The sequence below is a fragment of the Flectobacillus sp. BAB-3569 genome, from assembly GCF_002270355.1.
Taxonomy (GTDB): Bacteria; Bacteroidota; Bacteroidia; order Cytophagales; family Spirosomataceae; genus Flectobacillus; species Flectobacillus roseus.
This window is the reverse complement of record NZ_NJFZ01000003.1, coordinates 173,015-230,685: the sequence shown is the minus strand read 5'-3', so window position 1 is coordinate 230,685 and position 57,671 is coordinate 173,015. Positions and strand designations below refer to the sequence as shown.

Genomic DNA, 57,671 nt, shown 5'->3' with positions numbered 1-57,671 from the left:
CCAATGGTATTGGGCTTTCTTGTTTCAATGCCCTACTGTCTTTTTACGACTGATGGAGAAGCCTGAGCCGTAGGATACACCAAAATATCTGCCAAGACTACATGCGCTGGACGTGTAACTGTGAAAGCAATAATATCCGCAATATCTTCTGCCACCAAAGGCTGGAATCCTTGATATACAGCATCAGATTTTTGAGCGTCACCTTTGAATCTTACCATTGAAAACTCTGTTTCTACCGCCCCAGGAGCAATATTGGTTACTTTGATATTATGCGGATTCAAATCCAAACGCATTCCCTCCGAAATAGCCTCTACTGCTGCTTTAGAAGCACAATATACATTACCATTTGGATACGTTTGTTTTCCTGCAATCGAACTAATATTGACAATATGTCCTTTCTGACGGGCAATCATCCAAGGCATTACTACCTTCGAAACATAGAGTAACCCTTTGACATTGCCATCAATCATCGCATCCCAGTCAGCAACGTCACCGTCTTGAATCGTCCCTAGTCCGTGGGCATTGCCTGCATTATTGAGCAAAATATCCACTTGTTTTAATTCTTCTGGAAGGCTATTCAATGCTGTTTCTACAGCCTCACGGTCACGTACATCAAATGTTAAGGTATGTACTTTTACTTTAGATGATAACTCTTCTTTCAACTCATTGAGGCGCTCGATGCGGCGTCCACAAATTACTAAGTCTATTCCTAAATTGGCAAATGCCACTGCGGTTGCTCTACCAATTCCGGAGGTAGCTCCTGTAATAATCGCTAATTTTGACATAATCGTTACAAGGGTGTTGATGAAAACCGCCCCTTATCTTTTGTGTGTTTTATTAATCGTTTCTTAAACAACTCGTAGCAGTATATGAATTGTTTCTAAAGTTATGTAAAAAAGAGAAATGATTGAGTCCCAAAAGACTCTTAGTTGCAATATTAGCAACTCTTACAGGTTTGTCCTTTGATTTTATTTAATCGGCGAAAAATCCGTTGGCATCAGATATTCTGATTTTAAATATACCGTGAGTAATCCTCCTGCTTTAGCTTCTGTTTCAGCTTTTACCTTTTTCCACGCTGGATCAGCATCAAATTCCTTAAATGATGCCAACCCTGAAGCTTTGTCTTTATGCACAACAAAATAGTATAGCATATCCTCCGCACCTTGACTACTCTCAGTTGGTGTCCAATAAATCAAATTATGAATACCGTGTTTTTCGAGTAGTTCAATAGTGTGGTTTTTAAAGCGGTCGAGCAAATTGCCCAGATTATTAGGAGTAGCTTTATAAACTCTCAGTTCAAAGACACGATTGCCTACATTTTTCCAATCATAAGGTGAAAAGTTGGTCATTTTTAAGTCAACACTTTCCATTTTAGCAATGATTTCTCCCTCTTTTGTGGTTTCTGCCACCACTTTTTTCCATGCTTTATCCTCCATAAAAGCCTTTGAATAGGCTTCTTTGGCTGCTTTGTTAGGAAATGATAGCAAATAGGTCAGCTTACTTTCTGTATTGTCGACAGGTACCCAAAAACCTTCTACTTGGATATGGTGCTTTTTGAAGAGTTTTAGCGTATGGTTCTTAAAACGATCTAGTAGTGCGTCCAACTTACCTTCAGTGGCATAATAGGTACGCAATTCGTACAAACGATCTTGTGGCGTTTGTGCCTGAAGTGTGGCTATTTTTAGGAACAATAAACATACAAGAATCAGTCGAGGAGCTTTCATGGGAGATAAATTTGTTGAAAAATGTAATAGATTTTGAATATATAAAAAAAGGAAAGAACTCTTTTCGCATCCTTTCCTTTTTCCATAAAATGATGGTTTATGACTAGAGAATCATCTATTTTAAATAAATATTTTTACATTTGTTCAGTAAATAAATAGTCGTACCTATAAGTAAATAAGATAATGAAGATATATCACCTCAAAGCTACTATTAGATTAGTTCAGCTCAAGACTTGTCTATTAAACCCCACTCTTTTTATTTTACCTAATACACTTTAAGATAAAATCAAATCTTAGAGAATAGGCTATTCCCTATAAAAACAAAAACCCCGACACATGGCAAGCCAGCGGTTTCGGGGAATACGTTGTAAAAATAAGTGATTTTATTCAAAAAACAATAGCAACGAATTGTCAAAGCAGTATATACTTCACGAAAAGTTACTTTCAAAACCACGTCTAGGGCGTTTTCTAACAGCTACACAAGGCAATAAATCACAGGCTGTTAGACTATATAAATATAATTTAAGACTATCTCAGTCCCTTTTTGGAACAATTTCAATGCTTGAAATTGCGTTACGAAATGCTATTAACAAGCATTACCAACAACACTTAAACCAACCAGACTGGCTAAAATATAATAGTCAACCATCAGGCTTATTTTATGACCCTTCATTAAGAAATCATGCAGGACGTTTTGAACAAGCTGAAAAAGTTAACTCCACCATAATCGCATTAAGAAAAAATTACTCTCACGATAAGGTTGTAGCAGGTCTGAGTTTTGGATTTTGGAGATTTATGTTTTCTGGAATTCAATTTAAAGTTTTTGGAAACACATTATTACAAATATTCCCTAATCGTCCGAAAGGGATAAATCAAAAAAATATTTACCAAAAACTTACAGATATCAATAATTTACGAAACAGAATTGCTCATCATGAACCCATTTGCTTTGATGTTAACAACAAACCCTCTATCCTTTATTCACAAAGACACTTTCAGGATATTTTGGAGTTATTAGAATGGCTTGGTTACCCCCCTATTCAAATTCTCAGCAACCTAGAATCTCCTGAAAAAGAATGGAAAAAATACAGAAGATACGATGATATTACCATTAAAAAAATGGTAATATCGTTACTGAATCCCTACAATCTCTACTCTACGATTTCTTTTCTTAGTATCTTCGTTATCGTTTGGAGCTACTGGCTGAGTGCCTCCGTAGCCTTTAAATGTTAAGCGTTTGTCGTCTATACCTTTACTTACAAAATAATTCAAAATCACTCTTGCACGGTTTTCAGATAAGGCTTTATTTAATCTTGGGTCGCCAACATTATCGGTATGTCCTGCAATTTCGATTTTAGTTTGTGGATTTTGCTTCAACATAGTCACTACCTTATCCAATTCTGGATAAGATTCTTTCTGGAGAATAAAACTTCCTTGCTCAAAATACACATTGTTCAGCACAAAGGATTTTCCTTTTTCAATCTTCTGCACTGCATCTGGAGTATTTTTGGCAGCAGGTGCTTCTGCTTTAGCTACCACAGTAGGAATCTGCGTGTTTTCTTTGGTACGAGTCAGTAATATTTCTTTCTTTTTGTCCACCGATGAAGGCTCTATTTTAGCAGAATAAGGCATATATCCTTCTGCTTGGATATCTAACTGATACGAGGCAACGGGACTTAACTCAGCACTATAAATATCGTTTTTCAGATTTAAAGCCAACTCTTGCGAAGATTTTAAATCGGTCAAATGCGCTGTAACATTACTCACAATGTTTTTATACTTGGCATCGATTACAGAGAACGACAGGATGCTTTCTTTTTCAAGCCAAATAGCTGTTTTGCCCTTATCTTTCTTCATACTCTCGTCGAGTGTGAAGCGTCCGTCGTATAGCTTGTAGCCTTCTGCTTTTACCTCGATAGTATAATTTACTTTGTCCATTAATGACGCCAGCACATATTCGTTACGAATGTCGGTAACCCCTTCTGCGATAGCACCACCTCCTGGCGCGCTAATTTTTATGCTCGCAGACACTCTTGATTTTTTGACCGCATCAATAGCATACAACTGAATGAAATACTTTTTGAAGGGTTGTAATTCCAAATCTTTACGCTGATCGTCGCTTGTAGCCTGTATTTGTGTTTCGTATTCCTCAAAACCTGCTGCTTTTACTTTCATTTTGTAAGTATGTCCTGGCGTCAGATTTGCACTTACCTCTCCGTTTGGTAATGTTACCATGGCAGATACCATTTTGTTGGTCTGAATATCTGTCATTATCACCAAGGCATCTTTCAATAAATCACGCGTTTCGGCATGAACAGGGCGAGCAGTAAGTACCGAAAAATCTCTTGAGAAATACACATTAAAACTTCTGCTAGCCGAGAGATCTGCAATTATAATTTTCTCTTTTTTAACAGAATACCCTTTTACTACTGTCTCAACATAATATGAACCAAAAGCAGGAATGACAAACTTAAACTCCATTTTCCCTGATACAGTCAATCCTTGGCTTACGACGCTTCCATCTGCTTTGGTTACCTTAAATATAGCTTCCAAAGGCTTTTGTGAAATAGAATCTTTTGCAGCCAATGTTACAGTCATATCCGACGCCACTCGTGTCATTCGGCATACTAATTCTGTTCCTGAAAAATTACTTATTTCTTGTGAAAAACGTTCAAATCCGCTCGACACCAATTCTATTCGATATTTGTTTTCTGGTAAAATCGAAATACTTGGCGAGCCATCATTCGAAATAATCACCTCAGGCTTGGCATTTTTATCTGACAAATCATACAGCGCATATTTCTGAACATCAATTTTGGCACCTGTTGCATTATCTACTACTTTGATGGCAACCTGTACATATTCTTTTTCGAGACGAATGATATAATTATACTTTTTGTTTTCAAGCAAGTCAGCCATGTTGAAGGTACTTTGCTTCTGCTTGAATGTGGGTGCTGAAGTTTCGACAGTAAATACTTCTTTTTCAGAAATTCGTATTTCTACCTCGGATTTACCTTGAAAAGTTTCGACACGATTAGACTTTTCTAGTTTAACCGTTAGATTTGCCTCCACAGGTTTATTGGTTTTAGCATCCAAAATGGTAAAACTAACAGGAACTGATTTGTTTCTATACAAAGTAAAAGTAAGCGTTGCACCGACAGGAATATCTTCAATTTTTTGAGATAAAGGACGATAACCATCTGCACTTGCCACCACCTCAAAAGAACCTTTCCGTTTCATCATAGCTTTAAATTCGCCAGCATTACCCTGTGTAGTTGGATTGACTTCACCAGTAAGCATATCTGCAATCTTCACTTTCGAAGTTTTGATAATTTGCTTAGTATCTCCATCCACAATTTTCACCGTCATCGGATAACGGTCATTTTGCATGGCAATCAGCTCTATTTTCTTTTCACCTAATTTAAACTCAGGGAATTCAAGTGTTTTTTCAAAAGGCAAATAACCATCTGCCTCCGCCGAGATTTCTAATACGTCATCTTTTAAAAGTTTAATCTCAAAAAACTCAGTATCCTTATTGGTTTTACCTTCTAAAACTTCTCCTTTTTTCTTTGTTTTTACTTTAAATGAAGCATACAAAAGTCCTTGAGTTATATCGTCTACAGCCTTCAGGCGTATCAGCGTAACCTTTCGAGGAATCAACTTTACTGTCAAATCATTGGTTGATTGCGAAGTGATATTGAGGTCGTTGTCTTCAAAATAATCGGATTGAATAGACACTTTTACCTGACGATTTTCTGGAATATGAAGCTTTACAGAATTCATACCTGTTTGTGGCGCAAACTGTGCTGTAGTACCCGTTCCACTTTCAGTCAAAACAACCCTCCAATTTGGCGCAGGCTGATTGGTGCTAGCATCCAATGCCTTAATTGTAAGATTGGTGGTAGTAGCCTCTAAAGCGATTTGCGTGAGTGGCTTTGCATCTTTTTGATTATCATATTTGAGGGGTTGCCTAACAGGATTATATCCTTTGGCATTTACCACTAGTTCATATTCTTGTCCTAAAGCTACTGCGCTGGCAATTTGTCCAGTTGCACCTTGTTGTTGAGTAGCAATAGCTTTTCCACTTCCCTTTTCTAAAATCTCAACTTGTGCTGGCACTAGAAAACGAGTTTGTGAGTCAACTACTTGGAAAACCAATTTAAGTTGAGGTACATTGGCTGGAATTTTGGCTGGAGTTGGCTCAACCTTTGCCTGATTGGCGAGCATCACCAACTTGATTGGCTCGACGCTTGCCTCACAGCTCGATTGATTGGTAAGATCCAGTCCTAATCTTTTTTCATAATAGCCAGCCTCTCTAATTTCAAAAGAGTAGTTTCCTTTTGCAGGGACGATAGCAGTATAATTTCCTTCAGTGTTCGACAAAAATGACGCAATGAGCGTATTCCCCTTATTTTTATCAAAAATATTGATTCTAGTTGCCACAGGTTTATTGGTGAGTGAATTGGTAATAGTACCAATAATGGTCTGATTTGCAAATAGTGAAACCGAAGTGGTATAGATATCATTATTTTCAACAAAGAATAACTCTTGTCCACACGCAGGTATTGCCGCAAACAAATCAGCTTGCGGTGTGTTTACCTCATTTAAAGGTTTTGCGGGCGACCATGTATTATTCGCTTGAAGAGTAGAATAATATAAGTCAAAATTACCTTTTCCTTCTTTTCTTACCGATGCAAAAACCAAAGTTTTACCATCAGGCATGATTCGAGGAGCTTTTTCACATAGCAAATTGATAGGGCTTGGCAACTCAACAGGTGCTTTCCAACTTCCATCAATGGCTTTTTCGGATACCATGATTCTATAGCAAGACTGGGCATCTTGTGTGTTTTTTTCATTGTATTTGGCACGAGCAAAATACAATTTTTGTCCATCAGGTGACAGAGATGGATATCCTTCGTAATCGGTGGTATTGATAGTATTAGGCAAACGAGTTGGCGACGACCATCCAGTAGACTCTTTTACAGAAACAAAAATATCTTCGTGACCAGAAGATTCTTTGCTTTCTGCCGAGAAATACAGAATATTTCCATCGTAGCTCAAGCAAGGAGCACCGAAAGGTTGATTTTCGTAAAAAGTAGCGCTGATTTTGGGTATTGGTGTAGGCACAGACCAAACATTTCCTTTTCTTTTGGTTTCGAACAACTTCCAATCTCCCTGTCGATTTGACTCGAAAATCATGGTACGACCATCTGCACTAACCGTCGGAGCTGTTTCTATAAATTTGGCTGTGTTAACAGGTGGGTTTAAGGCTTTTTTTCCTTGCGCTACAATATACTGCGAACTCAAAGAGCCAATTATTCCCAAAAGTATAAACTTAATATTTCGTGTTACGTTTTTCATGGGCAATTAATTACTTTGCAAAATTAGTTAATTTTGCCAATTGCGTACCTTGCTTTACACTCTTAGATGAAGTACCGAGTAGCTTTCTTTTCTTTATAACGCACAATATGACGGTTCATGTTTTGCAAGAATTTGAAAAGTTTTTACTCTTGACTGTCAAAAAAGCAGGTACATTAGGATTTTGAAACCAAAAGATACAGGGTTCAATGATTTTTTTGCAGAATTAGGCACTCAAGTCTCATTTTTTGACTGATTTATTTTTATTTGGTGCGTCTTCAGAAAAATCATCTCATAAAAATTGCATTTAATCTATAAATAACACAGTTTCGTATCCTGATTTACCCTGAGGCATTTATCTGTAAAAATTGGATTTAGCAGGGATAAGAAACATACAACAGTATTATTAAAATGAAATATTTAATTGTTGGCTTAGGAAATATCGGCCCAGAATACTTATTCACTCGTCACAATATCGGCTTTATGGTCATTGATAAATTAGCTAATACACACGAGGTAAAATACGATATGAGCCGCCTTGCCTATCATACCGAATTTAGACATAAAGGTAAACAAATTCACTTATTGAAGCCTACCACTTATATGAACCTAAGTGGCAAAGCGGTAAATTATTGGCTAAAAGACTTAAAAATAGAGCCTGAGAATCTACTAGTTATTACAGATGACATTGCTCTACCCTATGGAAAAATGCGTTTAAAAACCAAAGGTTCTCACGGTGGGCACAATGGTTTGAGAAACATTGAAGAGCTATTGGGCACGCAACAATATAGTCGTTTGCGTATCGGAGTTGGAAGTGATTTTTCGAAGGGTCGACAAGCCGACTATGTACTAGGTAATTTTACTGAATCAGAAACAGCCTTTTTACCCGAGCATCTTGATAGAGCAAGTGAAATAGTACTTTCATTTTGTACTCAAGGCGTAAATCAAACGATGAACAAATACAATCAGTAATTGTACTTTTTAAAGAATTTTTCCATTTTTTCAAAAAGATACAATCAGAATAATACAGTAGTATTTTGCACAATTAACAAAATATTATTTTGGTATGCTTACCGACAATTACATCTTATATCCAACTATTCACTGATTTTGAAATAGTTATGGTATAGTTAGCTTCGTAAATTGAAAAAAAACATTTGGAGAATTAAAAAACTTTGCAGAAATTTGCATCATCAAACAACAGCAAAATAATTTGTACAAATCAACGATTAAGCAAATTATTAAAAATGCGAAAGATGACATAAAAAAGTTACAGGCGTCAAAAAATCAGTATGTAAATTATTACTAGAAAAAAAGAACCAAACACTCTCATTTTTCGTTAATTTATTAAGTAAAAATACTGAAAACAAAACTTGTTGTTGTTCCTTACAAAATTACTTTTGGAAAGGTTTTTGCAAGAATTAGTAATTAGAAACTTGTAAGTCGATTTAAGACTCAAAAATATTTTTTTCATAGTTAAATAGGTTTAGAGGTAAGACGAGAAAGGGCGTTTTCAATGGAGACGCCACTTTTTAATTCTCCTCAAAAGCTATTCAAAGATTTTGGCCAAAGGCCACCGTTTTTTTCATAGTTAAATAGGTTTAGAGGTAAGACGGGAAAGGGCGTCTTCAATGAAGGCGCCACTTTTTAAAAACATTTACACTCAAAGTCGATTAGGTAGTAGCGAATGGACAGATGGTTGCGATAAAGAGTTTTTGATTTTGTAAAAGGTGCAGTTATTTTTCATAGTTAAATAGGTTTAGAGGTAAGATTTGAAAGGACATGGCTATTGGCTTCGTCCTTTTTTTGTTTTTATTCCCTTTAGTTTTACTCCACTTATTCGCCACAATTATGACTTCATACCCAAAAATATGTATATACATCAATTTTTCAAAACTCATCAAAAACTCCCCTTTTGTATCAAAGCGACACAATAAAAAAAATTTGTACAATTCTTAGTAAATCCCAATCGTTAGGTATATATTTGTATCAATTTTCATAGTTAAATAGGTTTAGAGGTTAAACAGATAAGGGCGGGAGCTTCTCCTGTCCTTATTTTTATTATGGATTCTGCATATTTCACAATTTGCAACTATCTATGCAAATTGTGCTAAATCCTGTATTTAACGACTCAACAATTCATACTTCAATTTACTGAATATCAAACACTTTCTGAAAAAGCAAAAAAAATCTGCCACTTTAGTAGCAGATTTTGAAAGACATTTCTTGCAATTATCGTAAGTCTGAAATCGCAGCAAAATCCATATCTGTAAAGTCAAGGTTTTCGCCAGCCATACCCCAAATAAATGAGTAGTTGGTAGTACCAGCACCTGAGTGAATAGACCAAGGTGGAGACACAATCGCCTGATGGTTTGCTACTAGCATGTGACGCGTTTCTTGTGGTTGTCCCATAAAATGGAAAACGCGGTGCTCTTGTGGAACATCAAAGTACAAATATGCTTCCATACGACGGTCATGCACGTGTGATGGCATGGTATTCCAAACGCTACCTTTGTTCAACACGGTAAGCCCCATTACGACCTGACAGCTCTGTAAACCATCTTTGTGGATATACTTGTAAATCGTGCGCTCGTTTGAAGTTTCTAAGCTTCCTAAAGCTACAGGAGAAGCCTCCTCTTTCGATAATTTACTAGTAGGATATTCGTGATGTGCCGGAGCCGATAAAATAAAGAAATTTGCAGGGGCTGCAGCATCAACACTTTTAAAAGTTACCTTCTGAGAACCTTTACCAATGTACAAGCAGTCCAATTTTGACAATTCAAATACCTGACCATCTACCTCGATTGAACCGTCGCCACCTACGTTGATGATACCAGCCTCTCTTCTTTCAAAGAAATAAGTCGATTTTAAGTTATCATACGTCGGTAACTCCAATGCTTGTTCTACAGGCATTGCTCCACCAATAATCACACGGTCGTAGTGCGTATAAACGAGCTGAATAGTATCAGCAACGAAGTTTTTCTCTACTAAAAAATTGTTTCTTAACGCTTGCGTATCGAAGCCCTTTGCCTCATTTGGGCTGATGGCATGAAGAATTTGCATATTATTTATTTGGTTTTAATAGACTAAGAGAATACTTCTTCAAAAAGAATCCTGCCTTCTAAATCTACTTAGAAAGACTAAAAGATTATTTTACCAGAACAATTTCCTGTAATCATTTTATTTAAAAAGTACAACTTTTATAAAATCAGTTTATTGAAGAATATTCATTCAATATAAGGTATATTAGGACTGATTGTAAAACGAATCTAAATGGTTTTCAAATTTTCTCTTAGTATCTGAAAGAGTTTTTTTGTGCAATCGTTACCGTAAACGTTATCAATTTAGATCCTAAGATATTTCAAGTACTTTCTCCCTCCTATTCTATCTGATTTTTGGGACAATGATATCACAAACTATATTCTTCCTTAAATGGCAATCATGCTTTCAAGGAATCCCCAATAAATACTATTTATCAGATTATGATAACCGACAATAATCACGCTTTTTTAAGGCAAAACATGAGCCATTCCAAATTGAGTGATTATGCTAAAATTTGTGGGATAACTGTAGAGAATCAATGCTTTGCATATTAGGCTAAATCATATCTAGCATAGTAGTATCAAAACATAAGTCATCCCGAATTTGGGCATTTGGGTTATTTCCCAACTGTTTATCAAAAAAGGCGTTCGAAAAACTAATTTCGAACGCCTTTTTTGATACTAATATGCTATGCCTGACTCAGCTTAAGACGCAAGCATTGCGTCTCTACTGGTAAAATTCATTTTAAAAATAATCACTCATTCGCTCAATCACAATTCACTCAATTAGGAATGAATCCTAATAACGCTAACTATGAATCTTCTAGTTAATAGAAGCTCCGCTCCAAACGTCTTTTGAAGGATGCAAGAATGCCAAAGAACCATCTTTATCTTCCGCCATCAAAATCATTCCTTCAGATACCATTCCCATCATTGGGCGAGGTGCTAGGTTAGCCAAGAAAGTTACTTGCTTTCCAATCACATCTTCTGGAGAGAAATGCTCTGCAATACCACTCAAAATGGTGCGTTGCTTAAGCCCATCGTTCACTGTCAACTTCAATAGTTTCTTCGATTTTGCTACTTTCTCTGCGGCTTCGATTGTACCGATACGCAAATCCATTTTCGCAAAGTCATCGTACTGAATTGTATCCTTAATCGCTGAAACTTCTTTTCCTGCTAATTCATTCATTTTTTTAGCGTCTTGTAATTTTTGAATCTGTGCTTGAACAGTGGTGTCCTCAATTTTATCGAATAACAAACCAATCGACTCAATTGGACTTCCTGCCGTTAATAAATCTGCATTTCCTGCATCTGACCAGTTCAATCCAGATAAACCTAAGCCTGTGCTTAATTTAGCAGCAGTGAAAGGCATAAACGGTTCAGAAACGATTGATAAAGTTGCAGCAATTTGCAAACCTATATTCAAAATTGTGCCAGTGCGTTCAACGTCTGTTTTGATTACCTTCCAAGGCTCTGTATCTGCCAAGTATTTGTTACCCAAACGTGCTACATCCATCACCAAAGCCAAAGCCTCACGGAACTTGTAGTTGGCAATAGCATCACCAATTTTATTTGGCAATTCAGCCAAAGTATCTAATGTCTGACGATCAAAATCAGTTAACTCGCCACGTGCAGGGATTTTTGATTCAAAATTCTTTTGCGTCAACACAAAAGCACGGTTAACAAAGTTTCCAAGGATACCTACCAATTCAGAGTTGTTACGTGTTTGGAAATCTCCCCAAGTAAAGTCTGAATCTTTTGTTTCAGGAGCAGAAGCTGCCAAGGCATAACGCAATACGTCTTGCTTGCCTTCAAACTCACGAAGGTATTCGTGCAGCCATACCGCCCAGTTACGTGACGTAGAAATTTTATCACCTTCTAAGTTCATAAACTCATTGGCAGGTACGTTATCAGCCAAAATAAAGCGACCATCTGCCATACACATCGCAGGGAAAATCAAGCAGTGGAAAACGATATTGTCCTTACCAATAAAGTTTACCAAGCGAGTTTCAGGGTCTTGCCAATATTTTTGCCATTCGTCGGTCAACTCTTTGGTCATTGAGATATAACCAATCGGCGCATCAAACCACACGTATAATACCTTGCCATCTGTATCAGGAAGAGGTACTTTTACACCCCAATCCAAGTCACGGGTCATGGCACGTGGACGTAGACCGTCGTTTAACCAAGATTTTACTTGACCCAATACATTGGTTTTCCATTCTGGATGACTAGCAATATATTCCTCCAAAGCTGGTTGCATTTTGTCTAATGGCAAATACCAGTTTTTGGTTGGTTTCATCACAGGTTTTTCACCACTCAAAGCCGAGCGAGGATTAATCAACTCAGTTGGAGATAGTGTTGAACCACATTTTTCGCACTGATCGCCATAGGCATTTTCATTGCTACATTTTGGACAAGTACCTATGATATAGCGGTCAGCCAAAAAGGTTTGAGCTTTTTCATCAAAATACTGTTCTGTAACTTCTTCAACAAATTGACCTTTGTCGTACAAATTTTTGAACATTTCTTGAGAAGTCTCATGATGCACTTTATTTGAAGTACGAGAATAGATATCAAAAGAAATCCCAAATTCCTCGAAAGAATCTTTGATGATTTTGTAATACTTATCAACCACTTCTTGTGGTGTAATACCCTCTTTCTTCGCTTTGATCGTAATAGGCACACCATGCTCGTCGGTTCCAGAAACGAATTTTACATCGTGACCAATTGAACGTAGGTATCTAACATAAATATCTGCTGGCAAATAACAGCCCGCAATATGCCCAATATGGATAGGGCCATTGGCATAAATCAAGGCAGCTGTTACAGTAGTTCTTTTAAATTGCTTTGTCATTATATAAACGGAAGAGTAGCTATCTCTTCTTAAGTTTTTGATTCAAAATTTCGGGCAAAATTACGAATAATTTACATGCTATAGGCTGTAGGCGTTAGGCAAAATAAGATTCAACTATTTAGCTGTCGGCTTTCGGCAATGGGCTTTCGGCAAAATATATCTGTAGTTATTTAAAAACATGTTAAAACTCTTTGCCTTGTGCCTGTTGCCTAAAACAGAAAAATTAAATATTATTCTGCACGATTACTTAAGTATTAGTGCTGAATTACGAGTTGTGAATCATGAATGTAAAATTCTAATTATCAGCACCTTACATCTTCTGTTAATTAAATATTATTTTGCACGATTACTTAAGTTGGTGGGCAAAATAAAATTTAATTTTTGAGCCTTTGGCTTTCAGCTTTGGGCTTTCGGCAAAATATATCTGTAGTTATTTAAAAACATGTTAAAACTCTTTGCCTTGTGCCTGTTGCCTAAAACAGAAAAATTAAATATTATTCTGCACGATTACTTAAGTATTAGTGCTGAATTACGAGTTGTGAATTATGAATGTAAAATTCTAATTATCAGTACCTTACATCTTCTGTTGATTAAATATTATTTTGCACAATTACTTAAGTTGGTGGGCAAAATAAAATTTAATTTTTGAGCCTTTGGCTTTCAGCTTTGGGCTTTCGGCAAAATATATCTGTAGTTATTTAAAAACATGTTAAAACTCTTTGCCTTGTGCCTGTTGCCTAGTGCCTAAACACATAACTTAAATCTTATTTTGCATGATTACTTATTACTGAATGTCGATAGCTGAAAGCCGAATGCCTAATATTTTACTTACGCTTTTCTTTCAATGTCTCTTAAGTTCTCCATTTTCTTATTTCTCAAGAAACCGTTAATGTCTTCTAAGTGCTCTTTTACACGTTTGTTGCCAAATTCGAAAACTTTGGTGGCCAAACCATCCAAGAAATCACGGTCGTGAGAAATTAAGATAATTGTACCTTCAAATGCCTTGAGAGCTTCTTTCAAAATATCTTTGGTCTTAAGGTCAAGGTGGTTGGTTGGTTCATCCAGAATCAACAAGTTTACTGGCTCCAATAACAACTTAATCATAGCCAAACGAGTTCTTTCTCCTCCTGAAAGTACTTTTACTTTCTTCTCAATAGCATCGCCGCTAAACATAAACGCACCGAGGATATCCTTGATTTTAGTACGAATCTCCCCTACTGCAATATTATCAATCGTTTGAAATACTGATAATTCTCCATCCAATAAAGCTGCTTGGTTCTGAGCAAAATATCCAATCATGGAGTTATGTCCAATTTTCAAATCACCTTCGTGCTGAATTTCGTTCATAATTGCTTTAACAAAAGTAGATTTACCTTCCCCGTTTTTCCCTACAAAAGCTACTTTTTCGCCTCTTTCGATGGTCATCGATACGTCTTTGAAAACTAAATAATCATCATAGCTTTTGGCAACGCCTTCTGCAATTACAGGATAGTTACCCGAACGTGGCGCTGGTGGAAACTTTAGATTCAAAGCAGATGTATCTACTTCATCAACCTGAACAATATCCAATTTTTCTAACATCTTCACACGTGACTGCACTTGCAAAGTTTTTGAATATGTACCTTTAAAACGCTCGATAAACTCTGTCGTTTCGGCAATCATTTTTTGCTGTTCATTAAACGCTTTTTGTTGTTGCTCCAAACGCTCTTTACGAAGTTGTTGGTATTGTGTATAATTTACCTTGTAGTCATAAATTTTACCCATTGTTAACTCAATGGTACGGTTGGTGATATTATCAACAAACGCTCTATCGTGAGAAATAACGATTACCGCTTTGGCGCTATTCAACAAAAAGTCCTCAAGCCATTGTATCGACTCGATGTCCATGTGGTTGGTTGGCTCATCTAGCAAAATCAAGTCAGGATTTTGGAGTAAAATTTTTGCCAATTCGATACGCATACGCCAGCCACCACTAAATTCACTCGTTTGGCGCTGAAAATCTGAACGAAGGAATCCCAAACCCAACAAGATTTTTTCAACCTCCGCATCATAGTTGATTTCTTCGATAGAGTAATATTTTTCACTTACTTCCGAAACACGCTCAATAATCGCCATGTATTCATCAGATTCGTAATCAGTGCGCGTTTCGAGTTGGTGATTGAGCTCGTCGATTTCGGCTTTCATACTCAACACATTAGAAAATGCCTTTGAAGTTTCTTCAAATACCGTTGAGTTGTCTTCTGTCAATAAATGCTGAGGCAAATAAGCGATAACAGCATCGGCTGGCTTCGAGATTTTACCACGCGTTGGCTTGTCAACACCTGCAATAATTTTCAACAAAGTGGATTTACCAGCTCCGTTTTTGCCCATCAAGGCTATTTTATCTTTTTCGTTGACGTTGAATGTTACATCACCAAATAGCGCACGACCGCCAAACTCTACTGTTACGTTATCTACAGAAATCATATATAAAAAATAGCCCGTTTTCGTTTTTAGCTATTGCCTTTTGAAGTTATTATGTGTATCGAGAAAATTCTAGCATACAAAGATAAGGCTGATTTATGAATTCTTTCGGAGAAAAGACTTCCGAATTGAAAGTATTCTTTTGCGCCTCGATTTAAGTACCTACTACGTAAGGGTTCTGAAAAAGCGTGGGTTTGTTTGATAAAAACCCTTGACAATCAAATTGGAAATACTTATCTTTGCACCTCAATTATTATTAAGGCAATAAACAAACAAACAATATGCTGATTATCAACGTAAAAGAAAACGAGTCAATCGACAAAGCTCTTAAAAGATTCAAGAAAAAATTCGAAAAAACTGGTGTAGTTAAAGAACTTCGTAGACGTATGGCATTCGAAAAGCCATCTGTTGAGCGTCGTACTGAAGTAATTCGTGCTTCATACAAGCAAAAAATGTACGGTAACTTAGAGTCTTAATTAACGTTTGATTTCATTTCATAATGTTATCATTTAATCGCGAATTAAGCCGATAACCGTTCAGCATTCATAAAAAATTGACTATCTTTAGAATCATGAATTCAGAGATAGTCAATTTTTTTTAGCCTACATACAACACGAAAAACGTTGTAGCGATCACACCACCACGGCTTATCGCAATGATATGTCGCAGTTTAGTCATTACCTTGCCAATACTTACGATTTTCATCATCCTCAACTTGCCGACCACCAAATGATTCGTTCGTGGGTGGTATCTCTTTCGGAAGCCAAACTCGACAGTCGCTCGATTAATCGAAAAGTGGCTACGCTTCGCAGTTTTTATAAATTTTTACTTTTCAAGAAAATCATCGACCAAGACCCTATGCGCAAGGTCGTGGCAATGAAAACAGCCAAGAATATTCCTACGTTTGTAAGAGAAAGCGAGATGGAAATGTTGTTGGACAAGGTGGAGTTTCCAGAAGATTTTGAGGGTGTCCGTGACAAACTCATCATGGAATTGCTCTATGGCTCGGGTATTCGTTTGTCAGAACTTATTGAGTTGGAAGTAAAAGACATTGATTTTTACCAACATACCATTAAGGTTTTAGGTAAAAGAAATAAGGAAAGAATTGTGCCTATTCATGCCAATCTCTCTGCGCAAATAAAGGAATATATTGAGATAAGAGATAGAGAAGGTTTTCAACATCATTTGTTGATTGTAAGCAATAAAGGCGAACAAGGTTATCCTGTGATGATTCAGCGAATTGTCAAAAAATATCTTTCACTTGTAACAAGCTTAACGAAAAAATCACCTCACGTATTGCGTCACTCTTATGCCACCCATTTGTTGAATAATGGCGCCGATTTGACTGCTATTAAAGATTTAATGGGACATACTTCCTTAGCTGCCACGCAGGTATATACCCACAATTCGATGGAAAAATTGAAAAAAATATATGAGCAGGCGCATCCGAAGGCATAATTGAGTGGGTGAGTGATTTTTATAAATTTCCTAGTTCAAGACTTTGTCTTGGACTTATTTTTTTAAAACAGTTTACAAACTGTAATCAAACACTAGTTCGAGACTTTGTCTCGAACTAGTGTTTGATTTTTAAGGTAAGACATTGCGTTTCTACTGATAAAACATAGAAAAACAATCATTCATACACTCAATCAAAAATCACTAAATACTATTCTTCGTCTTCAAATTTGAAGTTATCCAAATCAAACAACGAATCTGTTAAGTCCTTGAATTGAAGACCTTGGTCAAGCGTTTTCTTTGAAATCATTGAGAATTCTGAAAGTCCGTGCAATACAAACTCCATCATAAATAATTTTTCACGACCTTCAAATGTTGGATATATTTTTTCTACCAGTTCATCCAAGCCATCAATAGTTCTCAATCTTGATGAATAGTCAGCATCAGAACTATCGTTGAAAATATCAATAATGTTGCCATCCATAAACCAGTCGATAATTGGTTTGTATGGGTTTTTACCAGCTTTGTCTTTCGCCAACTTTTTGATTTTTTCTGGGTCTGGGAAGAAGTTCAAAAACTGCGTACGGATGGCTTTGCCAACCAAGTTTTGAGCCACAATGACAGGACCTTCTACCTCGCCTTCATACACTAACTCAACCTTGCCACAAACCGCAGGAATCACGCCAACTAAATCGGCAACACGTACATAGGTTTTTTCTTCCCCATTCAATAAAGCACGACGCTCGGCAGCAGAAATAAGGTTTTCATATGCCGAAATAGTCATCCTTGCCGATACACCAGATTTGGCATCTACGTACTCTGATTGACGAGCTTCAAAAGCAATTTGTTCAATCAAATCCTCCACTAAGGCATTGGTGGTCACCAATTGTTCTTGCTCAGGTTTGATGTTTGCTTCTTGCAAGGTAATACGTTTTCCGATTTCTAAAGTCTTTGGATAATGCGTAACAATCTGAGAATCAATACGGTCTTTGAGTGGCGTTACAATAGAACCACGGTTGGTATAATCCTCAGGGTTGGCTGTAAACACAAACTGGATATCCAAAGGCAAACGCAATTTGAATCCACGAATCTGAATATCCCCTTCTTGTAGAATATTAAACAAAGAAACTTGAATACGAGCCTGTAAATCAGGCAATTCGTTAATTACAAAGATACCACGATGCGAGCGAGGAATCAAACCAAAGTGGATAACACGCTCGTCAGAATAAGGTAGTTTGAGGGTTGCAGCTTTAATCGGGTCGGCATCACCGATGAGGTCAGCAACAGATACGTCTGGAGTGGCTAATTTTTCTGTGTAACGGTCGTCACGATGCAACCATGAGATAGGAGTATCATCTCCTTTTTCAGCTATAACATCTTTGGCAAAACGTGATAGCGGTTGCAAAGGATCGTCATTAAGTTCAGAACCTTCTACCACTGGCACATATTCGTCTAAAAGATTTACCATTAAACGAGCAATACGAGTTTTGGCTTGTCCACGCAAACCTAATAAGTTGATATGATGTTGCGAAAGAATCGCACGTTCGATATCTGGAATCACAGTATCCTCATACCCCCAAATCCCATCAAATACTTTTTCTTTATTTTTAATTTTTTGAATCAAGTTATCACGCAACTCTTGCTTGATAGATTTTGCCTGATAACCTGCATTTTTTAATTCGCCAAGAGTTTTGATAGCGAGTAATTGGGTTGCTGAAAGATTTTTGTAAGACATAAATTATTTTTGATTTTGGGATATAGGCGAATTTTCAATCGATTTCAAAAGGATTTCCGCCATAATTCGACCACTTATTTATCTAATTCTGCCGTTCACATACATTTAAGTGCGGCGATACTTAACATTCGGTAATTTTGAAAGGTAATAACCTCTTTATCTAAAATTCAAAATGAAGCTCCTTTCTGCTTAATCTCGACCTAGCAAGCCTCTGCTTTCGAGCAGGGGCTTTTTATCTGACATCCTTTCTTCGATTTCTTTGATAGTCTTCAAAAATGAATTCACCCAGCCCCTTTAAAGAAGAATAATAGGCACGACCATTATTGGTTTTGGTAAACTCCTGAACAAACTCTTTGAGATATTGGTCACGAGCAATCATAAAAGTTGTAACAGGAATTTTCAATCTACGGCATTGAGCAGCGAGGGTGAGGGTTTTGTTCAGAATCTTTTTATCCAAACCAAAACTATTTTTATAATACCGAATACCTTCTTTTAAACAAGTAGGTTTTCCATCTGTAATCATAAAAATCTGTTTGTTTTTGTTTTTTCTCCTGCGCAACAAATCCATAGCCAACTCCAAACCAGCGACGGTATTGGTATGATAAGGACCCACTTCAAGGTAAGGTAAATCCTTTACCTGAATCTGCCAAGCGTCATTTCCAAATACGATTACATCGAGGGTATCTTTGGGGTATTTGGTCATAATGAGCTCTGAAAGCGCCATGGCTACCTTTTTGGCAGGCGTAATTCTATCCTCACCGTACAAAATCATAGAGTGGGAAATATCAATCATCAACACCGTAGAGGTTTGAGCTTTGTATTCCTTATCCATGATTTCGAGGTCATTCTCTGTCAACATAAAGTTCTCGAAACCATTATTGATTTGTGCATTTCGGATAGACTCGGTCATGGCGATTTGCTCCAAAGAATCTCCAAATTGAAATTCCCGACGATCGGTATTCATTTCGTCGCCAGTACCTTGGTAAGGTGTGCGGTGATTACCCGAATTGCCTGTTTTTTTAAGTTTTCCGAAAATTTCATCTAATGATTGTTTTCGAATACTCTGTTCGCCTTTAGCCGAAAGAACTTGAGCTTGTTGCCCATTTTCATCCTTTTCTTCACGGATGTATCCTTTTTCTTTGAGGTCTTCGATAAAATCGGCAATACCGTAAGAGTCATCAGTAAGGTTGTATTGTTTGTCGAGTTGGGTAAGCCAAGCCAGTGCCTCCGAGACATCGCCCGAGGTCATGGTGACCAATTGATTAAAGATATCTAACAATTGGTCGAATTTGGCTTTTTTCCCATCTTCTTGTTCTTGTGGAACAAATTCAGAAAAGCGGTATCCGAGCATGCGTGTTTTAGAGCTAGTTGAAGGTTTTAAAAAAGGTAAAATTGAACACCGACACATCGGACTGTTCCAAATTCTATATTTATAAAACAAATTTTTACGCGTTGAGGTTTCCAGAAATTAACTTCCTAAACAGGCATAAAGCAAAATATTTTAGTTAGGCATAAGATTTAATCATTTATTTATACCGTTATTTTACTATTTAGCAGGAAAAATATTCTATTTGCCCCCTAAAATCCCCAAAGATTATTCTTGGAAAAGCTTTCCGAAAGGTCAAATCATATCAAGGCTTTATCTATATTTGTACTCCATTATAAACATTTAAACTGCTGTTGTAAAGCAGAAGCGTGCTTTTTAAGAGGCTTTTACACCAACTTATCGAGCAGCATCTTTACCAAAATATGAAAGTATTAAAATTCGGAGGAACGTCATGCGGAACCGTTGAAAGTATTCAATCAGTTCTAAGCATCATCAAGGGAAACCTTGTAAAAGGAGAAAAAATCGCCGTTGTATTTTCGGCAATGGGTGGAGTAACCAATCAGCTTATCGAAACGGGTAAAAGAGCCGCAGTAAGTGATTTAAGTTATTTTGACCTTGTAAAAACGATCGAAGAGCGTCATTTTAATGTAGTTAGAGCGCTGATCGATGTAAAAGCTCAATCAAAAGTATTTGCTAATATCCGAACGATTATCAACGAACTTGAGGATTTATTGAAAGGGGTGTCGTTGATTCGTGAGATTTCTTCTCGAACAGCTGATTTAATCGTAAGTTTTGGTGAACGTCTTTCGACTACTCTCATTTACGAAATCCTTCATGCACAAGGCGTTGATTGTCAGTTTTTAGACGCACGCAAAGTCATTCGTACTAATGATACTTTCGGCATGGCAGAGGTGGATTTTGACACGACTAATAGTCTGATTCAAGAACATTTTGCCAAAACCAAATCATTACAATTAATTACAGGTTTTATTGGTTCGACTGACAAAGGCGAAACTACGACTTTAGGACGTGGTGGCTCTGACTATACAGGTTCTATATTTGGTGCTGCACTCAATTCTGAGGAAATCGAAATTTGGACCGACGTAGACGGTATGATGACCGCCGACCCTCGTAAGGTAAAAAATGCCTTTACGATTCCAACAATTACGTACTCGGAGGCAATGGAACTGACGCACTTTGGGGCTAAGGTGATTTATCCACCATCTTTGCAACCAGCATTTGCCAGAAATATACCAATTCGTGTACTCAATACCTTCAACCCTAGCTTTATTGGCACAGTTGTAAGTCGCCAAGCAGAGCCAAGCGAGTATATCATTACAGGTATTAGTTCGATTGATAACTTAGCCTTGGTCAACCTTCAGGGTTCGGGTATGATTGGTGTGGCTGGGGTTTCAGGAAAGTTATTCACGATTCTTGCCAAACATAAAATCTCGGTGGTATTGATTTCTCAGGCTTCGTCTGAGCACTCGATTTGTTTTGCCATTGACCCACAATATTCTCAAGAAGTACGTCAAATTTTGGAAACAGAATTTGCAAGCGAAATCGCTTTAGGAGACATTGAAGGAGTAGATATTCAGGAAAATCTATCTGTTATTGCCGTAGTTGGTGAAGGTATGCGTCATCATACGGGGGTGAGCGGTAAATTGTTCTCGGTATTAGGTAAAAATGGTATCAATATCGTGGCTACCGCACAAGGTTCTTCTGAGTTGAATATTTCGGTAGTTATCGAGAAAAAAGATATTTCAAAAGCCCTCAATGTTATTCATGACACTTTCTTTTTCTCTCAAGTCAAAACGCTCAACTTATTCTTGGTGGGTACAGGTTTGATAGGAAAAGCGCTTTTAAACCAATTGAAAGGACAAGCTAATTATTTGTCAAAATACCGTGGTTTGAAAGTAAATCTAGTCGGTGTAATGAATTCCAGAAAAATGCTCGTGACAAGCGATGGTATTTCGATGGATTCGTGGCAAGAGACCTTGGATGCTATGGGTAAACCCGCTGAACTTTGGGCTTTTGTAGAAGAGGCCAAACGTTTGAATTTACCTAACTCTGTATTTGCTGATTGTACAGCCGACAAGAATATCCATAATTATTACCTTGGTTTGTTTGAATCGAATATCTCAGTCGTAACGCCAAACAAGGTAGCCAACTCTGGTCGATATGAAGACTATGCGTTGTTGCATAGAACAGTCTTGAAAAAAGGCGTCAAATTCTTGTACGAAACCAACGTAGGTGCAGGCTTACCTGTGATCAACACTTTGCAAGGTTTGATTGCTTCGGGCGATAGATTTGAGAAAATTGAAGGAGTACTTTCGGGTACCCTATCTTATATTTTTAACAACTTCAAAAAAGGTGTCAAATTTGCCGACATCGTTCGTGAAGCCAAAGTAAAAGGTTACACTGAGCCAGACCCACGCGAAGATTTGAGTGGTATGGACGTGGCACGTAAGATTTTGATTTTAGGTCGTGAAATCGGGCTAAGATTGGAACCTGAGGACGTAACCATTTTGAAATTATTACCAGAAAACTGTGAAAAAGCCCCAACTGTAGAGGATTTTTTCAACGAACTGGAAGTATCCAATAGTTATTTTGAAACAATGGTTGACGAAGCCGAAGCTAAAGGCGAAGTACTTCGTTTTATCGCAACACTCGAAGACAATAAAATTACGATTGGGGTAAAAAGTATCGACAAAACGCATCCATTTTATATGATGGATGGCGCCGATAACGTAATTTCATTTACCACCAAACGCTACCACGACCGTCCATTGGTCATCAAAGGACCAGGCGCAGGCGCAGAAGTAACCGCTTCGGGGGTATTTGCCGATATTGTTGCTATAGGAAGCTATTTGGCGTAATAGGTTTTACTATGATAAATCGCATCGAAATACAAGGTTTTAAATCCATTCAAAAAATGGACTTAAAACTATCTTCTATCAATATCTTAATTGGAGCAAATGGAGCAGGTAAAAGTAATTTTATCAACTTCTTTAAGTTGCTCTATCAACTCTATCATCAAGATTTACAAAACTACGTAGCCGAAGAAGCTGGTGCCGAAAATATTCTTCATTTAGGACTAAAATACACAGAAAAGCTGTTTGGACGAATTGAGTTTGATAGTACGAATGCCTATCTGTTTACACTCGCTACCAATCAACAAGGAAGCTTATACTTTCAGCATGAGAGTACTCAATTCCATCATGGTTTCCCTTCTTGGGACGAGGTTGCTTTAGGAAAAGGTTATTTAGAAAGTAAGCTAAAATATACAGAAGGTGCTCGTTATCGGTATGTCAACACCTATATGTCATCTTTCAGGGTTTTTCACTTTCATGACACTAGTAAAACAGCGAAAATCAAGCAAAAAGGAAGTATTAATGACAATAGAGTCCTGAGAGAAGATGGAGGGAATTTGGCTGCATATTTATTTTATTTACAAGAAACGTCTCCTAGAGATTTTCGAAAAATTGAAAATGTAATCCGAACAGTTGCCCCATATTTTGAAGGTTTTGATTTACAACCAGACAAAATCCGCAATGACCAAATTCAGTTAGCTTGGAAACAAAAAGGGTCAGATATGACTTTTTTTGCTATGCACTTATCAGATGGCACATTACGATTTATGACATTGGCGACATTGCTATTGCAACCAAATTTACCAAAAACTATTATTATAGATGAACCAGAGTTGGGATTACATCCTTTCGCTATAAATAAGCTAGCAGGACTCATCAAAAAAGCCTCTGCTCAAAGTCAGGTGATTGTATCTACACAATCGACAGATTTGGTTGATAACTTTGCCCCTGAAGACGTTATTATTGTAGATAGAAATCAAACAGATTCAGCATTTAAAAGACTTGAAAGTTCATCTCTTCAAAATTGGCTTAAAAACTACACCTTAGGAAACTTATGGCATAAAAATGTTATCGGAGGTACACCATGAAAGATTTATACTTTGTCGTAGAAGGAGAAACAGAAAAAGAATTTGTTGATAGATTATTAATTCCTTATCTCTATCAGCGAGGTATTTCCACTCATATCCAATCCGTCATTATTTCAATGAAAGGAGGAGGTCATGGGTTCAATAATATCACACATTTTGGCAATACTATCGAGCCTTTATTACATTACCAAAACGAACCTATTATTACTACGATGATAGATCATTCAGGTATCAATAGTGAGCAAAAACTACCAAATTATTTACGTTGTATTAAGCATAACAATACCGAACAACGTATAAGTTGTATGGAAGAGTCATTAAAAAATTATGTCAACTCTATAAAACCATACCCAAACTTTATACCTAATATTCTCAGACACGAATTTGAAACCCTTCTATTTGCAAACCCATCCGAAGGATTTGACTTGGAAGATGAGGAAATAAAGAATAAGATAATAGACCTTAAAAGCGGTTATACAAGCATTGAAGATATAAATACCAACCCTGACAACTTCCCATCCAAAAGACTCGAAAGGATTTTTGCTGCATCAGGCAAAAAATATAATAAAATTGTCGATGGTATTGATATTGCTGAATTGACAGGCTTAGAAACAATCATTGAATATTGTCCACGCTTTTCAGTGTGGCTTGAAAATATTATTTCACTCGTATTAGCGAGTTAAGATTTTACATAAACCATGAATGATTCAATAAAAGTATTCGCCCCTGCTACAGTTGCCAATGTGGCTTGTGGTTTTGATATATTTGGCTTTGCTGTTGACAATCCTGGCGATGAGCTAATATTGCGCAAAACTGATTTAAAAGGCGTAAAAATCAATAAAATTGAAGGTGACGAAGGTCGTTTGCCATTGGATGCAAGTAAAAATACGGCTGGTATTGCCATTATCAAGTTCTTAGAAGCTATCGGTGCTGAATCGCAGGGTTTTGAAATGGACTTGAAAAAATTGATGCCACTAGGTTCGGGGTTAGGCTCTTCGGCAGCTTCTTCGGTGGCTGGTGTATTTGCAGCAAATGAGTTATTAGGTCGTCCGTTGGCACAAAAAGACCTATTACCTTTTGCGATGGAAGGTGAATTTATTGCTTGTGGTTCGGCTCATGCCGACAATGTTGGTCCAAGCTTGATGGGTGGATTTACGGTAATTCGTAGCTACGACCCACTGGATATAATTCAACTTCGCACGCCCAAGGAGCTATATGCGACGATTGTTCACCCACATATTGAGGTAAATACCAAGGATGCACGTAATATATTGAAACGTGAAATTTCTTTGAAAAAGACGATTACTCAAATGGGCAATGTAGCAGGTTTGGTAGCAGGTCTGATGCTTCCTGATTATGATTTGATTTCTCGCTCATTAGTTGATGTAATCATTGAACCTGTTCGTGCGATTTTGATACCACAATTTGACATTGTCAAAAACGCTGCACTTGAAAATGAAGCACTTGGTTGTTCTATTTCTGGCTCTGGACCTTCGATGTTTGCGTTGTCAAAAGATTTTGACACGGCTCAAAAAGTTGGTAAAGCCATGCAAGAAGGTTTTTCAAAGGTAGGTATCGATTCTGATTGTTACGTTTCTGGAATCAATCAAGCAGGGCCAGTCGTGATAGGCTAGATAATCTAGTGAATTGTGATTGAGTGCATGAGTGATTATATAAAAATCTATATTCTTGCTGTAGAGGCACAATGATTTGCAACCTACATCAAGGACTATGTATCAAAAAAGCGGTCGAAAATTGTTTTTCGACCGCTTTTTTGATACATAATAAAACAAAAGCCACTATAGGTTCTGCTATTTCTTCCAAAATTCAGAAAAGGTTTGCCTTTTCTAACGATATTTTCAAACTCAAAATGATAAATATTTCTTGCTACAATTCATAACGTCCTCACATAACACAATCTTTTATCAAGTAATATATTACACATATTTATTATTCTATCTCTATTTTAAAAATCTTTTTCAAAACCCATAAGAAGCCAATACCGACCAAAGCTCCTAATGAATCTGCGACGACATCGATTAAATCAAAAGAACGATGAAATGATTTAGGTAAACAATATTGCATTATCTCTATCCCTATACCAAACAATACTCCTGCGAAAAAACCTCCTTTTTCAGATTTATAAGCATATACAACTAAAAAAGTCCATACTCCAAATGCTAATAAATGCTGCAATTTGTCATAAAAGTTGAATACCTGTGGGATTTTTGCCCCAGGCATTGCACACAATATGATGATTGCGACACCACATAACCACGACCAAACCTTAAGTCTTAAGAGTTTATAAATCAGATTCATATCTTGAAATATTTGCTATCAGTAATATATTAAAGATAATAAGAAATATATTACCTATATATTAAAAAAATTTAAAAATATTCTTTTTTAGTTATACACCTTGGAGTTTTTTCACCTACCTTTGAATCGTCTTTATCAAACCAATTTTTTATGAAAAAACTATTAACCCTTATTTGTGCTTGCGTAGTATTTATGAGTTCTGCGCAAAATCAATATAATATTGTTCCTTTACCTCAAACTGTCACACCTCAGAAAGGTCAGTTCGTTGTAAAAGGAAATACAAGTATCGTAGTAAGTACTAATGACCCAGCTTTCAAACAAGTGGCGTCTATGTTGGCTGACCAACTGGGTGCTACAATGGGCACAACACCTAAGGTAGTTAGCTCAAATAGTAAAGCCGTAAGCAACAGTATTCAGTTTGTAAAAAATGACCAACTAGCAGAGGAAGGTTATACGCTTAATGTAAGTAGCAAGCAAGTAAGCATTGCAGCCAGCACAGGAAAAGGCGCTTTTTATGCTTTACAAAGTTTGTTACAATTACTTCCGAATCAAATTTTTAGTAAAGAAAAATCTACGGGCATAACTTGGTCGGTTCCTAACTGTTCCATTGCTGATGCTCCTCGTTATTCGTATAGAGGTTTGCATTTGGATGTGGGTCGTCACTTTTTCCCTGTAAGCTTTATCAAAAAATATATTGATTTGATTGCTTTACACAAATTGAACAATTTCCACTGGCACTTGACAGAAGATCAAGGCTGGAGAATTGAAATTAAGCGCTATCCAAAATTGGCGGAAATCGCCTCGAAACGCGCGCAAACTGTTGTAGGTAGAGCTTATTCAAAGAAATTTGATGGCAAACCTTATGGTGGATATTACACGCAAGACGAAGTAAAAGAAGTGGTAGCGTATGCTAAAGCAAAATTTGTCAATGTAATTCCAGAAATCGAAATGCCAGGGCACTCTCAAGCAGTATTGGCAGCTTATCCTGAATTTGGTTGTAATCCTGATAAAATCTATCAAACCGCCACTGACTGGGGTGTATATGAAGATGTACTTTGTCCAAGAGAAGAAACATTCCAGTTTTTGGAAAATGTTTTGACAGAGGTAATGGAGCTTTTCCCAAGTGAATATATCCATATCGGTGGTGACGAATGCCCTAAGAAACAATGGAAAGAAAGTCGTTTTTGCCAAGAAATTATCAAGCGTGAAAACTTGGGTGATGAACATGGCTTACAAAGTTATTTTATCCGTCGTATCGATAAATTTATTACCTCAAAAGGTCGTAAAATGATTGGTTGGGATGAAATTTTGGAAGGTGGTCTTTCGCCAAATGCAATCGTAATGTCTTGGAGAGGTACTGAAGGTGGTATTGCAGCGGCTAAAGAAAACCACGATGCCATCATGACGCCAGGTGGGTATGTGTATTTGGATCACTACCAAGCTGATCCTAAAACTGAGCCTTTAGCAATTGGTGGGTTTACTACTTTAGAAAAAATCTATTCGTACGAACCAACGCCAACCGAACTTTCGCCAGAACAACAAAAGCATATTATCGGTGTACAAGCAAACGTTTGGACAGAATATATGCAAACCAGCGACTATGTTGAATACATGGTTTTCCCTCGTGCATCAGCCCTGTCGGAGGTAGCATGGACAAAGAAGGAATTGAAAGATTATAGCAAATTCTCTGAGCGAATGAAAGTTCATGCAGACCGTTTGGAGAAATTGCATGTAAACTTTTTCAAAGGCTTTTTAAAATAAAGCCACGCAAACCAGTAACTCCCAATTTTCCTATAAATAATAAAGGTCAGCAGGATATTCCTCGCTGACCTATTTTTATTCTTCTGTGATATAACTCAAATGTTGAGCAAGCAAAATGTATAAATCTTGTGGCGTGTGGGGCTTCAATAAATAATCATTCATCCCTGTACCAAGAGCCTGTTCTATGGTTTCTGTATTGTTGTCGGCAGAGCTAGCGATAATAGGTATCTCCGAAAATTTCCTCACTTCCTCTGCAAACTCGAATCCACTCATTTCTGGCATTTGTAAATCAACTATGATCAAATCATAATGTGTGCCCGCTTTCAAAGATTCTAAAGCATCAATGCCATTATTAAAGGTTTTTACCGAAATACCTTTCTTTTGTAAACTTCTATTAATGATAATGAGGTTAATTTCGTTGTCATCTATCGCCATGACATTGAAACCTTCAAAGTTAAAGTTCGCAACTGTATCTTTCTTTACGACCTCCTGCTGCACCTGTCCTACAGTCAAATCAAATTTAAAAGTAGAGCCTTTACCAACTTCACTTTCAACAAAAATACGAGTGCCAAACAGTTGAAGTATTTTACGAATAATGGCCAACCCCAAACCTGTCCCCCCAAACTGACGGGTAGTTTTATTGGATGCTTGAACAAATTCTTCAAAAATCTGATTTACGGCTTCTTGAGGAATTCCTATCCCAGTATCGATGACTTCTATGGTAAGAATATTATCCGTTTCGAGTTGTTCCTTCAAGGTAACTCTTATGGTAATCGTGCCATTTTTGTAAACTTTACTGCATTAGACACAAGATTATTGATCACCTGTACCAGTCTTATAGGGTCGCCACCCACATAATTAGGCACATTGTCTGCAATCTCAATCAGTATTTTATTGCCTTGATCTTTGGCTCGATGCAAGTTGATACTTGCAATATTTTTCACCAAATCTCGAACATTAAAACTAATATTTTCGAGTTGTACCTTTCCTGCTTCTAGCTTACTAAAGTCTAAAATATCGTTGATGATTGACAATAATGTTTCCCCTGTAAACCTTAATACATTGAGAGGGTCTTCTTGGTCTGGTCTGGGGGATTCTTCCAAAAGCAGGTTGATGTTACCTAAAATCGCATGCAAAGGCGAGCGTATTTCATGGCTCATCATCGACAAAAAGGTAGATTTAGCTTTCAAGGCAACCTCCAAATTGTCTTTAGCTTCGGTCAAAGCAAAGTTTTTGAGCTCCAAACTTTCCTTGGTTTCCATCAACTCGAAGGTCTTTTTACGGAGCTCCAACTGCCCCATTGCCTGTGATGCAAGCGCCTTGAGTGCAACCACTTGCTCTTCCTTGAGTGAGCGGGGACTACTATCTATCACGCACAAAGTACCCAAAGCATGCCCATTTTCTGCGACAAGCGGTATTCCTGCATAAAAAACCACATAAGGAGAACCTATCGTCAGCGGGTTATCTGAAAAACGTTCGTCTTGTCGTGCATCTTCGATAATAAAAGGACGATCGGGCTGTACAATCGCATGAGCACAAAAGGATAGTTCGCGCGGACCGCCATCTCCGTCTATCCCATTTTTAGCTTTAAACCACTGACGATTTTCATCGACAATAGTAATTGTAGAAATAGGGGTTTGACATATTTGAGAAGCTATTCTTACGATATCATCAAAATCCTTTTCTGGAAGCGTATCTAGTATTTTATACGCCTTTAGGGTATCTAGTCTTTCTGTTTCGTTTTCTGGTATTTTTGGAAAAATCATAATATCAACCGACTTGATTAAGTAAGGTTTGCATAAATGATAGGATAAATAGAACCACATTAAGCATGAGTGCTGAATTCTGAGCGATGAGTATTGCGTGTAAAATTATGATTACTGAAATTTCATCTCATTAATTCGTTCAACTCAACTCTGCACGATTACTTACGAAGGCTGTAAGCCGTAGGCATTTAGCAAAAAAATAATCATGATTTCATTAGAAACGCCTATTAATTTCAGCATACTGCAAATAGCTTAATGCCTATTGCGGGTAAAAATTATTTAATTTTACCCACTAACTTATAACAAAGGAGTTCATCAAATCGAGGATACTTAGGAGCGCATGATGATTGGTTATTTATCTACAATGATGATAAAATAATCTAATCGAAAAGTTATTCATTATAAATATACAACAAAACACGTCTCAATAAGTTTGTGAACCAGAAAATAATTCACTTTTACAACACACTAACAGGTCTTTTTAAAAAATATTTTTATCATCCTTTATTCGAATTACGATATATTAGAATCGCTAAAATTATCACAAGCACCAGGAAATTAAGGCTTTATAAGGTCGACTGTTGGATTCCACAAAAATCAAGTCGATTTTTCTAAAACTCTAATTCAATTACATGGGGTTCGAGTATCAGTTTTTTCGCAAGGCGCTCATGTCGAGACGTTTTGCCTCTTACCGACCAATAGCAAGTTATAGTATCTTCTCGATAAATTTGCTTGCCTTTTTTGGCTTGCATATTAAACTGCCTAAAAATGTCATCCATTTTCAAAAAGCCCTCATCGCCTTTCTTGATAACAATTTTGTAATTTCGAGTTTCACCATATTTATGAATCCACCTTTCTAAAATAAAAAAGAACTGCAAAATCATAAATACCATAATGGCACCAAAAAAGGAAAGTAAAATATGTCCATCGCCAATTGCCATTCCTAGGGCAGCAGTAACCCAGATAATAGCGGCTGTAGTAAGCCCTTTTACTCGATCATCTACTTTGAAGATGATCCCAGCACCTAAAAAGCCTACACCAGTAACAATATTGGCCGAAATCCTATCAGGAGAGGCCCCCATTCCTACTTTTTCAGAAAGAATGGTAAAAATGGTAGAACCAACCGCTATCAAAGTAAATGTTCGCAAACCTGCAGATTTACTATGATACTCGCGTTCGCCTCCAATGATCGCTCCTACAAAAGTAGAAGCAAGCAGTTTGATTATATCTTCGTCATGTACAATATGATTCCAAAGAATCTCCCAATCTCCCATTAAAAACATACGTATATTTTTTCTTTACAGATTTTTATCATTAAATGGTAGTAAGCCCCTCAGGGCTTCTACTCCAACAACTTCTTAGCACTGTGAAATTAATAGATATTCTCAAGGCAAAAAAATAGCCGTCACTTTCGTAACGGCTATTTTTTTGAGTATTTACCCTTATTGCTTTTCTGTGGCCATTACCAGCGCCAAATTCAATTTGGCCACCACGTCGTAAATTTTTGCTAACTCCTGTACAGTACGGTCTTTTGAAATACGTAAAACTACCGTTTCCGAATTTTTAGCTTTGGCTTGTTCAGCCAAGTAAGCTTCCAATTGATCGGCTTGTACGGGATTATCATCTACAAAATAATTATCATTCTCATCTACAGTCAAACGAATGTTTTCTTTGGTAGCCGTTTGTTCTGCTGAGCTTGATTCTGGCAAAAGCAGCTTAATAGCATCTGGGCTTGCCAAGGTTGATATCATCAAGAAAAACATCATCAAGAAGAATAGGATATCCGCTAAGGCTCCAGTTTCTACTTCTGATTGTTCTCTAGCTCTTTTTCTAATGTTCATATTTACTTCAAATTAAAGAACTCTATTATTTAGAGGCTGGTTTGTGAAGAATATCCAAAAAGTCGATCGCAGTAACTTCCATTTTGTTTACTGTACGATCAATCATTGTTGTCAAAATCGTATAGAAGAAGTACGCAATGATACCTACCATCAAACCTGTTGCTGAAGTTACCATTTTTTCATAAATACCACTTGCGATAGTACTGATGTCAATTTTATTGGCTACCGAAATGTTGTGGAATGTACGAATCATACCCGAAACAGTACCCAAGAAACCAAACATTGGGGCAATTTTGGCAATTGCTGATAAGATACCCAAGTTTTTCTCCATGTTATAAATCTCTACACGTGCTGAGTTTTCGATGGCATTTTCGATATCGCGCATAGGTGACCCAATACGATTTAAGCCTTTTTCTAATAAACGAGCAATTGGGAATGGAGAGGTCTTGCAATAGTTGATAGCACCTTGGATGTTACCTGCAAAAAGCATTTCCTTGATTGAAAATAAAAATGTATTGTCCAATCTAGACGTTTTACTGATATATCTGTATCTCTCGACAAACAAGAAAAGAGCAATAAAAAACAATACAAAAATAGGAATCATAACCCATCCACCTTTTTCTAAAAGGCCAAATAAGTTTAGATCCTCTCCAACCTTGGTAACAGTCGTTACCGTAGTAGATGTTGTGTCGGGTTCAAAAGTAGTTGTCTGTAATAAGATACTTAGAAGAGTAGTCATAAGTTTTTACAGGTAAAAGCGTATTTTTATAATTGAAAAATACGGCTAATTTGATTTGTAGGAAATTGATTAATTATTGAGTTACCTTAATTGCAAATTATTGCGATTGTCGCACGAGTTGTTACTTGTACGAACTAAATTTTCAACAAGTTTAACGAAAAAATTTAAGTAATATGATATAACTAAGTCAAAAAAAAGCCAGTTGCTGTACTGTAGGGTATGAGTTTAAAGTAGTTATTATACTTATCCAAAAACTTCATTTTACTAAAGTAGCATAGAAAAACGACTTTCTTTTTACCGTTTGATAAAAATGAAGCACCGACTCAAAAAATTTGTTTCAGCACCTTCGTATTGATCTGATGTCCTCCTTCAAATTCAATAATTTCGATGGAAGGAACAGCTTGTTTCAACGACTTTAGAAAATCATCAAAATTTGCTTGCTCCAAAATTTCATCTTTTTTCCCATACACATACACCAGAGGTTTATCTGCAAAATGGGAAGGACTCACTACCTCTGATATGCCTTCCGAAAAATACCCTGCCCAAAGAATTAATCTTTGAAATGCTTCTGATTGTACTTCAAACCATCTTGCAGCAGTAGCACAACCCTGAGAAAAACCCAACAATTCCATCTCTACATCGAAAGGATTCAAATCCAACAATATGGTATCCAACAATTTATTGAGGTAATTGAGGTAATCCAAAATTTCGGTATCTCTCGACTCTTTGGTCATCCAAGTTGCTCCTACCCTACCCGAAAATCCATTAAGGTAGAACCTTGATAATGCCTCAGGCGCAACAATTAAAGTATTTTCTGATGCTAATTCTTTAAACTTTTGGATAAAAAACTCTCCTAACTGTCCGTAACCATGTAGTACGAAAATCACTTTACGTGTTTTTTCCGACCACTCGCCAATGGTGTAATAACGGGCGGTTTTAGTCACTTGAATTTCGTGTAAAGGCATTATGTCAGTAGTTTTTGGAAAATTAAGTATTAGTGCAAAATAATATTTAATCAACAGAAGATGTAAGATGCTGATAATTAAAAATTTTACATTCACAATTCACAACTCATAATTCAGCACTAATACTTAAGTAATAGTGCAAAATAAAATTGCATTATTACGCTGTAGGCAGTAAGCTGTAGGCGTTAAGCAAAAGTTGCTATTACTTCGTGATAAATACTATTTAACTTTTAGCCTACCGCATAAAGCCTAGAGCTTAAAGCGAGTAAAATTATTTTTACTTTGCTCACTACCTTATTGATTCAATAACTTCGCTAATACACCCTCCTTCAAAGCATAAGTCGATACCTTAATTTGCTCAATATCATATCTTTTCAGGATAAAATCTATCAAACAAACCCCAACTACAATCATATCTACACGTAACTCTATCATCCCAGGAATTTGCATTCGCTTTTCTCTATCTTGCGAGACTAAGGCCAAAAAAGATTCTTTGAAAGAACTTATCGGTAAATCAAAACTTACTTGTTCTCTTGGCGGCCATTCTCCATGAAGCTTATGCCAATACATATCCACTAAAGTCTCAAACGAACCTGCCGAGCCAATAATACATTCAGGAGCATATTGGTGTACGGCATTGGTCAACGGCAAAAGAGCATCTTCCAAATAATCTCGCATCAAACCTACTGAACGAGGCGAAATAGGGTCAGTACTCATAAATTGATCCATCAATCGTTGACCGCCTATCTCAAAACTTTGTTTCCAAAAAACCTTTGTTGCATCACAAATGATAAACTCGACACTTCCTCCACCAATATCAATAATCATCGACGGTGTTCGTCCGATTTGCGTCCCTAGCTTCACTCCCTCATAAATCAACCCTGCTTCTTCATCACCCGAAATAACTTGGATACTGATACCTGTGGCTTCAACAATTTTTTCACAAAATTCTTGACCATTTGAAGCATTCCGTACCGCGCTGGTTGCCATAGCTTTTACATTTGCTAGTGACACATCCTCTTTTTCTAAAATGGTCTTAAAATAATTTAATCCTACAATAGCTCTAGCTATTCCTTCTTGAGTAATAATACCTTTCGAAATACCGCCTTGTCCAATTTTGGCAGCATAACTATCTTCATGTATAATTTGAAAATCTTGCCCCTCTTGTTCAACTACCAAGAGTTGGAAAGTATTCGTTCCTAAATCAATAATTGCTTTTCTCATATTTGCTATCGCTAATTTCTCACCTTGAGTGAATTACAAAGAAACACGATTCTTCTCCTACAAACGAACTTTCACCGAAAAACTTCGTGTTCTTTGTCTGGAAAAAACTCTATAGTTATCTTTACAGTATGGTATTAATAACAGGTATAACAGGATTAGTCGGAAGCTTTGTTGCCAAACATTTTTTGGACAAAGGACATCAAGTCGCGGGGTTTCGTCGTGCCAACAGTGATTTGTCTCTAGTGACTGATATTCAATCTCAAATCCATTGGCTTGAGGGCGATGTGCTAGATGTTTTGTCATTGGAAAAAGCCTTGGTAGGTATCGACATTGTTATCCATGCTGCTGCGGTTGTTTCCTTTGCGCCCAAAGATGCCGAGCTGATGAATAAAGTCAACATCGAGGGGACTGCCAATGTCGTTAATGCTTGTTTGGACGCGGGTATTCGAAAAGTTTGCTTCATTAGTTCTGTAGCCGCACTTGGCAGAAAATTACCCCAAGAATATGTTGAGGGCCAACAAGTAACCCTTAATGAAAAATCTACTTGGGAAGAAGATCCGCTCAATTCCAATTATGCTAAAAGTAAGTATTTGGCAGAAATGGAAGTATGGCGAGGCGTAGCCGAAGGGCTTAATGCAGTAATTGTCAATCCATCGGTAATTCTGGGAGAAGCAGATTGGAATAAAAGTTCGACCCAGCTATTCAAATATGCCAACAGCGAACCTACTTATTATCCCAAAGGAAGCCTCAACTATGTAGACATCCTTGACCTTTCTGAATGTGTCTATCAGCTTGTAACATCTGATATTGTGGGCGAAAGGTTTGTTCTGAACGCTGGTACGATTTCTTTTCAAAACTTCTTCGAGAAAGTATCCCAATCATTAGGAAAAAAAGCGCCAACCAAGGCGGTATCAAATACCATTTCTGAAATACTTTGGCGAGTAGAGGCTCTGAGAAGTTGGCTAACTGGAAGTACTCCTATCCTGACCAAAGAAACTGCACGTTCGTCCAAGTTTAATTTCTATTTTGATAATGCCAAAATCAAAAAACAATTGAATTTTAATTTCAGAAGTTTTGATGAGACAATTACCCGAGTTTCGCAAAATTTGTTAAAAAAACAAGCTTAAATAATAGAGAGGCGCTATCGTTTTTCCATTCAATTACTAACACGAACCATCATTTTATAAACTCTATTTTTATTTGATTTAGCCCCCGAACCATGAATGTAATTCCTATTTTAATACAGCTGTTTGAACGAGATTTACAAAAACTTAAAGCCGAAATTGTACAATATTCGCAAGAAGAGAACATTTGGGCGATTGTTCCTGAAATTAATAATTCAGCAGGAAACTTAGTACTTCATTTAGTAGGAAATCTGAATACCTATATTGGCGCTGAAATTGGCAAAACGGGGTATATCAGAAATAGACCTTTAGAGTTTTCTCAAAAAGGTTTATCAAAAAAAGAACTTGTCAACAAAATCAGTGATACACTCGATGTAATCAAAGAAAGTCTCAATAATTTACCAGAAGAGGCTTTAGAGGAAATATATCCTCAATTAGTTTTCGAACAAAAAACATCAACAGGCTATTTATTAACACATCTTACTACTCACCTTACCTATCATCTCGGTCAAATCAATTATCACCGACGCTTGTTAGATAAGGCGTAAATAAGACGGATTACTCTTGCCATTCTTGATAAACTAATCAACTTTCATTCAATCAATTAAGTATCGAGACTGAACAATAGAACACAGATACATATTAGAAAAATACAAAACTAATTCGAGCTAATCCAGACAGGTTTTCGGGAAGATTCTCGTTTGCAATTTTCAAAATAAAATCTTATCTTAGCAATAGTCGTTTTGTAAAAAATAATTGTGGAAGATTGTTCCCCTATTAATAACTTCTTATAATTTCTAGCTATTAGGCATTGTAAGAATCAAAAACGTTATTTCACCTCGTATTAATTGTATCTTATCCAATTATAACCATTATGGAACAAGACTTTGAAGACCGTCATGAAGATGTTCTCCAATCGGTAAAACGTTTTGAATCTATGTTAAAACGTGCCGAGAGCTCTTTTTTCGACTTAGATACTTTTGAGCAAATTGTAGAGCATTATATGGAGGAAGGAAAATTCGAAGAGGCTTCTCAAGCTTGCGAAATCGCACTTGAGCAGTATCCTTATTCGGTTGAGTTGATGCTATGCAAAGCCGAACTCAGTTCCAGCCTTGGTGAGTATGATGAAGCACTAGAAATTTTGGCTCGTGCCGAGTTGTTTAATCCATCTGACAACGATATTACTTTTTTAAAAGGAACCATTTACAGCCTCAAAGGCGACTATCAAGCGGCTATTGCAACCTTGACTGAAACCCTCGAAAACGCTGAAGATAAAGATGAGGTGTATTACCATATTGGCTTAGCATACCAAAGTTGGGAGCGTCATCACAATGCGGTAGCGGCTTTCAAACAGGCAATTGAAGTAAACCCCAACAATGAAAATGCCCTGTATGAGCTGGCCAATAGCTTGGAGATAACGGGTAAGCTAGAAGAAAGTCTTCCTTACTACGAAAGTTTTATCGACAATGATCCTTATTCACAAAATGCTTGGTATAATATCGGTATTGCCTATTCTAAATTAGGACGATTTGAAGAGGCAGCTAATGCCTATGAATATGCCGTGGCTATTCAAGACGATTTTGCTTCGGCTTATTTCAATTTAGGAAATGCCTACATGAATTTGACGAATTGGACTAAGGCAGAAGAATGTTATCGCTATTGTTTAGAGCATGAAGATAAAAGTCCAGAAGTATATTGTTGTTTAGGAGCAAGTATCGAGCGCCAAGAGCGCTTTGATGAGGCAATGCATTATTACAAGGACGCCATCAAATTAGACCCACTTTGGGATGATGGTTACTTTGGCGTAGGTATTTGTTTGTGTGAGAAAAAGAAATGGTTTGAAGCCATTCATTTTCTTAGAAAAGCCCTTGAACTCAATAAACACAATACCTATTACTGGCTCGCATTAGCCGATGCTGAGGCCAATTTGGGCAGTTTGGTTTCGGCTTTAGAAGCCTATCAAAAAGCGGCTGAGTTAGACCCTCAAAATACAGAAGCGTGGATTAAATGGTCGGTATTGAACCATGAACAAGGAAATTATGACGATGCTGCCAACTTGATGTTGAGTGCTATCGACGAATTACCAGAAGAATCCGAATTGTATTATCGCGCTTCGATTTATTTGATTAAGGCAGGAAAATATAGAGAGGCTTTTAATTACTTGGAAACAGGATTGATTCTCAATTTTGATGGTCATGAAATCATGTTCGAATATTTCAAAAATTTAGAAACTCAAAAAGCAATTTATCGAATTATTGAGCAATATCAGAAAAAGTAAAAATCTTTTGTAACAAAAAATCCCCAAAGTCTGACTTTGGGGATTTTTTGTTTTGGTTAACCAACGATTAACAAAACTCTTCGAATACCATTTCAAGGTGAGCAGCAATCATCTCAGCCGAACGACCTTCGATGTGGTGACGCTCAACAAAATGAACTAAATCACCATCTTTGAAAAGTGCAATCGATGGAGATGATGGAGCGTAAGGCAAAGAGTACTCACGTACTTTTGCAGTAGCATCTTGGTCAACACCAGCGAAAACAGTAAACAAATGATCTGGTTTCTTAGCCGAATTCCAAACCGCTTCTTTCACGCCTGGACGAGCAGTACGAGCAGAACAACCACAAACTGAGTTGATAAACACCAAAGTAGTGCCTTTTTCTGTCATTACTGAATCTACTTCACTTGCTGATTTCAATTCTTTGAAACCACCTTCTACGATATCAGCTCTCATTGGAGCCACTAAATGTTCTGGATACATAATTACTTATAAACAAATTTAAAAATTTGGAATTTCTTTAAAATAAACGTAATTGAGCAATAATCAATAGGCTTATCGCCTATTGCCTACAGCCATCGACTACATAAACCCTAGCTCAAGTTTTGCCACTTCGGACATCATATCTTGTGAATATGGTGGGTCAAAAGTAAGCTCAACACTTACGTCAGAAACACCCTCAATTTCTCTAACTTTTTGCTCAATTTCAACAGGAATTTGCTCCGCTGATGGGCAAGAAGGCGAAGTCAAGGTCATGAGAATGTATATGTTATTTACTGGAAAAACCTTGATGTCATAAATCAAACCCAATTCATATACATCTACAGGAATTTCGGGGTCATATACCTTTTTAAGCGCCCCAATAACTTCTTCTTTTAATTCTTCCTCAGTCATTGTTTTGTAAAAAACTTGTTAAGTGGTTTATAAAAAGATAGTAATGTCTTTTCTCAACAATGCTTACTTGAGTTGGTAAGCAATTGCGTAATTCTTCATTTGTTTTACCATCGAAACCAAACCGTTTGAACGAGTTTGAGCTAAATGCTGACTCATACCAATTTGGTCAATGAAGTAAAGTTCTGATTCAGCGATTTCTTTTGGAGAATGCCCTGATAATACTCTAATCAACATACTTACTAATCCTTTTACAATTACGGCTTCAGAATCGGCTTCGAATATCAAGTTGTCTCCTTCTTTATGGGCATTAAGCCACACCTGACTTTGACAACCTTTGATAATATTATCTTCAGTTTTTTGATCTTGGGGTAAGCCTTTTAGCTTTTTGCCCATATCAATAATGTACTCGTATTTATCTGCCCAGTCATCAAAAAGTGCGAACTCTTCGATGATTTCGTCTTGAATTTCGTTAATGGTCATTAGTATCTATTTCAATGAGTGAATTTTGAATAAGCAAAAGTAGATATTTCTATCAGTTTGTTCTTTTACTTTTTGTTCACTTTGTAAAACTTACAATATTAAGCAAGCATTTTCTTCACACGGTGAAGACCAGCGATTAAACGATCAACTTCCTCAATTGTATTATAAACCGCAAAAGAGGCTCTTGTAGTTCCAAGAATATTAAAACGTTTCATCAAAGGTTGTGTACAGTGGTGACCTGTACGTACTGCAACTCCCAAATTGTCTAATAAAACGCCAATATCTTGTGGGTGAATCCCCTCAATCACAAAACTAGCAACCGAAACTTTATTTTTAGCCTCGCCAATCATTCTTAAACCTTCGATTTGTAATAATTGCTCAGTAGCATATTGCAAAAGCATATCCTCATGAGCCGCAATTTTATCACGACCGATTGAGTCCATGTATTCCAATGCAGCTTTGAGTGCTACTACATCAGCGATATTTGGTGTACCTGCTTCGAATTTGTAAGGAAGTTCATTGTAGGTAGTTTTTTCAAAAGTCACTTCTTTAATCATCTCACCACCACCCATATAAGGAGGCATGGCTTCTAGTAAGGCTTTTTTGCCGTACAAAGCACCAACGCCTGTTGGTCCGTACAATTTATGTGCTGAAAACGCATAAAAATCTGCGTCTAAATCTTGCACATCAATGTCTAAGTGAGAAGTTGCCTGTGCACCATCAATCATCACTACCGCTCCTACTGCATGTGCTTTGGCGATAATTTCTTTTACTGGGTTAATCGTTCCCAAGGCGTTTGACACATGGTTTACCGAAACCAATTTTACTTTTTCAGAAAGTAATTGGTCGTATACCTCCATATCCAACTCGCCACGATCGTTTACTGGAATTACTTTGAGCGTAATACCTTTCTCTTCACAAAGCATTTGCCAAGGTACGATATTCGAATGGTGCTCAAGTCCTGAGATAATGATTTCGTCACCTTCTTTGATAAACTTACGTCCGTAAGTACTCGCTACTAAATTGATACCATTGGTAGTACCAGAAGTAAAGATAATTTCTTCGGTCGAAGCGGCTCCCAAAAATTTACGTACTGCTTCACGTGTAGCTTCAAAATCACGCGTAGCACGTTCGGCCAAAGTGTGAATCCCACGGTGAATATTGGCATTATCAAATTCATAATAATGCTTCAGTGCATTGATAACAGCGATAGGCTTTTGAGTTGTGGCCGCATTATCAAAATACACTAATTTTTTCCCATTGATTTCTTGATCTAGTACAGGAAAGTCTGCTCTGATTTTTTGAATATCTACAATTTCGGTGAGTGTCATGGCAGTTACGTGTTTTTGGGAAGTTCTACAATAAAATGGTGGCTAGCAATTCTAAATTTCTTTTGAAGATACAAACGATGTGCATCGTGGCGTTGATGACCCGAATCGAGGTGAATGGCGTCACAGCCTAGTTCGATAGCATACTGTTTGATAAAATCTAAGAGCTGACTGGCTCGACCTTTTCCACGCGCTTGGGGCAATGTACTGAGGTCGTCGATATAGATAATTTTGCCAGCATAAAACAGATTCATACATCTGAATCCTACGGCTGACCAAATTTCTTGATTTGGTTCTTCGACAAAAGCGATTTGATAGGACTCCTTTTGCATTTGCTCATACATTTCCACAAAACGCTCTACAGTAAGATGTGGTCGTAGCTCGTGTATTACGGGAAAGCATCGAAGCAAATCTTCATGTGATTGAACCAGTTTGATTTGCATAGTACCTAAAAAAGTAGGAGTTATGAATTAGTGTTGAATTATGAGTTGTGAAGGTAAAATTTTAATTATCAATATCTTACCTCTTCGTTTGATTAAATCATACTTGGTATAACTACCTGCTTTAAGCAATTAATAACCAACCACTTGCCTCAAAATCAACTTAATTTTTTATCACTACTAAAATAAGAGTGTCGGGGAATAAGTTTTGAATTATGAATGTAGAGTTTGTGAATTATGAATAAAAATCTTTAATCATAAATAATTAAAAACTTACATTTACAACTCATAATTCAACACTCACACCTACTTAATACCCGACACGGTTTTGATTTTTCTTTAAGATCAATCTTACGCTTGATATATTTTTTCAACAATAAGTCCTTCCAAGTATTCTTTAATAGCTGGAATTTCCATTTTGTCGATTACTTCTTGTGCAAATGCTAACATCAACAAAGCACGAGCAGAATCTTTAGAGATACCACGCGCTTGCATATAAAACAAAGCATCATCATTTAATTGACCAGTTGTTGTTCCGTGTGAACACTTCACATCATCTGCCCAAATCTCCAACTGAGGCTTGGTATTCATCGTTGCATCGTTTGAAATCAACACGTTTTTGCAAGATTGGAAGGCATTTGTTTTTTGTGCATCTTGTCTTACATAGATTTTACCGTTGAATACCCCTGTTGACTTATCTTTCAAAATACCTTTATATAATTCGTTTGAGTTCGAATTAGGCTTGGCGTGGTCAACAGCTGTGTGGTTATCTACGTGTTGTTTTCCGTTTGGAATATACAAACCAAACATGTTAGCTTCAGCGTACTCTCCATCAATTTTGATATTGAGGTTGTTACGCACAAAACCACCATTAGCAGTAACAGTGTTTGCCGTAAATACCGAACGACCTTCTTGATATACCGCAGTTGTACCGATGTTATAAGATTGGTCTGTTTCGTTTTGTACTTTGTAATAATGAACGTTTGCTTCTTCTGCTACGTAAACTTCGGTAACAGCATTAGTAAAGGATACATTTTCACCAAAAGAACGAAACGCTTCAGCTACTTTTACCTCAGCACGTTTGCCAGCTACAATCAAGTTACGAGGTTGCGCCGCTACGTTAGTTTCACGAGCATCAGCAATAAAACGCAAGATGATAGGTTGTTCTACTACTTTTTTCTCTGGTACATAAATAAATACACCATTTTTAGCAAAAGCAGTATTTACAGCTGTAAAAGCATTATCAGCTGAATCGGCATATTGGTTGAAATATTTTTCAATCACATCAGCATGCGACTTGATCGCCTCCGCCAATGGAAGAATCACCACCTCGTCTGTAGGGCTTACAATGGTACTTAAAGCTTCGTTGTAAACACCGTTGATAAAATACAAAATATTGCCATCCAAATTTGGAATAGCCATTTGCTCTACATCAGCAGCACTAAAGTCGGAAGGGGCATTAAACGCAAACGATTGGTTTACCAAGTTTTTAACGTTAGAATACTTCCATTCTTCATGCTTGATTGTTGGGAAACCCAATTGATCGAAGGTTTGCAAAGCCTGCTGACGTACCAAATGAATCGGGCTTTTGGCCTCGCCATTCATTTTGCCCTCAGCATCTTTAAAGTCAGCAATTAATTGTGCCTTCAAATCAGTATTACTATTCATTTTGTTCGATGATTTGATAATTGGTAGATTGTTACTTTACTACCTTTGAGTAAAACGCCTCAAAGATTACCGAAAATTAAGCGCTTACTTCAGCAGCGTCAACTTCAGCTTTAATCCAATCGTAACCTCTTTCTTCAAGTTCAAGAGCTAATTCTTTTGTACCTGATTTTACGATTCTACCTTTATATAATACGTGTACGTAGTCTGGAACGATATAGTCCAACAAACGTTGGTAGTGAGTTACTACGATAGTTGCGTTGTCTGGTGATTTCAATTTGTTTACACCTTCTGCTACAATACGAAGCGCATCGATATCCAAACCTGAGTCAGTTTCGTCAAGGATTGCTAATTTCGGCTCTAATACTGCCATTTGGAAAATCTCATTACGTTTTTTCTCTCCACCTGAAAAACCTTCGTTCAACGCACGGTTCAACAAAGACTGGTCGATGTTTACGTAAGACATTTTTTGTTTGAACATTTTCAAAAACTGAACTGCATCCAATGGCTCTTCGCCACGGTACTTTCTGATTTCGTTTACAGCAGTTTTCAAAAAGTTGGTAGTCGAAACACCTGGAATTTCGACAGGGTATTGAAATGCAAGGAAGATACCTTCAGCAGCGCGTTCTTCTGGAGCCAAATCCAAAAGGTCTTTGCCAAAGAAATCTACCGAACCTCCTGTAACTTCATAATCTTCGCGACCTGCCAAAACAGAAGCTAAAGTACTTTTACCCGAACCGTTTGGTCCCATGATAGCGTGAACTTCACCAGCTTTAACTTCTAAATTGATTCCTTTCAGAATTTCTTTTTCACCAATTTTGGCTTGTAAGTTATTTATCTTTAACATTTTCTTGGTAGTGATATTTGACCTATGACAAACGTTCTAGGATTGGCCTCCTCAATCAAAACTTACTGATTATCATTTGAAAGTATTCTTTCATCTGTCAGGAGACAACACCTATTTAATTTAGGCACAAAATTAATTATTGGATTTTTCAAATACTATACTTTATTTAGAACAACTCTAAACAAATTGAAAAAGTTTATATTTATCCACATTTTTCTCAAAAAAAATGACGAAAGTCAGTGATTTTTTTCTGGATTTTTTAAGACTGGCTTTGGGCGGGGGATGAGTGACACAGGGACAGAGGCTCGAAGGGGCAAAGGGACAGAGGCACAAAGTGAATGTATTGTTCTCTCAAGCAAACTTTGTGCCTGTTCCCACTAAAAAAACACTCTGTGCCTTTGTGCCTGTTCACTTTACTACTAAAAAAACACTCTGTACCTCTGTGCCTGTTCACTTTACCACTAAAAAAATACTGTGTCTCTGTGCCTGTTCACCTTACTACTAAAAAAACACTTTGTGCCTTTGTGCCCGTTCACTTTGCCCCTATTTATTCAACCACCACTTTTATCCTATCCACAGGTATTCCACCGAGGCGATAGTCGAGGATATAAACTCCTTGGGGAAATTGTCGATTCAATGGTACTTGATATTCTCCCACAGATTGATTTTGGTTGACTACCTCATGTACTTTTTTCCTGACAAATCATAAAGATTGATTTCTACTTGCCCCCTTGTCATAACTTCATATCTAACCTGACTGTTTGAAACTGCTGGGTTTGGGAAAATGGTCAGACTTCTTTTAGGTTCAAAAAACTCTTCAATACCTAAAACTAGCGACTTACTTTGAAACTGCCCATCTAGCCACAAACATCTTGAACGAATCCACTCTTTCATAAAATTTAATTCATCCTGAAAAGTCGTACCAACGTAATAGTTAGGCCAAACTTTTGTTCCTAAAACCCCTGGCCATCTCTTAAAATTACGTGCTACCGCAGGAGCTATAATCGTAGACGTTGAATCTATCCATTGATTGATACGTTCTGTAGCCAAAATTGTTTTGCGAAGTTCACCCCAACGGTTTGATGCTTTGGTTCTAAAATCTTCATCTTGCACGAGCTTCGACCACCAAAAAGGAGATAGATAAATGTCGCCAGTGGGAGAAGCCAAAGCGTTGATTTGGTATTGCCAACCTGTAGTTTTATATCCTTCATAATAATCAGCATTGCCATAAGCCAAGTTGTAATCCCAAGCTGGACCCATTTTTAGGCGGGCATCTTTGCTATCTTTATCTTTGTAGAAATAGGTACTGAGTCGATAGCCATCAATATTTTTGGTAAGTTCGGTCAAGATAAAATAGTCTACAAAAGAATCCATATCTATCATATTTCGCCAAGCAGCGTCTTTTTCGAGTGCAGTATTGGCGTAAAGTTCTTTTTCAAAAGTTGTCATCCAGCCTTTGATATAAGTCAACTGTTTGGAGGTCAAATCGGCATATTTGGGATATTCTACCTGAAAAAGTACAATGGGTGTCCCAATCGTATTTTTCCAAGACCAAGCAGGTGAACCGTTGACTTTATCAATTTTAAGAATATACCCACCCGTAAGCGCATCGCCAGTACTGTCAGTCGTTTTGATACTGGAAACATTAACTCGGTTTTTATCTCTTTTGATTTTTTCCATGACTAAATACAAACCATCGTACCTACCATTCAATGTGATTTCGCAATAGCGTGTGCGGGTAGCGTATCTTCCCATACGATTCGAAATATCATAGGTTAGGGCATCTCGCATGAAGGTTTTGTCATTATAACTCGCATTGAGTACCCAATCTGATTCTTCAGCCATTCCTAAAAAAGCTATCTTCTGGCTTTTTCCAGTTGTATCTGCCCAAAGTTCAAAGCCATAAGGTTTCTTTGGAAAAAAATCTTTGGAAGTCGAGCCTCTCAATTCTATACCCAAATAACCATTGTAGCCTGTGGGCGTATCATTAGGTGTATTCACCCGTCCGTTGCCATTATTGATGAGTTGTAAAGTCCCCAAAATCTTAGGTTCATCGGGAATGGTTGCACCATTTTTAGTGGTGATTTTTAAGATGGGCAAATTCGATTGGTCGAGGGTCTGAGCGGGACTAAAATGATGACATAATATACCAATGAAGGTTAGAAACAATAATTTTTTCATAGTTTGAATAGAATAGTAATTCACAAATATAGTCAATATTTTGACCGAATAGTGATAATCTATCCTGAGATAAAATTCTCTATTAAAGCTATTTATTAGTGGAATAAAGTCAACTTTCTTAGGCAAAAACTAGTTTAACAACTAACAAAAACCACTTTTTTTATTTTTATCAAAATTAAAGATGCTATAACATTTGTATTTAACTAAAAAAACAAGCTAAATTTAAAGCCAAACTTTTACCCTAGTGTTGAACTTTATCTATGAACTATTTAACTGACGAGCAAGTTGTACAGCTTGCTCCAGACGCTTCTTCTTTAAAAGCAGGACGAGACTTGTCTCAAGAACGCAAATGGCTCAATTTCCAATCCAATGAAAGGGTCTTGTGGGGAGAGCTTCAAGGGAGTGGCAAAAATCCCTATCAAACTCAAGTTGACCTAAACAATACTGCCTTCAAATGCTCATGTCCGAGTAGAAAATTCCCTTGTAAACATGGTTTGGGACTTTTGTTTTTAGTAGCGCAAAAAGAAGGACAAATCCCTTCAACCATCGAGGAACCTTTATGGGTTAGCGATTGGATGAATAAAAGAAGTGCTAAAACCCATAAAGTAGAAGAGTCCACTGAAGCCGTATCGCCAGAAACCATTGCGGCTCAAGCCGAAAAGCAAGCTCGAGCCAAAGCCAAACGTCAGGAAGAACGTTATTTGAAAGTCCAAAACGGAATGGCAGAATTAGAACTTTGGCTCAAAGACCTCGTGCAAGCAGGGCTATTGACGATTCCTCAAAAAGGTGTACCCTATTTTGAACGCATGGCAGCCCGATTGGTTGACTCGCAAGCTACTGGGTTAGCAGGATTGGTCAAGTCTTTTAATAAGCTTGATTTCGTTAAAAATGACGATTGGCAAAAGAAAGCATTAGAGATTATCTCCAAAATATACTTACTCATTGAATCCTTCAATCGCTTAGATCAACTTCCTCCGCTAGTTCAGGAGGAAGTAAAAGCAAGAATTGGTTGGAATATCCAAACCAAGGATTTATTAGATCGAGAGGATATCGACACTATCAAAGATCACTGGTTAGTTTTAGGTCGACAAACCACTATCGAAGAGGGACTCACCATGCAGAAAAACTGGCTTTGGGGACTTAAAAGTCAGAAAAAAGCTCTAGTACTCAATTTTTCGTTTGGCGGCATGGCAATCGAAACGCCTATTTTGCCTGGCACTATTGCTCACGCGAATTTGGCTTTTTATCCTAGTCATACTCCCTTAAGAGCTACCGTCAAAGACTATATCTCGACTGTAGATTATCTCCCTGAGGCTATCTCTGGAAGCAATTCTTGGGACGATGTTCATGCAAAAGCGGTAGATATTTTAGCACAAAATCCTTGGATAGATACAGTTCCTATGTTGATAGAGCAAGTACGTGTCGTATTTCATCAAGGCAAATACTACCTACAGGATGCAAGTGAGACCATCGTGATGATTGATGCAGCCGTAAATCAAGAGCAAATCTGGAAACTGTTGGCCGTCACAGGTGGCAATGCAGTATCTCTTATGGTGCTATATCAGTTTGATTCTGTTATACCATTGGGCATCGTTCAAAATTATGACTACCTATTATTGGACTAGCTTTCCTATTTTGAACATCGCTTATAAAAATCAACCTTCGACCAACCATATTCTGCTATTCATATGATGTATTGGAGTCACCTAAAAAAAACGGCTTTACTGGGTACAACCAAAATGCCATTACAGCTTGAGCCATTACCCGAACCTATTCGAAAAGCGCTAGCCAATGAAAAAAACATGGAGGATATCTTCCTGAAAGCTTCCAGCATGACGCTTTTGTATGAAAAAGCTGGCACCATGCATGAGAAAGTCACTTTCCCTACTCAGGCTTTTTCTGAAACAGAAACGTCCGAGTATTGTTCCAAGAATATCCATGCCATCTGGAAAGGTTTTTTAAATGAAGAAAAGGTTAATCCTTATTTGGTAGAGTATTTACTGCTCCAATGTACGCAACATCAGTTGATTGTTCAGGACACCTTAATTGTGCCAATTTTGAATAAATTTTTCTCAAAATTCAGATCAAAACTATATCCTATTATTGGTAAAAAAGGACTTTGGCTTACACAATTTAATCCTGACTGGAAAGATAGAGTTCTGGTTGATGATGTTTGGACAGAAGGGAAACCCTCTGCTCGAAAATTATATTTTAGTAAGTTAAGAAAAGAAAAGCCCCAAGAAGCCTTGGCGCTTTTGGACGCTTCATGGAGTTCGGAAACGGGAAAAGACCTAAAGGATTTTCTGCATGAATTCTTTCATCAGTTATCCAATCAAGACCTTGATTTTTTGGACAAAGTATACGAAGAGCTTGCGCAAATCAAAAAGCCCAAAGATATTACTTCAGACACACTTAAGATAATTCTTCGCCTAAAGCTAGGCATTTATGGATGCGACTGGGCCAATAAGGTGGCAGTTCTTATCAAGCCTTTACTTCCCAAATACTTGGAATCTAATGAGAAGAGCAAAGAAGTAGCTGAATTTTGGGAGGAAACCAAGATAAGAGAAAACTTAGGATTAGAGTCTGTAAGTCCCTACAGAGGTATTTCTGATGAACTGTATTGGATTTCTGAAATCTTAACTTACTTACATCCGCAATACCTGATCGACTATTTTGACAATGATATACAAAAGCTTGTTCAAAAGTTTGTCGAGAAACCTGAATCAATATTGCTCAACTCTTTTACCAAAAGCCTGAAGCTAGCAACACCTGAGCAAATTGATATTTTCTTATCAAATTCTGATTTTTCGAAATACGATTGGCTTGATTTAGTTCAATTTCTAAGCTTGGAAAGACAAGAGGCACTTCTGATGAAAAGTGATGCTATTAACCTTACCATACTCAAAGATTTTGTCTTATTAAATCCGCATCAAGCGTATTCTACAAAATTTTCAAAATTCATTTTATCAGTCTTGGCTTCGGTGATTATTCATCCTCAAAACTATTACACATTGATGTATGAGTATGATTTGATGAATGCTTTGGGGAGATGTCTTTCGACTCAGCTACTCAAACAACTTGACAATTATCCAGAACCAATTCAAACTGATGCACATAAAAACATGTGGACGCGCTCGGTGGTAGCTCCACTGAAATCTTCTTTGTATTATAAGGAGATGATTCAATCAGAATTTATACAAAAACTTTAGCTTGTAACAACTCCAAATAAATAGCTCAGTAAACAAGCTTTACACAAACCTTCAACACCATGAACGTATTACGTCAACACGCAGAAGAGCAATTTGCTCATGAATTAGAAGAAATTAGTAAACAAGATAAAAATACTCGTCCGACCAGTTGGAATCTTTCGCCTCAGGCCGTCGTGCAATATTTAATGGGAGGAAAATTACCAAACGGCTTTGAAGTTTCACCCAAATACATCGGTAATCGTCGCTTGATGGAAATTGCCGTAGCCACACTTACCACCGACCGCGCGCTACTATTATATGGTTTGCCTGGTACTGCTAAGTCATGGGTAGCAGAGCATTTGGCGGCAGCTATTTCAGGAAATTCGACATTGCTGGTTCAAGGTACCGCTGGGACTAGTGAAGAGGCAATTCGTTATGGCTGGAACTATGCTAAGTTGTTAGCTGAAGGGCCAAGCGAAAATGCCTTGGTAACAACGCCTATGATGCAGGCCATGCGTACAGGAAAAATCGCCAGAATTGAAGAATTAACACGTATCACGGCTGATGTTCAGGACACTTTAATTACTATTTTATCAGAAAAAACACTTCCAATTCCTGAGCTAAACATGGAAGTTCAAGCGGTAAGAGGATTTAATGTTATTGCCACTGCCAACAACCGTGACAAAGGAGTAAACGAACTGTCTGGCGCCTTAAAACGTCGTTTTAATACAGTGATTTTACCTGTTCCAGAAACGATGAAGGAAGAAGTAGAAATTGTACAACATCGTGTATCTAGTTTACAAAAAGCCTTAGAACTTCCTGCGGAAGCTCCTGCTTTAAAAGAAATTCAAAGAATTGTAACCATTTTCCGTGAGTTGCGCGCTGGCGTAACAGCCGACGGCAAAACCAAAATCAAAACGCCATCAAGTACCATGAGTACCGCCGAAGCCATTTCGGTAGTCAATAACGGACTGGCCTTGGCTGCTCACTTTGGCGATGGTCGCCTCAATGCCGAAGATTTAGCCGCTGGTTTGGTTGGAGCTGTAGTAAAAGACCCGATTCAAGATAAAGTCGTTTGGAATGAATACTTAGAAACAGTCATCAAAACACGAGAAGACTGGAAAGATGTGTATCGTGCTTGTAAAGAGATTGTATTGTAAAATCAGCAATACCTATTCATAACAAACAGAATCCTTAACGCTTAAATCTGCACTCAAAATTATGCCCTTAACAATTTTGGGAATACGACATCATGGGGTAGGTTCGACCCAAAATGTAATCGAAATGTTGGAGCAAATCCAGCCAGATATGGTATTGGTAGAAGGTGCTCCAGAACTAGATTCGATTATTTCTTGGATAGGCAACGAACAGCTTCGTCCTCCTGTGGCTGTACTTGGTTATAACGTAGACGACCCTCAACAGGCGACATTCTACCCTTTTGCGGAGTTTTCACCTGAATGGCAAGCCATCCTTTATGCCAACCAACGCCAAATTCCAGTAAGAATGTTGGATTTACCTTTGGCAATAGGTTTTCAACAAAAAAAGAATGAAAAAGAAAATGAGACAATAGAAGAAGCCGATAGCGAAGAGAAGGAACCTGTAGCTCCTCCGCCCATCCACAAAGACCCTATTGCCTACTTTGCTGAAATAGCGGGTTATGACAATTCGGAGCTATGGTGGGAACATCATTTTGAGCATAACTATATTTCTAACAATGCCAAAGAACATTTTGATGCTGTAATGCTCATGATGTCGGAGCTTCGCCAAGCCAATATCCCATCCGTTTTGGATGAAGAAAATATTGCCCGTGAAGCCTATATGCGTGAGATTATCCGAAAGGCTCAAAACGAACTTTACAGCAATATTGTAGTTGTTTGTGGTGCTTGGCACGCCCCTGCACTTCTTGATGTAAACACCACTGCCAAAGCCGACACAAAGCTCCTTAAGTCTTTACCCAAAACTAAAATCAAAGTAGCTACTACTTGGATTCCATGGACAAACCAGCGTTTATCCATGCACTCAGGATACGGAGCAGGAATTACCTCGCCAGGTTGGTATGACTTTTTGTGGGAAAAAGGTAATAACCCTGATTTTGCGATAGAATGGCTAAGTCACGTGGCAAGACTTTTTCGCAAAAGACAAGTTGATATATCTACTGCTCACGTCATTGAGGCATTTCGTTTAGCCGAAACCTTAACTAGTTTACGTGGACTTTCTAGAATTGGTTTGCTTGAACTCAACGAAGCCACCCAAACCGTCATGTGCATGGGTGATACCATTTTGCTGAGCTTGGTCAAAGATAAACTTATTGTAGCCAATCGCTTGGGCGAAATTCCTGACGAATTACCCAAAGTCCCTCTACAGCTTGACTTTGAAAAACTGGCAAAAAGTAATCGTTTGGCACTGACTGCCGAAAAGAAAGAATATGAATTAGATCTTCGAAAAGAGTTAGACCTCAGTCGAAGTAAGATGATTCATCGCTTGGATATTTTAGAAATCAATTGGGGACAAAAGGTCTACGCCCGTAGCAAAGGAACCTTTAAAGAAGCATGGACTTTGGCTTGGAAGCCCGAAATGTACCTGTCTTTGATTGATAAGGCCGTTTGGGGCAATACCCTCGAAGATGCTTGTACCAAATACCTAATAGATACCAGCCAAAAATCACAAAATATTGGAAAAATTGCCGACAATATCCAAAAAGCAATTCCTGCTGAGCTATTTGTGGCAATTGAATTTTTGCTTAATAAAATCGACGAAGTCGCTGCCATTTCAGCCGATATTTTAGACTTAATGACTGCCCTTAAGCCTATGGTGGAAGTAAGCAGATACGGAAATGTTCGCAAAACAGACTTAGGAGCAATTCGTCTGATAGTGGATAGTCTCCTCACCCGCATCTGTATAGGCTTACCCAATACCTGTTTCGGACTCGATGATGACAACTCAAGAAAAGTATTCGGGCATATCCAACAAGTAAATGAGGCTACCAAGCTCATCGAAAACGACGAACTGACCCAGCTATGGTTTGATACCCTCAAAAAGCTATTGAATAAAGATGGCGTTCATGGTATCATTCAAGGATGTACTTGTCGCCTACTACTCGATGCCCAAGTGATTACTATCAAAGAAACGGCAGAGCGATTTGCTTGGGCCTTGTCACAAGGACAAGAACCCAATTTTTCGGCAGGTTGGCTCGAAGGATTCCTCAAAGGAAGCGGTATGATTTTGATATATGACCATGTCCTTTGGAATCTACTTTACAAATGGGTAGCGGAACTTCCACAGGAATATTTCACAGAGTTGTTGCCTATTTTACGACGTACTTTTTCACACTTTATACCCAATGAGCGTAAGCAACTTGGCGAAAAAGCCAAGGTAGGTACTATGATTCAATCACAAGATTTTACCACTATTAACAAAAACTTTAACCATCAACTCGCCGAAGGTGTACTGCCTATGTTAGACACACTTTTGGGAATTACTAGACTATGAAAAATTTAGAGAGACTAGAAGCTTATATAAAAAATACAAAAGCCTTACCCTTATACACTAAAGAAAAACATGAATTTGATAAAATTCTAAATTATTTGAGTGGTCAAGAAAATAATCTTTCCACCATCTATCTCAATCGTTGGGATATTATACCGCTTGATTCTTTACTTGGAAAAATTGAAGAATGGGATGAATGGGAAGAGATGGTAATGGAAATTATGACACAAAAATCCATTTGGACAATTAATAATCACTATTATTCTGAATCTGGAGGCTTTATCTGGTTTATGAATTGGGCTTCCTCTCAAATTAATAATTCTAGTTATCTCAAAATTGAGAAAGTTATACAAAAGGCTCTTTTTTATGTGAAGGATTTTGGTTCGGTAACTTTTTTTATCTCAAAAAGTATTTCTTTAGTTAATAATAAAGAACCCTCCCTATTCGGGGAATATGTATTGGGACATGTCGATGCAGAAATAGGATCTTTACTAAATGCTTTTCAAAAGAGCTATATCAATTTGGTCGAATTACTAGTAATAAAACGAACCGACCTAGTAGATCAACATCTAAAAACCTTTACAAAACATACCATTTGCTATGAGACTATCTTAAAATACCAGCCAAATAAATACGAGCCTATATTTGAAGAAGAAGTGAATAACGACTCAAATATCGAAACTAAATGGATGCTTTTTCATCTATTATTAGATTATTGTCCTGAAAAATATCAAACGAAAAAAGAACTATTTTATGTAGATATTCTCCATAAAGAGGAGACTAAATTAAAAACATTTAAACGGATTTATTCATCAAGAGATTATAAGCTAGGTAAAACCTTATCTAGCTTAATTTGTAGTTTTCTTCTGGATGTCAACATTGCCAAATACAAAGAATTAATACATAAACATCTTAAAATAATTAATTCTATTCCTTTTGATGTAGTAGAGGTAATTGCTAGTAAACTGAAAGAAGATAGTTTAGATATTTTAATAGAAGCTCTACATCAAGACCCGAACAATCTTCCTTGGAACGAGAAAGATTTTTTCAAAAAATACTTCAAAATCATTGAATCACTTGATTTTCGCTCGCATCAGCAGTATTTCTGGGATCTTAGTAAAAACAAGTCGAAAGAGTTACGCAGATTTGGTGCGGGGCTATTAAGCAAATTAGGTCCTGATGCTATTCCTAATGCTTCTGAACTAACCAAATCTAAAAAGTTGGAAGCCCGACAAATGGGATTTTTGATTTTATCGCTTATCAATACCGATGAATCAAAAGCCATTTTGGTAGATCTTTTGGAACAGGAAAAGAATGATGAGGCTCGTGATATCATTTTGGAATCATTGCGTCACTTAGTTAGCCAACAAAACTCTTTAGCAGAAATTAATACCAAAATAGCCCTTGCTCAAAAAAGAGGAAAGCTCAATACCCCTTTAACACCTTGGCTCGATGAAAAGATACTTCCTCCGCTATATTTCAAAGATGGTTCGCAACTAAGCGTTGAGGCGTTTCGTTTCTTGCATTACCGTATGAGTCGTGCCAAAGAAATCCGCATTGACCTTGAAGCAAAATTGTTGATTGAGCATTTGGATACCGACAAAAACAACGAATATGCCTCTAGTCTACTAGATGCCTATTTTATCAATGGAGCACTGGCTAATTTCAAATTCTGTTTGATACTTGCTAGTATTTTTGGAGATACTACTGTCATCCGTCAATTGCGAAATAAGGTGCAAGAATTTGCCGATAACAATCGCGGTAAAATGGCAGAATATGTCGTAAAGGCATTGGCGCTCAATGGAGGAACAGAGGCCTTGCGTCATGTGGAGTTCTTTTCTAGAAAATATAAAAACAAAAATAAAAACGTCGGCGCTGCTGCAACGGAGTCTTTTTCATTGGTTGCCGAAGAGCTAGGAATCTCTCCATACGACTTAGCTGACCAAATTATTCCTGATTTTGGCTTTGAAGGATTGTTTAAAACCTTTGAAGTCGATGGGCAAGAATATCGTGCTTTTGTCAATCAAGATTTCAAAATCTTATTCTTGAATGAAGATAACAAAACCCTAAAAGCTCTCCCAAAAGGTACGCCTATAGCCTTGCAAGATGAGTTTAAAGAAATAGGCAAGGAAATCAAAGACATTGTAAAATCCCAAACACCTCGTTTGGAACAATACCTCATTATTCAGCGTCAATGGGATACTGAAAAATGGCAGAGCCTTTTCCTAAACAACCCTATCATGTTTGTGTACGCTACGAGACTAATATGGGGCACTTTCAACGAACAAAAACAATTGTTATTTACCTTCAAAGTACAGGAAGACCAAACTTGTATCAACCAAGATGGCGACGAAGTCGAATTCCAAGAAGGACAAATGATACGAATGGTGCACCCACTAATCCTCGAGACCGAGACCATCAACTATTGGTCTGAAGTATTAGAGGATGAAGGTCTATCTCCTGCATTTTTACAACTTAATCGTGCGGTAGTTAATTTTGACCCTGCCGACAATGGAACACTTATTTCCGCAAAGTTTAGCGGTATCCAAATGTCAGGATACACCTTTGTTTCTATGCTTGAAAAAAGAGGATGGTTTAGAGGTTCGGTAGTCGATTCAGGCTTTATCAGCAATTATTACAAAAACTTCGCAGAAGAGGACATTACTGCCATTATCACACAGGAGGGAGAGGTATGTGTGGGTTATTTGGATTCAATTGGTGGCATTGGTAATCTAATGTTTGTGAAATACGGCAGTGTTGACTTTGGAAGTTATACCTATGACGAGCCAGAGCAAACAAACGACCAAGACTCATTCCATTTGAGCAAATCTCCCCTATCATTTACTCAGAAGTAATGGCAGATATGCAGTTTTTTAAAGAGAACGATAGTAGAGTAAACGGAAATTAAGCATTATGACAGACGAAAAAGAATCACTCAGACGCTGGCGACTTATTTTGGGAGGCGATGAAGCCGATGGCACTCAATTTCAACTGTCAGAATTAGACAGTCAAATCGATGATGCGCTCTCTGCTTTATATGACTTTGAAAGAAAACGAAATTTCAATTATGGACAAAATGGTGGCGGTGGTGGATCAGGAGGAAATGGAGGCTCAAGCCCTTCGGTTGCTCGTTGGTTAGGAGATATTCGTAAATATTTTCCTCAATCAGTTGTGCAGGTGATGCAAGGCGATGCCCTAAAACATCCAGAACTTCAGCAAAAACTCATGCTCGAACCTGAGATTTTGGAACAGGCTACCCCAAATGTGCATTTGGTCGCCAGTTTAATGGAACTGGGCAAACTGATTCCTTCCAAGACCAAGGACACCGCTCGCAGAGTGGTGCAACAGGTCGTGGAGGAGTTAATGGATAAACTAGAACAAAAAACCGTACAGGCTATTTCAGGTGCTATCAATCGTAGTGTTCGCAACAAGCGTCCTCGTTACAATGAAATAGATTGGAATACCACAATTAAGAAAAATCTCAAAAACTATTTACCCGAATACAAAACCATTATACCAGAAATCAGGGTAGGATTTGGACGTAAAAATAAACGCTCTCTTAAAGATATCGTCTTATGTCTCGACCAAAGTGGTTCTATGGGTGCCTCAGTTGTTTATTCAGGTATATTTGGCGCAGTGATGGCGTCGTTACCACAAGTAACCACACAAATGGTAGTATTCGACACAGAGGTTGTTGACTTAACAGAAGATTTGAAAGACCCCGTTGAATTGCTCTTCGGAGTACAACTTGGTGGTGGTACAGATATCAACAAAGCTTTAGGGTATTGCCAAGAAATTATCAACAAACCCGACGACACTATTCTTATTATGATTACAGATTTGTATGAAGGAGGTAATCAAGTACAGATGCGCAAACGTATAGTGGAGCTAAGTGAGTCGGGAATTCAAATAATATGTCTGTTAGCCTTAGACGATTCGGGAGCACCCTCTTTTGACAAAGACAATGCTAAGTTTCTATCTACCTTAGGAATTCCTGTATTTGCCTGCACGCCAGATTTATTTCCAGATATGATGGCAGCAGCCATCAATCGACAAGATATGAGTGCATGGGCAAGTCAAAATGACATAGTTTTGAAAGGCTCAAATAGCTAAATAGTTATAACGCCACATGCTTGAAGTGTGGCGTTATACACTAAAAATCAGCGCTTTCACAGATAGAGTTTTTCTCTAAAATCACCCATATATACTATAATATTTGAAGCTCTTTACCATCAAATAATTTCCACAAAAAAAGATACAGCATTATATACTTTGGCACGGTTTTAGAGCGTTTAGTCTAAAATTGCCGCACTTCAATTTCGTACTAATTTTAGTATGCTTATCCTCTATTATCCTCACTCGTTCAAAACTCTTGCGTATAGTCATATTTTAAGCCTCCATGGCATAATTTTTGCTCCTTTTTAGGCAAGCAACCGCCAGTTGTATTTAAAAAATTAAAATTTCCTAAGTAGAAAACATCTCCGCCAACCAAAGAGCAATCTCTCGATTGTGACTTTGACTGTATTTCTATGTGGGCTGTAAAAGGTGTTTAATCAAATTAATTTATGCTCATGAACAAGTTTACCCAAGTAGTTGTGGTACTGTGCATTTCTATGCTCAGTATCTTTCAAACACATGCGCAGGTGAAAACATTGGAGAATAACAAAATCCCAATGGATCCAATCGTTGGAACTGGCGTTACAATCAACTCTTCGCCATCACTTACTGGTGGTGCTTCAAACACTTCAAACGTCGTAAACGGCGATCTTAGTGATTTCTCTACAATAGATTTAACACTCTCTCTTCTAGGTGGAGGTGTTGGTTTAACAGTACAAGATGCGAAACAATATTATCCCGCTGGTAATGTTGTCGGTTTTGTGGTAGCTCCTGGAGCTGGTATTCTCTCAGCTTCTGCATTATCTAACATTTCAATCAAAACTTTCCGTGATGGTACGCTTCAAGAGACAGCCACTGTTTCAGGTGGTTTATTGAATGCTTCTGTATTAGGAGGTAGCATTGGAAAACAAGTTTTAAGTTTCACTACTACAAAAGACTTTGACCAAGTTCAATTGTTTTACAGCGGTGGAATTGTTGGTTTATTCAATAGCTTAAAAGTTTATTATGCTTTTGAAGGTCCTGCTGCAACAACTAATGCAGACTGTTCAACCAAATGGGTGAACGGAGGAACTGGTACTTATAATGTTAGCAAAGGACTTTATTCAACAG

43 protein-coding genes (1 of these 43 cut by a window edge) are annotated in these 57,671 nt (G+C 37.5%); 19 read left to right on the top strand and 24 right to left on the bottom strand.

Going from position 1 to position 57,671, the window contains the following annotated elements:
• Positions 1–32 precede the first annotated feature (32 nt).
• Entirely contained in the window at positions 33–785 is a 753-nt protein-coding gene (locus tag BWI92_RS01735; protein ID WP_095160399.1) for an SDR family NAD(P)-dependent oxidoreductase, read from the bottom strand.
• A 183-nt stretch (positions 786–968) separates the two neighbouring features.
• Positions 969–1,724 carry an NIPSNAP family protein gene (locus BWI92_RS01730; RefSeq protein WP_095160398.1) on the bottom strand — a complete coding sequence of 252 codons (756 nt, stop codon included), beginning with the start codon at positions 1,722–1,724 and terminating at the stop codon, positions 969–971.
• A gap of 408 nt (positions 1,725–2,132) precedes the next feature.
• On the opposite strand from BWI92_RS01730, the gene BWI92_RS01725 reads away from it, so the two are divergent.
• Positions 2,133–2,957 carry an Abi family protein gene (locus tag BWI92_RS01725; RefSeq protein WP_095160397.1) on the top strand — a complete coding sequence of 275 codons (825 nt, stop codon included), beginning with the start codon at positions 2,133–2,135 and terminating at the stop codon, positions 2,955–2,957.
• On the opposite strand, the gene BWI92_RS01720 is transcribed toward BWI92_RS01725, so the two are convergent.
• Positions 2,856–7,085 (bottom strand): OmpA family protein, encoded by a 4,230-nt coding sequence (locus BWI92_RS01720; protein WP_095160396.1) that lies wholly within the window; start codon positions 7,083–7,085, stop codon positions 2,856–2,858. The two genes, BWI92_RS01725 and BWI92_RS01720, sit on opposite strands and share 102 nt — an antisense overlap.
• Positions 7,086–7,493: 408 nt before the next feature.
• On the opposite strand from BWI92_RS01720, the gene pth reads away from it, so the two are divergent.
• Complete coding sequence (pth, locus tag BWI92_RS01710; protein WP_095160394.1) at positions 7,494–8,054, top strand: aminoacyl-tRNA hydrolase; 561 nt, start codon at positions 7,494–7,496, stop codon at positions 8,052–8,054.
• Between the two features lie 1,260 nt (positions 8,055–9,314).
• Here the strand turns inward: pth and kduI are convergent.
• From kduI to BWI92_RS01690, 3 genes are all read right to left on the bottom strand, one after another.
• The gene (gene kduI / locus BWI92_RS01705; protein WP_095160393.1) at positions 9,315–10,145 is read right to left on the bottom strand and encodes a 5-dehydro-4-deoxy-D-glucuronate isomerase; all 831 of its coding nucleotides are present in this window, start codon (positions 10,143–10,145) and stop codon (positions 9,315–9,317) included.
• A gap of 801 nt (positions 10,146–10,946) precedes the next feature.
• Positions 10,947–12,980, bottom strand: a complete 2,034-nt coding sequence (gene metG / locus BWI92_RS01700; protein WP_095160392.1) for a methionine--tRNA ligase — start codon at positions 12,978–12,980, stop codon at positions 10,947–10,949.
• 828 nt (positions 12,981–13,808) lie between these two features.
• On the bottom strand, positions 13,809–15,446 hold the full coding sequence (locus BWI92_RS01690; protein ID WP_095160390.1) for an ABC-F family ATP-binding cassette domain-containing protein: 1,638 nt from the start codon (positions 15,444–15,446) through the stop codon (positions 13,809–13,811).
• Between the two features lie 278 nt (positions 15,447–15,724).
• Here BWI92_RS01690 and rpsU point away from each other — a divergent pair, with 278 nt between their 5' ends.
• Together rpsU and BWI92_RS01680 are read left to right on the top strand one after the other, a co-directional pair.
• Positions 15,725–15,919: a 30S ribosomal protein S21 gene (rpsU, locus tag BWI92_RS01685; RefSeq protein WP_095160389.1), complete on the top strand. Its 195-nt coding sequence runs from the start codon at positions 15,725–15,727 to the stop codon at positions 15,917–15,919.
• Between the two features lie 130 nt (positions 15,920–16,049).
• On the top strand, positions 16,050–16,901 hold the full coding sequence (locus tag BWI92_RS01680; RefSeq protein ID WP_229362635.1) for a tyrosine-type recombinase/integrase: 852 nt from the start codon (positions 16,050–16,052) through the stop codon (positions 16,899–16,901).
• 208 nt (positions 16,902–17,109) lie between these two features.
• Here the strand turns inward: BWI92_RS01680 and BWI92_RS01675 are convergent, their stop codons facing one another.
• Together BWI92_RS01675 and BWI92_RS01670 are read right to left on the bottom strand one after the other, a co-directional pair.
• A complete protein-coding gene (locus BWI92_RS01675) occupies positions 17,110–18,633 on the bottom strand; it encodes a sigma 54-interacting transcriptional regulator (protein ID WP_095160388.1) in 1,524 nt (507 codons plus the stop codon).
• A 232-nt stretch (positions 18,634–18,865) separates the two neighbouring features.
• Positions 18,866–19,984, bottom strand: coding sequence for a VWA domain-containing protein (locus tag BWI92_RS01670; protein WP_095160387.1), 1,119 nt, complete (start codon positions 19,982–19,984; stop codon positions 18,866–18,868).
• Between the two features lie 398 nt (positions 19,985–20,382).
• On the opposite strand from BWI92_RS01670, the gene thrA reads away from it, so the two are divergent.
• From thrA to BWI92_RS01650, 4 genes are read left to right on the top strand one after another with little or no spacing between them, the layout of a single operon-like run.
• Entirely contained in the window at positions 20,383–22,839 is a 2,457-nt protein-coding gene (gene thrA / locus BWI92_RS01665; protein WP_095160386.1) for a bifunctional aspartate kinase/homoserine dehydrogenase I, read from the top strand.
• 11 nt (positions 22,840–22,850) lie between these two features.
• On the top strand, positions 22,851–23,921 hold the full coding sequence (locus BWI92_RS01660) for an AAA family ATPase (protein ID WP_095160385.1): 1,071 nt from the start codon (positions 22,851–22,853) through the stop codon (positions 23,919–23,921).
• Positions 23,918–24,604, top strand: coding sequence for a DUF4276 family protein (locus BWI92_RS01655; RefSeq protein ID WP_095160384.1), 687 nt, complete (start codon positions 23,918–23,920; stop codon positions 24,602–24,604). Before BWI92_RS01660 ends, BWI92_RS01655 begins: the two co-directional genes overlap by 4 nt.
• A gap of 15 nt (positions 24,605–24,619) precedes the next feature.
• The gene (locus tag BWI92_RS01650) at positions 24,620–25,555 is read left to right on the top strand and encodes a homoserine kinase (RefSeq protein WP_095160383.1); all 936 of its coding nucleotides are present in this window, start codon (positions 24,620–24,622) and stop codon (positions 25,553–25,555) included.
• Positions 25,556–25,871: 316 nt separating this feature from the next.
• Here BWI92_RS01650 and BWI92_RS01640 read toward each other — a convergent pair whose 3' ends face one another.
• Entirely contained in the window at positions 25,872–26,240 is a 369-nt protein-coding gene (locus tag BWI92_RS01640) for a VanZ family protein (protein WP_095160381.1), read from the bottom strand.
• Between the two features lie 150 nt (positions 26,241–26,390).
• On the opposite strand from BWI92_RS01640, the gene BWI92_RS01635 reads away from it, so the two are divergent.
• Positions 26,391–28,001: a beta-N-acetylhexosaminidase gene (locus BWI92_RS01635; protein ID WP_095160380.1), complete on the top strand. Its 1,611-nt coding sequence runs from the start codon at positions 26,391–26,393 to the stop codon at positions 27,999–28,001.
• A gap of 75 nt (positions 28,002–28,076) precedes the next feature.
• On the opposite strand, the gene BWI92_RS01630 is transcribed toward BWI92_RS01635, so the two are convergent.
• The 7 genes from BWI92_RS01630 to BWI92_RS01600 all read right to left on the bottom strand — a co-directional run bounded on the left by BWI92_RS01630 (position 28,077) and on the right by BWI92_RS01600 (position 34,536).
• Entirely contained in the window at positions 28,077–28,757 is a 681-nt protein-coding gene (locus BWI92_RS01630) for a response regulator (RefSeq protein ID WP_095160379.1), read from the bottom strand.
• Positions 28,758–28,765: 8 nt separating this feature from the next.
• Positions 28,766–29,767 (bottom strand): GAF domain-containing protein, encoded by a 1,002-nt coding sequence (locus BWI92_RS01625; protein ID WP_176464333.1) that lies wholly within the window; start codon positions 29,765–29,767, stop codon positions 28,766–28,768.
• Between the two features lie 611 nt (positions 29,768–30,378).
• On the bottom strand, positions 30,379–31,050 hold the full coding sequence (locus BWI92_RS01620; RefSeq protein WP_095160377.1) for an MgtC/SapB family protein: 672 nt from the start codon (positions 31,048–31,050) through the stop codon (positions 30,379–30,381).
• Positions 31,051–31,209: 159 nt separating this feature from the next.
• Complete coding sequence (locus BWI92_RS01615) at positions 31,210–31,608, bottom strand: biopolymer transporter ExbD (protein WP_095160376.1); 399 nt, start codon at positions 31,606–31,608, stop codon at positions 31,210–31,212.
• Between the two features lie 25 nt (positions 31,609–31,633).
• Complete coding sequence (locus BWI92_RS01610) at positions 31,634–32,347, bottom strand: MotA/TolQ/ExbB proton channel family protein (protein WP_095160375.1); 714 nt, start codon at positions 32,345–32,347, stop codon at positions 31,634–31,636.
• A gap of 323 nt (positions 32,348–32,670) precedes the next feature.
• Positions 32,671–33,312 carry an alpha/beta hydrolase gene (locus tag BWI92_RS01605; RefSeq protein ID WP_095160374.1) on the bottom strand — a complete coding sequence of 214 codons (642 nt, stop codon included), beginning with the start codon at positions 33,310–33,312 and terminating at the stop codon, positions 32,671–32,673.
• Positions 33,313–33,606: 294 nt separating this feature from the next.
• Complete coding sequence (locus BWI92_RS01600; protein ID WP_095160373.1) at positions 33,607–34,536, bottom strand: phosphatase; 930 nt, start codon at positions 34,534–34,536, stop codon at positions 33,607–33,609.
• 128 nt (positions 34,537–34,664) lie between these two features.
• Between BWI92_RS01600 and BWI92_RS01595 the strand changes: the two genes are divergently transcribed.
• The 3 genes from BWI92_RS01595 (at position 34,665) to BWI92_RS01585 (ending at position 37,938) form a co-directional block, all read left to right on the top strand.
• Entirely contained in the window at positions 34,665–35,663 is a 999-nt protein-coding gene (locus BWI92_RS01595; protein WP_095160372.1) for an NAD-dependent epimerase/dehydratase family protein, read from the top strand.
• A gap of 92 nt (positions 35,664–35,755) precedes the next feature.
• Positions 35,756–36,208 (top strand): DinB family protein, encoded by a 453-nt coding sequence (locus BWI92_RS01590; RefSeq protein WP_095160371.1) that lies wholly within the window; start codon positions 35,756–35,758, stop codon positions 36,206–36,208.
• A 326-nt stretch (positions 36,209–36,534) separates the two neighbouring features.
• On the top strand, positions 36,535–37,938 hold the full coding sequence (locus BWI92_RS01585) for a tetratricopeptide repeat protein (protein WP_095160370.1): 1,404 nt from the start codon (positions 36,535–36,537) through the stop codon (positions 37,936–37,938).
• 67 nt (positions 37,939–38,005) lie between these two features.
• Here the strand turns inward: BWI92_RS01585 and BWI92_RS01580 are convergent, their stop codons facing one another.
• The 8 genes from BWI92_RS01580 to BWI92_RS01545 all read right to left on the bottom strand — a co-directional run bounded on the left by BWI92_RS01580 (position 38,006) and on the right by BWI92_RS01545 (position 45,771).
• A complete protein-coding gene (locus tag BWI92_RS01580; protein ID WP_095160369.1) occupies positions 38,006–38,419 on the bottom strand; it encodes a BrxA/BrxB family bacilliredoxin in 414 nt (137 codons plus the stop codon).
• A 99-nt stretch (positions 38,420–38,518) separates the two neighbouring features.
• Positions 38,519–38,830 carry a DUF59 domain-containing protein gene (locus BWI92_RS01575; protein WP_095160368.1) on the bottom strand — a complete coding sequence of 104 codons (312 nt, stop codon included), beginning with the start codon at positions 38,828–38,830 and terminating at the stop codon, positions 38,519–38,521.
• A gap of 63 nt (positions 38,831–38,893) precedes the next feature.
• Positions 38,894–39,310, bottom strand: a complete 417-nt coding sequence (locus BWI92_RS01570) for a SufE family protein (RefSeq protein WP_095160367.1) — start codon at positions 39,308–39,310, stop codon at positions 38,894–38,896.
• A 98-nt stretch (positions 39,311–39,408) separates the two neighbouring features.
• Entirely contained in the window at positions 39,409–40,641 is a 1,233-nt protein-coding gene (locus BWI92_RS01565) for a cysteine desulfurase (RefSeq protein WP_095160366.1), read from the bottom strand.
• 5 nt (positions 40,642–40,646) lie between these two features.
• Complete coding sequence (locus BWI92_RS01560; RefSeq protein WP_095160365.1) at positions 40,647–41,081, bottom strand: GNAT family N-acetyltransferase; 435 nt, start codon at positions 41,079–41,081, stop codon at positions 40,647–40,649.
• A gap of 348 nt (positions 41,082–41,429) precedes the next feature.
• Positions 41,430–42,746 carry a Fe-S cluster assembly protein SufD gene (sufD, locus tag BWI92_RS01555; RefSeq protein ID WP_095160364.1) on the bottom strand — a complete coding sequence of 439 codons (1,317 nt, stop codon included), beginning with the start codon at positions 42,744–42,746 and terminating at the stop codon, positions 41,430–41,432.
• Positions 42,747–42,822: 76 nt separating this feature from the next.
• Positions 42,823–43,590 (bottom strand): Fe-S cluster assembly ATPase SufC, encoded by a 768-nt coding sequence (gene sufC / locus BWI92_RS01550; RefSeq protein WP_095160363.1) that lies wholly within the window; start codon positions 43,588–43,590, stop codon positions 42,823–42,825.
• Between the two features lie 675 nt (positions 43,591–44,265).
• Positions 44,266–45,771 (bottom strand): CotH kinase family protein, encoded by a 1,506-nt coding sequence (locus BWI92_RS01545; protein ID WP_095160362.1) that lies wholly within the window; start codon positions 45,769–45,771, stop codon positions 44,266–44,268.
• 260 nt (positions 45,772–46,031) lie between these two features.
• Here BWI92_RS01545 and BWI92_RS01540 point away from each other — a divergent pair, with 260 nt between their 5' ends.
• The 7 genes from BWI92_RS01540 to BWI92_RS01510 all read left to right on the top strand — a co-directional run.
• On the top strand, positions 46,032–47,396 hold the full coding sequence (locus BWI92_RS01540; protein WP_095160361.1) for an SWIM zinc finger family protein: 1,365 nt from the start codon (positions 46,032–46,034) through the stop codon (positions 47,394–47,396).
• A 114-nt stretch (positions 47,397–47,510) separates the two neighbouring features.
• Positions 47,511–48,980, top strand: coding sequence for a DUF5691 domain-containing protein (locus tag BWI92_RS01535; RefSeq protein WP_141234667.1), 1,470 nt, complete (start codon positions 47,511–47,513; stop codon positions 48,978–48,980).
• A 59-nt stretch (positions 48,981–49,039) separates the two neighbouring features.
• Positions 49,040–50,119 (top strand): AAA family ATPase, encoded by a 1,080-nt coding sequence (locus tag BWI92_RS01530; RefSeq protein WP_095160359.1) that lies wholly within the window; start codon positions 49,040–49,042, stop codon positions 50,117–50,119.
• A 61-nt stretch (positions 50,120–50,180) separates the two neighbouring features.
• Positions 50,181–52,448 (top strand): DUF5682 family protein, encoded by a 2,268-nt coding sequence (locus BWI92_RS01525; RefSeq protein ID WP_095160358.1) that lies wholly within the window; start codon positions 50,181–50,183, stop codon positions 52,446–52,448.
• On the top strand, positions 52,445–55,300 hold the full coding sequence (locus tag BWI92_RS01520; RefSeq protein WP_095160357.1) for a DUF4132 domain-containing protein: 2,856 nt from the start codon (positions 52,445–52,447) through the stop codon (positions 55,298–55,300). Before BWI92_RS01525 ends, BWI92_RS01520 begins: the two co-directional genes overlap by 4 nt.
• Before the next feature lie 58 nt (positions 55,301–55,358).
• Complete coding sequence (locus BWI92_RS01515) at positions 55,359–56,558, top strand: VWA domain-containing protein (RefSeq protein WP_095160356.1); 1,200 nt, start codon at positions 55,359–55,361, stop codon at positions 56,556–56,558.
• A gap of 458 nt (positions 56,559–57,016) precedes the next feature.
• Positions 57,017–57,671, top strand: the 5' portion of a protein-coding gene (locus tag BWI92_RS01510; protein WP_176464332.1) for a DUF11 domain-containing protein. 2,891 nt of this gene lie beyond the right edge of the window; 655 of the gene's 3,546 nt are visible here — the first part of the coding sequence; it begins with the start codon at positions 57,017–57,019; the stop codon falls past the right edge of the window.

Excerpts from the sequence above, each read along its gene's own strand:
- BWI92_RS01735 (WP_095160399.1), bottom strand. The coding sequence starts at position 785 with ATGTCAAAATTAGCGATTATTACAGGAGCTACCTCCGGAATTGGTAGA.
- BWI92_RS01585 (WP_095160370.1), top strand. The coding sequence starts at position 36,535 with ATGGAACAAGACTTTGAAGACCGTCATGAAGATGTTCTCCAATCGGTA.
- BWI92_RS01565 (WP_095160366.1), bottom strand. The coding sequence starts at position 40,641 with ATGACACTCACCGAAATTGTAGATATTCAAAAAATCAGAGCAGACTTT.
- kduI (WP_095160393.1), bottom strand. The coding sequence starts at position 10,145 with ATGCAAATTCTTCATGCCATCAGCCCAAATGAGGCAAAGGGCTTCGAT.
- BWI92_RS01605 (WP_095160374.1), bottom strand. The coding sequence starts at position 33,312 with ATGCCTTTACACGAAATTCAAGTGACTAAAACCGCCCGTTATTACACC.
- BWI92_RS01730 (WP_095160398.1), bottom strand. The coding sequence starts at position 1,724 with ATGAAAGCTCCTCGACTGATTCTTGTATGTTTATTGTTCCTAAAAATA.
- BWI92_RS01600 (WP_095160373.1), bottom strand. The coding sequence starts at position 34,536 with ATGAGAAAAGCAATTATTGATTTAGGAACGAATACTTTCCAACTCTTG.
- BWI92_RS01520 (WP_095160357.1), top strand. The coding sequence starts at position 52,445 with ATGAAAAATTTAGAGAGACTAGAAGCTTATATAAAAAATACAAAAGCC.
- BWI92_RS01570 (WP_095160367.1), bottom strand. The coding sequence starts at position 39,310 with ATGACCATTAACGAAATTCAAGACGAAATCATCGAAGAGTTCGCACTT.
- BWI92_RS01525 (WP_095160358.1), top strand. The coding sequence starts at position 50,181 with ATGCCCTTAACAATTTTGGGAATACGACATCATGGGGTAGGTTCGACC.
- BWI92_RS01530 (WP_095160359.1), top strand. The coding sequence starts at position 49,040 with ATGAACGTATTACGTCAACACGCAGAAGAGCAATTTGCTCATGAATTA.
- BWI92_RS01615 (WP_095160376.1), bottom strand. The coding sequence starts at position 31,608 with ATGAACATTAGAAAAAGAGCTAGAGAACAATCAGAAGTAGAAACTGGA.
- BWI92_RS01515 (WP_095160356.1), top strand. The coding sequence starts at position 55,359 with ATGACAGACGAAAAAGAATCACTCAGACGCTGGCGACTTATTTTGGGA.
- BWI92_RS01590 (WP_095160371.1), top strand. The coding sequence starts at position 35,756 with ATGAATGTAATTCCTATTTTAATACAGCTGTTTGAACGAGATTTACAA.
- BWI92_RS01720 (WP_095160396.1), bottom strand. The coding sequence starts at position 7,085 with ATGAAAAACGTAACACGAAATATTAAGTTTATACTTTTGGGAATAATT.
- BWI92_RS01670 (WP_095160387.1), bottom strand. The coding sequence starts at position 19,984 with ATGCTCGGATACCGCTTTTCTGAATTTGTTCCACAAGAACAAGAAGAT.
- BWI92_RS01575 (WP_095160368.1), bottom strand. The coding sequence starts at position 38,830 with ATGACTGAGGAAGAATTAAAAGAAGAAGTTATTGGGGCGCTTAAAAAG.
- BWI92_RS01675 (WP_095160388.1), bottom strand. The coding sequence starts at position 18,633 with ATGTCTTACAAAAATCTTTCAGCAACCCAATTACTCGCTATCAAAACT.
- BWI92_RS01655 (WP_095160384.1), top strand. The coding sequence starts at position 23,918 with ATGAAAGATTTATACTTTGTCGTAGAAGGAGAAACAGAAAAAGAATTT.
- BWI92_RS01650 (WP_095160383.1), top strand. The coding sequence starts at position 24,620 with ATGAATGATTCAATAAAAGTATTCGCCCCTGCTACAGTTGCCAATGTG.
- BWI92_RS01635 (WP_095160380.1), top strand. The coding sequence starts at position 26,391 with ATGAAAAAACTATTAACCCTTATTTGTGCTTGCGTAGTATTTATGAGT.
- pth (WP_095160394.1), top strand. The coding sequence starts at position 7,494 with ATGAAATATTTAATTGTTGGCTTAGGAAATATCGGCCCAGAATACTTA.
- BWI92_RS01545 (WP_095160362.1), bottom strand. The coding sequence starts at position 45,771 with ATGAAAAAATTATTGTTTCTAACCTTCATTGGTATATTATGTCATCAT.
- BWI92_RS01540 (WP_095160361.1), top strand. The coding sequence starts at position 46,032 with ATGAACTATTTAACTGACGAGCAAGTTGTACAGCTTGCTCCAGACGCT.
- BWI92_RS01535 (WP_141234667.1), top strand. The coding sequence starts at position 47,511 with ATGCCATTACAGCTTGAGCCATTACCCGAACCTATTCGAAAAGCGCTA.
- BWI92_RS01640 (WP_095160381.1), bottom strand. The coding sequence starts at position 26,240 with ATGAATCTGATTTATAAACTCTTAAGACTTAAGGTTTGGTCGTGGTTA.
- thrA (WP_095160386.1), top strand. The coding sequence starts at position 20,383 with ATGAAAGTATTAAAATTCGGAGGAACGTCATGCGGAACCGTTGAAAGT.
- BWI92_RS01620 (WP_095160377.1), bottom strand. The coding sequence starts at position 31,050 with ATGTTTTTAATGGGAGATTGGGAGATTCTTTGGAATCATATTGTACAT.
- BWI92_RS01595 (WP_095160372.1), top strand. The coding sequence starts at position 34,665 with ATGGTATTAATAACAGGTATAACAGGATTAGTCGGAAGCTTTGTTGCC.
- BWI92_RS01560 (WP_095160365.1), bottom strand. The coding sequence starts at position 41,081 with ATGCAAATCAAACTGGTTCAATCACATGAAGATTTGCTTCGATGCTTT.
- BWI92_RS01625 (WP_176464333.1), bottom strand. The coding sequence starts at position 29,767 with ATGATTTTTCCAAAAATACCAGAAAACGAAACAGAAAGACTAGATACC.
- sufC (WP_095160363.1), bottom strand. The coding sequence starts at position 43,590 with ATGTTAAAGATAAATAACTTACAAGCCAAAATTGGTGAAAAAGAAATT.
- BWI92_RS01660 (WP_095160385.1), top strand. The coding sequence starts at position 22,851 with ATGATAAATCGCATCGAAATACAAGGTTTTAAATCCATTCAAAAAATG.
- rpsU (WP_095160389.1), top strand. The coding sequence starts at position 15,725 with ATGCTGATTATCAACGTAAAAGAAAACGAGTCAATCGACAAAGCTCTT.
- BWI92_RS01610 (WP_095160375.1), bottom strand. The coding sequence starts at position 32,347 with ATGACTACTCTTCTAAGTATCTTATTACAGACAACTACTTTTGAACCC.
- BWI92_RS01580 (WP_095160369.1), bottom strand. The coding sequence starts at position 38,419 with ATGTATCCAGAACATTTAGTGGCTCCAATGAGAGCTGATATCGTAGAA.
- metG (WP_095160392.1), bottom strand. The coding sequence starts at position 12,980 with ATGACAAAGCAATTTAAAAGAACTACTGTAACAGCTGCCTTGATTTAT.
- BWI92_RS01690 (WP_095160390.1), bottom strand. The coding sequence starts at position 15,446 with ATGATTTCTGTAGATAACGTAACAGTAGAGTTTGGCGGTCGTGCGCTA.
- sufD (WP_095160364.1), bottom strand. The coding sequence starts at position 42,746 with ATGAATAGTAATACTGATTTGAAGGCACAATTAATTGCTGACTTTAAA.